Annotated in this window: 37 protein-coding genes and 3 tRNA genes (1 of these 40 running past the window's edge); 20 read left to right on the plus strand and 20 right to left on the minus strand. The window is 70.4% G+C overall.

From position 1 onward, the window contains the following. The 4 genes from gyrB to ACWGKQ_RS17765 all read left to right on the plus strand — a co-directional run. On the plus strand, nucleotides 1–1,195 hold the 3' portion of the coding sequence (gene gyrB, locus ACWGKQ_RS17750) for a DNA topoisomerase (ATP-hydrolyzing) subunit B (protein ID WP_453292839.1). It extends 869 nt beyond the left edge of the window; only the last 1,195 of its 2,064 coding nucleotides appear in the window; its start codon lies beyond the left edge, outside the window; its stop codon occupies nucleotides 1,193–1,195. Nucleotides 1,196–1,237: 42 nt separating this feature from the next. Further along, nucleotides 1,238–3,832, plus strand: a complete 2,595-nt coding sequence (gene gyrA / locus ACWGKQ_RS17755; protein ID WP_453292840.1) for a DNA gyrase subunit A — start codon at nucleotides 1,238–1,240, stop codon at nucleotides 3,830–3,832. Between the two features lie 19 nt (nucleotides 3,833–3,851). After that, a complete protein-coding gene (locus ACWGKQ_RS17760; protein ID WP_453292841.1) occupies nucleotides 3,852–4,646 on the plus strand; it encodes a DUF3566 domain-containing protein in 795 nt (264 codons plus the stop codon). Nucleotides 4,647–4,757: 111 nt separating this feature from the next. Then, nucleotides 4,758–4,831, plus strand: a tRNA-Ile gene (locus tag ACWGKQ_RS17765). Nucleotides 4,832–4,889: 58 nt separating this feature from the next. On the opposite strand, the gene ACWGKQ_RS17770 is transcribed toward ACWGKQ_RS17765, so the two are convergent. The 4 genes from ACWGKQ_RS17770 to ACWGKQ_RS17785 form a co-directional block, all read right to left on the minus strand. Continuing rightward, nucleotides 4,890–5,081, minus strand: a complete 192-nt coding sequence (locus ACWGKQ_RS17770; protein WP_453292842.1) for a hypothetical protein — start codon at nucleotides 5,079–5,081, stop codon at nucleotides 4,890–4,892. A 179-nt stretch (nucleotides 5,082–5,260) separates the two neighbouring features. After that, complete coding sequence (locus tag ACWGKQ_RS17775) at nucleotides 5,261–9,430, minus strand: nSTAND1 domain-containing NTPase (protein ID WP_453292843.1); 4,170 nt, start codon at nucleotides 9,428–9,430, stop codon at nucleotides 5,261–5,263. A gap of 345 nt (nucleotides 9,431–9,775) precedes the next feature. Beyond that, nucleotides 9,776–10,237, minus strand: coding sequence for a hypothetical protein (locus tag ACWGKQ_RS17780; protein WP_453292844.1), 462 nt, complete (start codon nucleotides 10,235–10,237; stop codon nucleotides 9,776–9,778). Nucleotides 10,238–10,377: 140 nt separating this feature from the next. Further along, nucleotides 10,378–10,827 (minus strand): DoxX family protein, encoded by a 450-nt coding sequence (locus tag ACWGKQ_RS17785; protein ID WP_453292845.1) that lies wholly within the window; start codon nucleotides 10,825–10,827, stop codon nucleotides 10,378–10,380. 229 nt (nucleotides 10,828–11,056) lie between these two features. On the opposite strand from ACWGKQ_RS17785, the gene ACWGKQ_RS17790 reads away from it, so the two are divergent. Genes ACWGKQ_RS17790 through ACWGKQ_RS17800 form a run of 3 tightly spaced genes read left to right on the plus strand, consistent with a single transcriptional unit; the run spans nucleotide 11,057 to nucleotide 13,472 of the window. Beyond that, on the plus strand, nucleotides 11,057–12,268 hold the full coding sequence (locus ACWGKQ_RS17790; protein ID WP_453292846.1) for an amidohydrolase family protein: 1,212 nt from the start codon (nucleotides 11,057–11,059) through the stop codon (nucleotides 12,266–12,268). Between the two features lie 49 nt (nucleotides 12,269–12,317). Next, nucleotides 12,318–12,533, plus strand: coding sequence for a ferredoxin (locus ACWGKQ_RS17795; protein WP_453292847.1), 216 nt, complete (start codon nucleotides 12,318–12,320; stop codon nucleotides 12,531–12,533). A 3-nt stretch (nucleotides 12,534–12,536) separates the two neighbouring features. Continuing rightward, nucleotides 12,537–13,472, plus strand: coding sequence for an FkbM family methyltransferase (locus ACWGKQ_RS17800; protein WP_453292848.1), 936 nt, complete (start codon nucleotides 12,537–12,539; stop codon nucleotides 13,470–13,472). An 82-nt stretch (nucleotides 13,473–13,554) separates the two neighbouring features. Here ACWGKQ_RS17800 and ACWGKQ_RS17805 read toward each other — a convergent pair whose 3' ends face one another. From ACWGKQ_RS17805 to ACWGKQ_RS17815, 3 genes are all read right to left on the minus strand, one after another. Continuing rightward, nucleotides 13,555–14,367 (minus strand): glycosyltransferase family 2 protein, encoded by an 813-nt coding sequence (locus ACWGKQ_RS17805; RefSeq protein WP_453292849.1) that lies wholly within the window; start codon nucleotides 14,365–14,367, stop codon nucleotides 13,555–13,557. Further along, nucleotides 14,364–15,152, minus strand: coding sequence for a GntR family transcriptional regulator (locus tag ACWGKQ_RS17810; protein ID WP_453292850.1), 789 nt, complete (start codon nucleotides 15,150–15,152; stop codon nucleotides 14,364–14,366). The genes ACWGKQ_RS17805 and ACWGKQ_RS17810 overlap by 4 nt, the downstream gene beginning before the upstream one ends. Nucleotides 15,153–15,366: 214 nt before the next feature. Continuing rightward, nucleotides 15,367–15,711: a DUF6344 domain-containing protein gene (locus ACWGKQ_RS17815; RefSeq protein WP_453292851.1), complete on the minus strand. Its 345-nt coding sequence runs from the start codon at nucleotides 15,709–15,711 to the stop codon at nucleotides 15,367–15,369. 350 nt (nucleotides 15,712–16,061) lie between these two features. Between ACWGKQ_RS17815 and ACWGKQ_RS17820 the strand changes: the two genes are divergently transcribed. Both ACWGKQ_RS17820 and ACWGKQ_RS17825 read left to right on the plus strand, forming a co-directional pair. Next, the gene (locus ACWGKQ_RS17820; protein ID WP_003999697.1) at nucleotides 16,062–16,190 is read left to right on the plus strand and encodes a DLW-39 family protein; all 129 of its coding nucleotides are present in this window, start codon (nucleotides 16,062–16,064) and stop codon (nucleotides 16,188–16,190) included. A 154-nt stretch (nucleotides 16,191–16,344) separates the two neighbouring features. Continuing rightward, nucleotides 16,345–17,646: a hypothetical protein gene (locus tag ACWGKQ_RS17825; RefSeq protein WP_453292852.1), complete on the plus strand. Its 1,302-nt coding sequence runs from the start codon at nucleotides 16,345–16,347 to the stop codon at nucleotides 17,644–17,646. Here the strand turns inward: ACWGKQ_RS17825 and ACWGKQ_RS17830 are convergent. Together ACWGKQ_RS17830 and ACWGKQ_RS17835 are read right to left on the minus strand one after the other, a co-directional pair. Further along, nucleotides 17,610–19,118: a serine/threonine-protein kinase gene (locus ACWGKQ_RS17830; protein WP_453292853.1), complete on the minus strand. Its 1,509-nt coding sequence runs from the start codon at nucleotides 19,116–19,118 to the stop codon at nucleotides 17,610–17,612. The two genes, ACWGKQ_RS17825 and ACWGKQ_RS17830, sit on opposite strands and share 37 nt — an antisense overlap. Nucleotides 19,119–19,277: 159 nt before the next feature. Further along, nucleotides 19,278–19,826, minus strand: a complete 549-nt coding sequence (locus tag ACWGKQ_RS17835) for a helix-turn-helix domain-containing protein (RefSeq protein ID WP_046727633.1) — start codon at nucleotides 19,824–19,826, stop codon at nucleotides 19,278–19,280. Nucleotides 19,827–20,011: 185 nt separating this feature from the next. On the opposite strand from ACWGKQ_RS17835, the gene ACWGKQ_RS17840 reads away from it, so the two are divergent. Further along, a tRNA-Ala gene (locus tag ACWGKQ_RS17840) sits at nucleotides 20,012–20,084 on the plus strand. A gap of 106 nt (nucleotides 20,085–20,190) precedes the next feature. Here ACWGKQ_RS17840 and ACWGKQ_RS17845 read toward each other — a convergent pair. Next, on the minus strand, nucleotides 20,191–20,892 hold the full coding sequence (locus ACWGKQ_RS17845) for a DUF5324 family protein (RefSeq protein WP_453292854.1): 702 nt from the start codon (nucleotides 20,890–20,892) through the stop codon (nucleotides 20,191–20,193). 291 nt (nucleotides 20,893–21,183) lie between these two features. On the opposite strand from ACWGKQ_RS17845, the gene ACWGKQ_RS17850 reads away from it, so the two are divergent. Both ACWGKQ_RS17850 and ACWGKQ_RS17855 read left to right on the plus strand, forming a co-directional pair. Beyond that, nucleotides 21,184–21,717 (plus strand): peptidylprolyl isomerase, encoded by a 534-nt coding sequence (locus ACWGKQ_RS17850; protein WP_453292855.1) that lies wholly within the window; start codon nucleotides 21,184–21,186, stop codon nucleotides 21,715–21,717. 98 nt (nucleotides 21,718–21,815) lie between these two features. Continuing rightward, nucleotides 21,816–22,715, plus strand: coding sequence for a rhomboid family intramembrane serine protease (locus ACWGKQ_RS17855; protein ID WP_453292856.1), 900 nt, complete (start codon nucleotides 21,816–21,818; stop codon nucleotides 22,713–22,715). A gap of 319 nt (nucleotides 22,716–23,034) precedes the next feature. On the opposite strand, the gene crgA is transcribed toward ACWGKQ_RS17855, so the two are convergent. After that, nucleotides 23,035–23,289 carry a cell division protein CrgA gene (gene crgA, locus ACWGKQ_RS17860; protein WP_089100431.1) on the minus strand — a complete coding sequence of 85 codons (255 nt, stop codon included), beginning with the start codon at nucleotides 23,287–23,289 and terminating at the stop codon, nucleotides 23,035–23,037. Nucleotides 23,290–23,441: 152 nt separating this feature from the next. Here crgA and ACWGKQ_RS17865 point away from each other — a divergent pair, with 152 nt between their 5' ends. Genes ACWGKQ_RS17865 through ACWGKQ_RS17890 form a run of 6 tightly spaced genes read left to right on the plus strand, consistent with a single transcriptional unit; the run spans nucleotide 23,442 to nucleotide 27,599 of the window. Continuing rightward, on the plus strand, nucleotides 23,442–24,230 hold the full coding sequence (locus tag ACWGKQ_RS17865) for a DUF881 domain-containing protein (protein ID WP_453292857.1): 789 nt from the start codon (nucleotides 23,442–23,444) through the stop codon (nucleotides 24,228–24,230). Between the two features lie 27 nt (nucleotides 24,231–24,257). Beyond that, on the plus strand, nucleotides 24,258–24,950 hold the full coding sequence (locus ACWGKQ_RS17870; RefSeq protein ID WP_453292858.1) for a class E sortase: 693 nt from the start codon (nucleotides 24,258–24,260) through the stop codon (nucleotides 24,948–24,950). Between the two features lie 52 nt (nucleotides 24,951–25,002). Further along, complete coding sequence (locus ACWGKQ_RS17875) at nucleotides 25,003–25,164, plus strand: hypothetical protein (protein WP_453292859.1); 162 nt, start codon at nucleotides 25,003–25,005, stop codon at nucleotides 25,162–25,164. Continuing rightward, nucleotides 25,161–25,799 carry an aminodeoxychorismate/anthranilate synthase component II gene (locus ACWGKQ_RS17880; protein WP_094218623.1) on the plus strand — a complete coding sequence of 213 codons (639 nt, stop codon included), beginning with the start codon at nucleotides 25,161–25,163 and terminating at the stop codon, nucleotides 25,797–25,799. Before ACWGKQ_RS17875 ends, ACWGKQ_RS17880 begins: the two co-directional genes overlap by 4 nt. Next, on the plus strand, nucleotides 25,796–26,830 hold the full coding sequence (locus ACWGKQ_RS17885) for a class E sortase (protein WP_453292860.1): 1,035 nt from the start codon (nucleotides 25,796–25,798) through the stop codon (nucleotides 26,828–26,830). Before ACWGKQ_RS17880 ends, ACWGKQ_RS17885 begins: the two co-directional genes overlap by 4 nt. A gap of 19 nt (nucleotides 26,831–26,849) precedes the next feature. Beyond that, the gene (locus tag ACWGKQ_RS17890; protein ID WP_453292861.1) at nucleotides 26,850–27,599 is read left to right on the plus strand and encodes a class E sortase; all 750 of its coding nucleotides are present in this window, start codon (nucleotides 26,850–26,852) and stop codon (nucleotides 27,597–27,599) included. On the opposite strand, the gene ACWGKQ_RS17895 is transcribed toward ACWGKQ_RS17890, so the two are convergent. From ACWGKQ_RS17895 to ACWGKQ_RS17925, 7 genes are all read right to left on the minus strand, one after another. After that, nucleotides 27,481–27,771 carry a hypothetical protein gene (locus tag ACWGKQ_RS17895; protein ID WP_453292862.1) on the minus strand — a complete coding sequence of 97 codons (291 nt, stop codon included), beginning with the start codon at nucleotides 27,769–27,771 and terminating at the stop codon, nucleotides 27,481–27,483. The two genes, ACWGKQ_RS17890 and ACWGKQ_RS17895, sit on opposite strands and share 119 nt — an antisense overlap. Before the next feature lie 298 nt (nucleotides 27,772–28,069). Continuing rightward, entirely contained in the window at nucleotides 28,070–30,052 is a 1,983-nt protein-coding gene (pknB, locus tag ACWGKQ_RS17900; RefSeq protein ID WP_453292863.1) for a Stk1 family PASTA domain-containing Ser/Thr kinase, read from the minus strand. A gap of 171 nt (nucleotides 30,053–30,223) precedes the next feature. Then, nucleotides 30,224–31,708 (minus strand): peptidoglycan D,D-transpeptidase FtsI family protein, encoded by a 1,485-nt coding sequence (locus tag ACWGKQ_RS17905; RefSeq protein WP_453292864.1) that lies wholly within the window; start codon nucleotides 31,706–31,708, stop codon nucleotides 30,224–30,226. Continuing rightward, on the minus strand, nucleotides 31,705–33,144 hold the full coding sequence (locus tag ACWGKQ_RS17910; protein WP_453292865.1) for an FtsW/RodA/SpoVE family cell cycle protein: 1,440 nt from the start codon (nucleotides 33,142–33,144) through the stop codon (nucleotides 31,705–31,707). The genes ACWGKQ_RS17905 and ACWGKQ_RS17910 overlap by 4 nt, the downstream gene beginning before the upstream one ends. Nucleotides 33,145–33,171: 27 nt before the next feature. Then, a complete protein-coding gene (locus tag ACWGKQ_RS17915; protein ID WP_453292872.1) occupies nucleotides 33,172–34,737 on the minus strand; it encodes a Stp1/IreP family PP2C-type Ser/Thr phosphatase in 1,566 nt (521 codons plus the stop codon). 98 nt (nucleotides 34,738–34,835) lie between these two features. Further along, the gene (locus ACWGKQ_RS17920; protein ID WP_365797563.1) at nucleotides 34,836–35,360 is read right to left on the minus strand and encodes an FHA domain-containing protein FhaB/FipA; all 525 of its coding nucleotides are present in this window, start codon (nucleotides 35,358–35,360) and stop codon (nucleotides 34,836–34,838) included. Between the two features lie 10 nt (nucleotides 35,361–35,370). After that, nucleotides 35,371–36,246 (minus strand): FhaA domain-containing protein, encoded by an 876-nt coding sequence (locus ACWGKQ_RS17925; RefSeq protein WP_453292866.1) that lies wholly within the window; start codon nucleotides 36,244–36,246, stop codon nucleotides 35,371–35,373. Nucleotides 36,247–36,655: 409 nt separating this feature from the next. Here ACWGKQ_RS17925 and ACWGKQ_RS17930 point away from each other — a divergent pair. Beyond that, nucleotides 36,656–36,739, plus strand: a tRNA-Leu gene (locus ACWGKQ_RS17930). Nucleotides 36,740–36,857: 118 nt separating this feature from the next. On the opposite strand, the gene ACWGKQ_RS17935 is transcribed toward ACWGKQ_RS17930, so the two are convergent. Both ACWGKQ_RS17935 and ACWGKQ_RS17940 read right to left on the minus strand, forming a co-directional pair. Then, the gene (locus ACWGKQ_RS17935) at nucleotides 36,858–39,323 is read right to left on the minus strand and encodes an ABC transporter permease (RefSeq protein WP_453292867.1); all 2,466 of its coding nucleotides are present in this window, start codon (nucleotides 39,321–39,323) and stop codon (nucleotides 36,858–36,860) included. Beyond that, nucleotides 39,317–40,048: an ABC transporter ATP-binding protein gene (locus ACWGKQ_RS17940; protein ID WP_453292868.1), complete on the minus strand. Its 732-nt coding sequence runs from the start codon at nucleotides 40,046–40,048 to the stop codon at nucleotides 39,317–39,319. Before ACWGKQ_RS17940 ends, ACWGKQ_RS17935 begins: the two co-directional genes overlap by 7 nt. A 213-nt stretch (nucleotides 40,049–40,261) precedes the next feature. Between ACWGKQ_RS17940 and ACWGKQ_RS17945 the strand changes: the two genes are divergently transcribed. Further along, the coding region (locus tag ACWGKQ_RS17945) for a sensor domain-containing protein (protein WP_453292873.1) at nucleotides 40,262–40,682 on the plus strand (421 nt) is incomplete at its 3' end.

A 40,682-nucleotide genomic window follows, 5' to 3' on the forward strand; every position in this document is an offset into this window, starting at 1 on the left:
GGCCGAGGACAAGGACAAGAGCCTGTCCCTCGAGGTCGCCATGCAGTGGAACAGCGGCTACAGCGAGGGTGTGTACTCGTTCGCCAACATCATCCACACGCACGAGGGCGGCACCCACGAGGAGGGCTTCCGTGCGGCGCTGACCTCGCTGATCAACAAGTACGCGCGCGACAAGAAGCTGCTCCGCGAGAAGGACGACAACCTCACCGGTGACGACATCCGCGAGGGTCTGACCGCGATCATCTCGGTCAAGCTGAGCGAGCCGCAGTTCGAGGGCCAGACGAAGACCAAGCTGGGCAACACGGAGGCCAAGACCTTCGTGCAGAAGGCGGTCTACGAGCACCTGAACGACTGGCTGGACCGCAACCCGGTGGAGGCCGCGGACATCATCCGCAAGGGCATCCAGGCGGCCACCGCGCGCGTGGCGGCCCGCAAGGCCCGCGACCTCACCCGCCGCAAGGGCCTCCTGGAGTCGGCGTCCCTGCCGGGCAAGCTCTCCGACTGCCAGTCGAACGACCCCACCAAGTGCGAGATCTTCATCGTCGAGGGAGACTCCGCCGGCGGCTCGGCCAAGTCCGGCCGCAACCCGCAGTACCAGGCGATCCTTCCGATCCGGGGCAAGATCCTCAACGTCGAGAAGGCGCGGATCGACAAGATCCTGCAGAACCAGGAGATCCAGGCGCTGATCTCCGCCTTCGGCACGGGTGTGCACGAGGACTTCGACATCGAGAAGCTCCGCTATCACAAGATCATCCTGATGGCGGACGCCGACGTCGACGGCCAGCACATCTCCACCCTGCTGCTGACCTTCCTGTTCCGCTTCATGCGGCCGCTGGTCGAGGCCGGGCACGTGTACCTCTCCCGCCCGCCGCTCTACAAGATCAAGTGGGGCCGGGACGACACGGAGTACGCGTACTCGGACCGCGAGCGTGACGCGCTCCTGGAGATGGGGCGGCAGCGCGGCAAGCGGGTCCGCGAGGACTCGATCCAGCGCTTCAAGGGTCTCGGTGAGATGAACGCCGAGGAGCTGCGCATCACCACGATGGACCAGGAGCACCGGGTCCTCGGCCAGGTCACCCTGGACGACGCCGCCCAGGCCGACGACCTGTTCTCGGTCCTGATGGGTGAGGACGTCGAGGCCCGCCGCGCGTTCATCCAGCGCAACGCCAAGGACGTCCGCTTCCTCGACATCTGAGTCGGTCTCAGCTGACCGCACCAGGAAGGATCTTGACCAGCCATGACCGACGAGAACACTCCCGTCACCCCTGAAGAGGGCGGCGAGCTCGCGATGCGTGTCGAGCCCGTCGGGCTCGAGACGGAGATGCAGCGCTCGTACCTGGACTACGCGATGTCCGTCATCGTGTCCCGTGCGCTGCCCGACGTCCGCGACGGCCTCAAGCCCGTGCACCGCCGCGTCCTGTACGCGATGTACGACGGCGGCTACCGCCCCGAGCGCGGCTTCTACAAGTGCGCCCGTGTCGTCGGCGACGTCATGGGCAACTACCACCCGCACGGCGACTCCTCCATCTACGACGCCCTGGTGCGCCTCGCCCAGCCGTGGTCGATGCGGATGCCGCTGGTGGACTCCAACGGCAACTTCGGCTCCCCGGGCAACGACCCGGCGGCCGCCATGCGGTACACCGAGTGCAAGCTGGCGCCGCTGTCGATGGAGATGGTCCGTGACATCGACGAGGAGACCGTCGACTTCACGGACAACTACGACGGCCGCTCCCAGGAGCCGACCGTCCTGCCGGCCCGCTTCCCGAACCTGCTGATCAACGGTTCGGCCGGTATCGCGGTCGGCATGGCGACCAACATCCCGCCGCACAACCTGCGCGAGGTCGCGGCCGGTGCCCAGTGGTACCTGGAGAACCCGGACGCCTCGCACGAGGAGCTCCTGGACGCGCTGATCGAGCGCATCAAGGGCCCCGACTTCCCGACCGGCGCCCTCGTCGTCGGCCGCAAGGGCATCGAGGAGGCCTACCGCACGGGCCGCGGCTCCATCACCATGCGCGCGGTCGTCGAGGTCGAGGAGATCCAGAACCGCCAGTGCCTGGTGGTCACGGAGCTGCCGTACCAGACCAACCCCGACAACCTCGCGCAGAAGATCGCCGACCTGGTGAAGGACGGCAAGGTCGGCGGTATCGCCGACGTCCGCGACGAGACCTCCTCGCGCACCGGCCAGCGGCTGGTCATCGTGCTGAAGCGGGACGCGGTCGCCAAGGTCGTCCTCAACAACCTGTACAAGCACACCGACCTGCAGTCCAACTTCGGCGCCAACATGCTGGCGCTGGTCGACGGCGTGCCGCGCACGCTGTCCCTGGACGCGTTCATCCGGCACTGGGTGACGCACCAGATCGAGGTCATCGTCCGGCGGACGAAGTTCCGGCTGCGCAAGGCCGAGGAGCGGGCGCACATCCTGCGCGGCCTGCTGAAGGCGCTGGACGCGATCGACGAGGTCATCGCGCTGATCCGGGCGAGCGACACGGTCGACATCGCGCGTACGGGCCTGATGGACCTCCTGGAGATCGACGAGATCCAGGCCAACGCCATCCTTGAGATGCAGCTGCGGCGACTGGCCGCCCTGGAGCGCCAGAAGATCATCCAGGAGCACGACGAACTCCAGGCGAAGATCACCGAGTACAACGAGATCCTCGCCTCGCCGGTCCGGCAGCGCGGCATCGTCAGCGCCGAGCTGGCCGCGATCGTGGAGAAGTTCGGCGACGACCGCAAGACCATGCTGGTGCCCTACGACGGTGACATGTCCATCGAGGACCTGATCGCCGAGGAGGACATCGTCGTCACGGTCTCGCGCGGCGGCTACGTCAAGCGGACCAAGACCGTCGACTACCGGGCGCAGAAGCGCGGCGGCAAGGGCGTGCGCGGTACGAAGCTGAAGGAAGACGACATCGTCGACCACTTCTTCGTCTCGACCACGCACCACTGGCTGCTGTTCTTCACGAACAAGGGCCGGGTGTACCGGGCGAAGGCGTACGAGCTGCCGGACGCCGGCCGGGACGCGCGCGGTCAGCACGTGGCGAACCTGCTGGCCTTCCAGCCGGACGAGGCGATCGCCGAGATCCTCGCGATCCGGGACTACGACGCGGCGGACTACCTGGTGCTCGCCACCAAGGCCGGTCTGGTCAAGAAGACGCCTCTGAAGGATTACGATTCGCCCCGTTCCGGCGGTGTCATCGCGATCAACCTGCGGGAGCGCGAGGACGGTTCCGATGACGAACTGATCGGTGCCGAGCTGGTTTCGGCGGACGATGATCTGCTTCTGATCAGCAAGAAGGCACAGTCGATCCGGTTCACCGCCTCCGACGACACTCTGCGGCCCATGGGCCGGGCCACCTCCGGTGTCAAGGGCATGAGTTTCCGTGCGGACGATGAACTTCTGTCGATGAATGTTGTTCGACCCGGTACGTTCGTGTTCACTGCCACCGACGGGGGGTACGCGAAGCGGACCCGTGTCGACGAGTACCGCGTCCAGGGCCGCGGCGGCCTCGGCATCAAGGCCGCCAAGATCGTGGAGGACCGCGGTTCGCTGGTCGGCGCGCTGATCGTCGAGGAGAACGACGAGATCCTCGCCATCACCCTGTCCGGCGGTGTGATTCGTACGCGAGTCAGCGGGGTCAGGGAGACGGGCCGTGACACCATGGGCGTCCAACTGATCAACCTGGGCAAGCGCGATGCCGTCGTCGGCATCGCACGTAACGCCGAGGCCGGCAGCGAGGCGGAGGAAGTCGACGGCGAGGATGCCGTGGACGAGACCGCCGAGGGTGTCGCGACCAGCGGCACGGACGAGGGTGAGGCGCCCTCGGCCGAGTAGGCACGAGGAGTGAGTCATCGTGAGCGGAGCCACGGGCGCCGGATCGGCCGGTACCTCGACGGGTACGGATGCGGACGGCGGCGGCCGTGGCTCCGCCGCGTCCGACGGGGGCGGTGCGGCGCCGCAGCAGGCGGACACGCACACGACCCAGCTGAAGGCGATCAAGGCGCCCGTGAAGGCGCCCGCGCCGGACGCACAGGGATCGCAGGGGGGATCTGTGACCGACACCCGAGGACCGGCCGCGCCGGGCGACCGGCCGGCGCCCGCGCAGCCGCCGCAGCAGGGCACTTCCCCGCTGCCCGGGGAACGCCGTGCCGAGCAGGCCGCCGGGCCCTACCACCCGCCGCAGGCCTACCCGGCGCAGCAGGCCGCACAGGCCGCGCAGGGGCCCTCGGGGGCCGTACGGCGGCCGCGTACCGGCGCCGGTACGCGTACCGCCCCGCGCACCCGCAAGGCCCGGCTGCGGGTCGCCAAGGCCGACCCCTGGTCGGTGATGAAGGTCAGCTTCCTGCTCTCCATCGCGCTGGGCATCTGCTCGATCGTGGCGGCGGCGGTGCTGTGGATGGTCCTGGACGCGATGGGGGTGTTCTCGACGGTCGGCGGCACGATCTCGGAGGCGACCGGCTCGAACGAGTCGAACGGCTTCGACCTCCAGTCGTTCCTCTCGCTCCCGCACGTCCTGACGTTCACGGCGATCATCGCGGTCATCGACGTCGTCCTCGCGACGGCGCTGGCGACCCTCGGCGCGTTCATCTACAACCTCTCCGCGGGCTTCGTCGGCGGCATCGAGCTGACCTTGGCCGAGGACGAGTAACCGGAGTTCAAACCTCTCCTGAAGCTCCCCCGACAACCGATTTTGGGACTGCCCCGGTCGTGCGCTAATCTTCAGGAGTCAGCGCGCGGGACACATACCGCAGAGCGCGGCGGGGCTATAGCTCAGTTGGTTAGAGCGCATCCCTGATAAGGATGAGGCCACAGGTTCAAATCCTGTTAGCCCCACATCGTGAAGACCCCCGGTCCGGATGGATCGGGGGTCTTTTGTTGGCGGTCTGTCGTGTCAGTCCTCGTCGTCCGACGAGGAGCCGCGTCGGACGGAGATGATCAGGATCGCGATCAGCGCCAGGATGACCAGGACCGCGATCAGACCCCACAGCCCGGACGACCAATCCGCGCCCGTGTGCCGCTTGAGAGGCGACAGGCCGCCGGGGCCGGTGGCGAGCATCGCACGCGTCGTGTCCCTCGGATTCATGGGGCGAAGCGTAGGGCCCGGCGCCGCATGACAGAACCCGACCGCTGGCGACGGGGGATGCACCAGCGATCGGGCTGTAGTCAGCCTAACAAGGTGGCCTGTGCGGTGGGAGTCAACTTCTCAGCCGTGATGAGCAGTTGTGATCGGGATCACTCAAAGGCGGTCATCGGTGGGGTGGATCAGGTGGCGCAGGGCGGGTCGTAGGCGAGGCGGGGGAGGTACTCGCGCCACTTGGCGGGGGTCAGGACGTGGCGGGTGACCGAGCAGATGCGGGTGACCGCATGGTCGACGTCCAGGCTCCACAGCCGGACGGTGTCGGCGCCGCTGGAGACGCCCAGCATGTTGCTCCGCGGGCTGAAGGAGAGGAAGTTGCCCGTCTTGGCGTTGGGGCTCATGGACTGGCCGATCGGGTGGGCCGAGGACGGGGAGGAGACGTTCCAGAGGCGGACCGTGTTGTCGTTGCCGCCGCTGGCCAACGTCCTGCCGTCGCGGCTGAAGGTCAGGGAGACGACCGCCTCGGTGTGGCCGGTGAGGACCGCGCCCAGCCGGGTCGCGTGCGCGGGGTCGGCGACGTTCCAGAGGCGGACCGTGTCGTCGTCGCTGCCGCTGGCCAGGGTGCGCCCGTCAGGGCTGTAGGCGAGGGTGTTGACGGGGCCCAGGTGGCCCTCGAGGGGGCTGCCCAGGGGCCTGGCGCGGGTCCGGTCGGCGACGTTCCAGAGGCGGACCGTGCCGTCCGCGCTGCCGCTGGCCAGGGTCCTGCCGTCCGGGCTGAAGACGAGCGCGTTGACGTAACCGGTGTGGCCCTTGAGGGTCTCGCCGAGGCGCCTCGGGTGGGCCGGGTCGCTGATGTCCAGGAGCTGGATCGTGCGGTCGTCGTAGTCGGCGGCCACGGTGCGCCCGTCGGGGCTCAGCGCCAGCGCCTCGGCACCCGCGTACCGGGTGTTCAGCCGGACCGGTGCGCCGTACTGGGCGGGGTGCGCGGGGTCGGAGACGTTCCACAGCTGCACCCAGCTGAGGTTGTTCTCGCTGGTCAGGATGGCGAGGGTGCGGCCGTCCCGGGTGAACACCATCGCGCGCAGGTCCCGTGACCCGGTCGTGAACGGCTCGCCGAGCGCCGTGGGCCGGGCCGGATCCGTGATGTTCCACAGCCGCATCCTGCTGTCGCCGCCGCCGGTGGCCAGGACCCGGCCGTCCGGGCTGAACGCCCCCGCCGCGCCGATCATGTCCGAACCCGGGATCGACCACAGCCGCGCCTTGCCGTCCCCGCTGCCGGTGGCGAGGGTGTGCCCGTCAGGGCTCCAGCCGACGGCGTACATCTCGCCGCTGCTGCCCGCGAGGGGCTCGCCCACCTGAGAGGGGAAGGCCGGATTGTCGACGTTCCACAGGCTGGCCGTGGAGTCCGCGCTGCCCGCGGCGAGCATGGAGCCGTCGGGGCTGAAGGCCACCGACCAGACGGGCCCGGTATGCCCGGTGAGCGGCCCGCCGAGGGCCTTGGCGTGCGCCCGGTCCGTGACGTCCCACAGCCGTATGGTGTCGTCCTTGCTGCCGCTGGCGAGGGTGCGGCCGTCCGGGCTGAAGGCCACCGAGTGCACGGTCCCGGTGTGCCCGGTCAGCGGGGCGCCGACGCGTCGGGGGCGCCGGGGGTCGGAGACGTCGTACAGCAGGATCGAGTTGTCGTCGCTGCCGGCCGCGAGGGTACGGCCGTCAGGGCTGAAGGCGATGGAGCGCACGGCCTCGGAGTGGCCGGTGAGGGTGCCCAGCGAAGCCGGATGGCGCGGGTCGTGCACGTCCCACAGGCGGACAGTGTGGTCCTCGTCGGCGGCGGCCAGGGTACGGCCGTCCGGGCTGAAGGCGACGAGGTAGACGGTGCCGTCGTTACCGGCCAGCGGGGAGCCCAGGGAGGTGGGGTGCTTCGGGTCGGAGACGTCCCACAGGCGTACGGTGCCGTCGTCGCCGGCGCTGGCCAGGGTCCTGCCGTCCGGGCTGAAGACCGCGCTGGAGACCCAGCTCGTGTGGCCGAGCAGGGGCTTGCCCAGGGCTTTCGGCCGGGTCGGGTCGCTCACGTCCCACAGCCGGACCGTGCGGTCGTAGGCGGCGGTGGCCAGGACCTTGCCGTCGGGGCTGAAGGTGGTGAGGTAGACGGCGCCGGTGTGGCCGAGCAGCGGTGTGGCCAGCGGGGCGTTGACGATGGAGATCAGGCGGTTGTTGGCGCCTTCGTCGTCCGGGCGCAGGTCGTGGGCCACCAGGTCGAGCTGAGCGGACAGCGACGGGTCCGAGTACTGGAAACGGTCGGCCTCCGCGACCACCTGCTCGAACACCGCGTCGTCCCGCTGCTGCCGGGCGATCACGGCGGACCCGGCGGCCAGCACCGCGAGCACGACCAGCGCCGACACGGCGGCCCGGCTGATCCACACCGTGCGCCGGCGCAGCCGCACCGAGGCCGCCAGGAACTCCACCGCGCTGCGGGTCAGGAGGGTGTCACCGGCCGACTTCGCCCAGGTGTGGGCCTGTTCGAGCCGTGATCCCCGGTAGAGCAGGGCGGAGTCGTGACTCGACCCGTCCCAGGCCCGGCCGTCCTCCTCCAAGCGCTGGCGCAGCAGATTGCCGTGGCGGTCCTCGTCGAGCCACTCCCGCAGCCGGGGCCAGGCATGCAGCAGTGCCTCGTGGGTGATCTCCACGGTGTCGGCGTCGAGGGTCACCAGGCGGGCCCGGACCAGGGCCTCGAGTGACTCCTCCGTCTTGATCGGGTCGGTGGACTCCGCGGCCAGCTGGCGCCGGGTGCCACGTCTGCGGGTCGCCTGGGTGTCCTCGCCGAGCCGTACCAGGCGGAGCAGGAGCAGCCGGGCGGCGGTCCGGGCGGCCGGGTCCAGGCTGGACCAGGCGCGCTCGGCGGTTGCGGCGACGGCGCCCTGGATGCCGCCGGCGGCCCGGTACCCGGCCAGCGTCAGCCGGCCCGCCTTGCGGCGCTGCCAGGTGGCGAGCAGGGCGTGGGAGAGAAGGGGGAGGACACCGGCGTCATGGGCGCCCCGAGGGCCGTCCGCGCTCACCTCCCGGACGATCAGCTCGGCGAGGCCGGGCTCCAGCTCCAGGCCCACCGCCTTCGCCGGGGCGGTCACGGCCTCGCGCAGTTCGGGGGTGGTCAGCGGGCCGAGCACCATGTGCCGGTGCTGGAGCGCGTCGGCCAGCTCGGGGTAGCCGAGGCACTGCTCGTAGAAGTCGGCACGGATGCCGAGGACCACCAGGGCGGGGGCCGGTTCGCCGGGGGCGGCGGGGGTGCTGGCCGTGTGCAGGAGCTGGACGAAGGTGCGCCGGTCCGCCTCGTCGCCGCAGATGGTGAAGGTCTCCTCGAACTGGTCGACGATCACGACGGGGCGGCGGGTCGGACCGAGGTCCGGGCACTGCCATGTTTCACGTGAAACATCGACAGTGGGTGCGATGTCGGGCGATGCGTTGTCGGGCGACGCGGCGTCGGTCGGTGCGGTATGGGTCGGTACGGCGGCGGTGGCGGTCGGTACGGGGGCGGTCGATCCGGCCGGGCTCGGCACAGGCTCGGTTTCGCGTCGGGCCCACGTCCTGACCGCTTTCCGTACGGCGTCCGGATCGTCCGGGCCCGCCAGTCCGGCCAGTTCGGGTATGCGGCGGGTCAGCTCCTTCACGGGGTCGGCACCCGGGAGGAGTTGAAGGATGTGGCGCGGGCGGTCCTCGTCGTCGGTCAGGGCGCCGTTCTGCAACGCGGTGACCAGGCCGGCGTTCAGCAGCGAGGACTTCCCCGCACCCGAGGCGCCGACCAGCATCACCAGACCGCCGCCCGCCTCCGCGGAACGGAGCTGGTCGACCAGCGCGTCGGTGCTGCGTTCCCGGCCGAAGAACCAGCGGGCGTCGACCCGGCGGTAGGAGGCCAGACCCCGGTACGGGCAGACGCTGTCGACCGGCGGCGGCTGTTCCGTCTCCTCGGAAGCCTCCGGTGCGGGCAGTTCGCCGACCGGGTCGGCCACCGCGCGCTCCCAGAGCTTCTGCCAGTGGGTCATGTCGTAGAGCCCGCTGGACACCGGCACCGGCTGGGCGCGGCGCGCCTGCGGGATCAGGACCTGGAGGACGGCGGAGAGGGCGATGAACTGGGCGGGCACGTTCTTCGCCCGCCGCCAGTCGCTGATGCGCTGCGCGGAGACCCGTACGGGCCGGCCCCGCTCGTCGACGCGATGCAGTCGGTCGACCGCATCGGCGACCCGTTTGAGCGGAGGATTACCGGCCTCCCTGTACAGCAACGCGAGGCGCTCCGCGAAGGCTGTGCGTGCCCCTGCATCGGGACCCAAGGCTCTCCACCCCTTACTTCCCCCGCTGCTGGACATCCGGACCGGAAAACTCACTTTATACGGCTGACCTGCGGCGAAGCCCCTGACCGGACGCCCTGGCCTCCTCAGACGGGCTCCTCGACTGGCAGGATTTCACCGCAGCAACGCGGTGATCGGGTGTCGCCCCGACCGGCCGACCAGCTCAGCATTCGCAGAGACAGCTCACGGCACCGCATGTTCTCGGTCACCTTCGACCGGCGGCCCTCCGCCGGTGTGGCTGCACAGGACGAGCTGCTTCCGCGCACTGAGCGGGCCTCCGGTCCCGGTGCTCGGTCCGATGCCACCCGCGCCGTTCGGCACCGGTCCCCACGTGGGGAGGGACCGGAGCCGAACGGCACGGGTTCACATCCAGCCCGCGCTGCGTGCCGCCGCGACCGCGCGTTCCTCCGTGTCGTCGGCCTTCGCGTTCAGAGCCGTGTCCTGTCCCGCCGCCGTGCCGCCGGCCGCCGTCGCGGCCGCCTGGGATGCGGTGAGGGCGGCGCGCAGGGCGGTCGCCGTCTCGGCGCGGTCGTCCAGGGAGCCGGCCACCTGCGCGGCCAGCGCCGCGGTGGCGGCGGCGTTGCGGGCGCAGCGGGCGTCCGCCGCCGGGTCGGGTGCGGTGTCCGCCAGGACGGTGAGCGACTGGGCCGACAGCCGGAGCGCGTTCGCGGCCCGGCCGACCGGACTCGTCGGGACGGTCTGTGCCGAGTCGGGGGCGATTCCCGCGTGGCGGCAGGCGGCCAGGGCGCGCTCGTAGGCGCTGTGGGCGCGGGCCGAGTGCAGCTTTCTCAGGGTGTCCGCCGATGGGGAAGGGCCGGTCGTCATCTGTGCCTCCTCGCCGGGAGTGGCGTGCTGGGGCAGTGGGTCGCTGCGGGTCCGTGGGGGCTGGTCGCGCCCGCGCGGCGGTAGCCGCATATCAGATACAGCCCCGCGCCCCTTCGGAGCGCTCCTGAGGGGCGTCGCGGCTAGCCGAACAGTCCCAGTGCCGAGTCCACCGACCAGCTCTGCCAGCTGATCGCGAACAGGCCGGCCACGGAGATCAGGGCCATCATCAGGTTCTGCCCCTGTTCCGCCCAGTCGTGGATCATGAGGACCAGGTAGATCAGGTTGAGCAGGAACCCGGCCACCAGCGCGATCGGCGTGAGGAAGCCGGAGACCAGGCCGAGGCCCAGGGCGAGCTCCGCGTACGCCACGACGTAGGCCATCAGCCGGGGGCGGGGAGCGACGACGGTGTCGAAGCCCCGCCGGACCACCGGCCAGCGGTGCTTCTCCGCGACGCCGGCCGCCCACCGGATGCCCCCGCCGCCGAACCACTGCTTCTTGTCCTTGTGCCGCCAGCTCTCCAGCCACCACAGGCCGAGCCCGATGCGGAGCACCGCGAACCATTCGGCACCGCTCAGCAAGGCTGATCGCATCCCGCACCCTCCCCGGATCGGATCCCCGCGCATACCTGATGGACCGTCAGTTCAGCGGAAGGCGGCGTGGGTCGCAAGTGGGAGGGCGGGGCGAACTCCGGGAGGCCGGCGCCGCACGGGATGTGGCGGCCCTTGCTGGTGCAGGCTCCTGGGCCTAGCCTGAATGCCGACGGCTTATCTGATGGACCGTCAGATAAATTCGGAACTCCGCAGGCAGCAGGGGGTAGGCATGGCAGAGCACGCGACCGGCACCCAGGATCTGCCCAGGGTGATCAGTGTGGACGACCACGTGATCGAGCCCGCCCACCTCTTCGAGCGGTGGCTGCCGGGCAAGTACCGCGACAAGGGACCCAAGCCCTTCACCGCCGGCATCGGTGAACTCGCCTACGTCGGCGGCAAGTACCGCTTCACCACCGACCCCGAGGGCCAGACCACCGACTGGTGGGAGTACGAGGGCCTGCTCTTCCCGTACAAGCGCATCATCGCCGCCGTCGGCTTCTCCCGGGACGAGATGACGCTCGACGGCATCACCCGGGAGCAGATGCGACGCGGCTGCTGGGACCCCAAGGCCCGCCTGGAGGACATGGACATGAACCATGTCGAGGCCTCCCTCTGCTTCCCCACCTTCCCCCGTTTCTGCGGGCAGACCTTCGCCGAGGCCGACGACAAGGAGGTCGCGCTGGCCTGCGTCCGCGCCTACAACGACTGGATGGTCGAGGAGTGGTGCGGGGACAGCGGCGGCCGGCTGATCCCGCTGTGCCTGATCCCGCTGTGGGACATCGACCTGGCCGTCGCCGAGATCCGGCGCAACGCCGCGCGGGGCGTCCGGGCGGTCACCTTCAGCGAGATCCCCACCTACCTGGGCCTGCCGTCCATCCACTCCGGCTACTGGGACCCGTTCTTCGCGGCCTGCGAGGAGACCGGGACCGTCGTCAACATGCACATCGGGTCGAGTTCCCAGATGCCGGCCGCCTCACCGGACGCCCCGCCCGCCGTCCAGGCCTCGCTCAGCTTCAACAACGCCATGGCCTCGATGATGGACTTCCTCTTCTCCGGGGTCCTGGTGAAGTTCCCCCGGCTGAAACTCGCGTACAGCGAGGGCCAGATGGGCTGGATCCCGTACGCCCTGGAGCGCGCCGACGACGTCTGGGAGGAGCACCGCGCCTGGGGCGGGGTGAAGGACCTGATCCCCGAGCCGCCCTCGACGTACTACTACCGGCAGATCTTCTGCTGCTTCTTCCGCGACCGGCACGGCATCGAGGCGATCGAGACGATCGGCGTGGACAACGCGACGTTCGAGACGGACTACCCGCACGTCGACTCGACCTGGCCGGAGACCAAGCGGGTGGCCCAGGAGCACGTGGGCGGCCTGGCCCCGGAGATCGCCTACAAGCTGCTGCGCGGCAACGCCATCCGGATGCTGGAGCTGCCGTTCACATAGCCGGTGCGACGCCGGTTCAGCGGGTCCCCTGCTGGGCAGGGGACCTTCCATGAAGGTCTCCGTCGACGCCGATGTCTGTTATGGGTCGGGTGAATGTGCCTTCCGGGCCCCCGCTGTGTTCGGCTTCGAGGACGGGTACGGTTTCGTCCTGCCCGGACGCGAGGAGTCCGGGGAGCCCGGTGACGACGACGAACTGATCCGGGACATCGCCGAACGCTGCCCGTCGCAGGCGATCCGGATCAACGGCCGAAGGGTCACCGACTAGCGGATGAGCACCAGCCGTACCAGCCTGACCAGCCCCACCGAACTCCTGGCCACCCTCGGCCGCCGCTACGTCCGCGACTTCCCGCGCCCCTGGGGCAAGACCCTCGCGGCCCGCGCGCTCAACCCCTACCTGCGCGACCACCCCCGGCGGCGCGTCGTCGAGACGCTCTCCGGCGCCCGGTTCGCGGTCGACACCCAGGACCTCATCCAGCGCTACCTCTACCTCTTCGGGGTGTGGGAGCCGCACATGACCCGCTGGCTGCGCGGCCGGCTGGCGCCGGGGGACTGCTTCGTCGACGTCGGTGCCAACATCGGCGTCTTCAGCGTCCTCGCCTCCCGGCTGGTCGGGGAACGGGGCCGGGTCGTGGCCGTCGAGGCCTCCCCCGCCTTCCACCGCCGCCTCGAACAGCAGAGCGCGCTCAACGGCTGCCGGAACATCCGCGCGGTCAACGCCGCCGTCTCCGACACCCACCGCACCCTGACCTTCGTGCTCGCCAGCTCCCGCAACATGGGCGCCAACAGCATCGTTCCCTGGGACGGCCCCGCCGAGTCCAGCTTCGACATCGAGGCCGTGCCGCTGCCCGAACTGCTCCGCCCGGAGGAGATCGAGACCGCGCGCGTCATCAAGATCGACGTGGAGGGCGCCGAGGGCGCGGTGGTGCGCGGGCTCGCGCCCCTGCTGGAGAAGCTGCGCCCGGACGCCGAGATCACCGTCGAGGTCACCCCCGACCGGATGGCCCAGCTGGGCGACTCGGCGGACGACCTGCTGCGTACCATGACCGACGCCGGCTACCACGTCTACCGGCTCGCCAACAGCTACGCGGCCGACAGCTACCCCCGCGCCCTGCACGGCGAACCGGTGGTCCCGGTCCGCTGGGACCGCCCGGTGACCGAGGAGAGCGACCTGGTGTTCTCGCGCGTGGACGCGGCGACCCTGTAAGCGACCCGGCGACCCGGCGACCCGGCGACCCGGCGACCCGGCAGGACGGCAACCCGGCAGGACGGACGGTCGTACGGGTACGTCAGCCATACCGCCAGCCGAGCTCGGCCAGGGCCCGGGCCCGTGCCGCCACGACCGCCATGCGGGCCTCCCGTTCCACCGGGTCGGTGTGTGCGGGGCGGCCGGTGACCTGGCCCTCCCACTTGCGGTAGAGCAGCCCGGCCTCCGCCGAGAACCAGCCCCGGCTCACCGCGTCGAGGGCGAGCAGCAGCCCGGTGTCCTCGGAGGCGGGCAGCGCCATCCAGCCGCCGAGGGCCAGCAGCAGCTCGCGGCGGACGAAGAGGGTGGCCGGGTGGACCTGGGCGCGGAAGTCGTTCGCCGTCCAGTGGCCGAGCACCGTACCGCGCTCGACCGGGCCCTCCTCCGGGTCGCCGGGGAAACCGGCCGTGGAACCGTCCGGCAGCAGGTCCAGGGCCCGCGAGGTGGCCCAGCCGAGGTCCGGGCGGCCCTCCAGCGCGGCCAGGTCACGGCCCAGCGCACCCGGCGTGAGCTGGTCGTCGGCGTCGAGGACCTTGACGTACGGGCCCTCCGCCCGGGCCAGCGCGATGGTGCGCGCGACCCCGGGCCCCCCGGCGCGGCCCCGCCGGAACGACACCCGAGCGTCGTCGGGGACGTAGGCACGGACCTCGCCGCCGTCTGCGCCCACTGCGCCCACTGCGCCTGCGCCGGTCCCGCCGCCTCCGCCGTCTCCGTCCTCCTGGATCAGCCACTGCCACTCCCACCCGTCCGGCAGCCGCTGCTCGCACAGTGACTTGTATGCCTCGGGGAGGAAACGGGCCGACGGTGCGTGGACCGCGGTGACGACGGTGATGCGCCGGGTCACGGCAGCGCTCACCACCTTTCCAGGCGTGTGGTGAAGAGCAGTTCGGTGCGGTCGCCGGGGAGCGTGACGGTGGTGATGTCCACGATGCGGTCGTGGATGTCGTACGACGTCTTGCGCAGCAGGATCACCGAGGTGCCGGCCGGCAGGTCCAGCTCCCGGGCCTCCTCGGGCGTCGGCGGGCGGGCGGTGAAGCGTTCCTCGACGCGGTCGACCTCGATGCCGACGGTGTGCAGCTGGTTCTGGGTGCCGCCCGGCCAGGGTTCGTTCGTCTCGTCCAGGAGATCCGGGTTGGCCGCGATCAGGTCGCGGACCAGGTAGGAGGTCACCAGGTTGAAGGGGGCGGTCTCGGCCGCGTGCCGGGTCCGGTAGGTGCGCTCCAGGAGCACGCTGCCTTCCGGCACCCCGAAGGCGTCGGCGAGGTCGCTGGGCGCGGTCAGTTCGCGGTAACGGGCGAAGAAGACCAGGTCGTCGATGACCAGGCCGGTCTCCCGCTCGGTCGCGCCGGTCTCGGCCCGGGTGGCCTCCGGCATCCGGGCGCGGTCCTTCTCCCACTGGTGCCGTCCGTTGTCGCGGATCGCGCGGGTGCGCGGGCGGCGCACGAAGGTGCCGCTGCCGTGCCGCCTGTCGATCAGTCCCTCCGCGCTGAGCAGGCGCAACGCGTTCTGGATCGTGGGCACGCTACGGCCGTGCTGCCGGGCCAGCTCCGCCTCGGAGGGCAGCCGGGCGCCGGGCTTGAGCTCGCCGTTCCGGATGGCACGGCGGAGGTCGTCGGCGATCTCCTCGTAGGCCTTGGGCACATGATCAGCCTACGACTCCTTAAGAGGAGTTGTGGAGTCGAACGATTCCGTCCGTGAATGTATTGATACATGCGTGTATGGATGCATGCGTGTACGGATGTGCGGAGGCCCGCGACCGGATAGGTCCCGGTCGCGGGTCTGTGTCGCAGTAGGCGCTGGTACGTACGCAAGTCGCCCTTGCGCCGTTGCGTCCGAGCCGTCTGTACCGGCGGGGTCAGCAGTCGAGCGGTGCCGCGGGTGGTTCGGCCGAAGTCTCCGACTCGGTGGTGTCCAGGGGGTGCTGTCGGCAGCCGGGGGTCTTGCCGTGGGCCTCGGCCCGGATCCGCTGCTTCATCGTGGGGGGCAGGGACCTGGCGTGGGACCAGAGCCAGTGGCTTTGGGCCGGGATGGTCACCCGGTCTCCCGTGGGGTGGTCTTCGCCGGTGCTGTTGCGCGGGGTCTCGGTCTGCGGTACCGCGGCGGCGGTGGCGGTGGAGACGAATCCGAGCGCCGTGCACAGCGCGAGGAAGGCGGTGACGAAGGCGGTCCACAGCTTCATGACCTTGGAGTTCCGGGCCATGGCCCCTCACTTTCGGGTTGGGCGATTTGCGTACTTTCCTCATGATGTGTATGGGGCTCGCGAAGTGGGGGACGCCGGACTGTGGCGCGTCGATGTTCTGATGAACACCACTCGGACGGGTGCATGGCGTGGGAAAAATCCCAAGAAAGGTCCATGAAGGGAGTCGAGAGGGAGCAAAGTAACCGTCCGTGGGGGTGTGATCACCCTCAGATCAGAGCGGTCCGACCTCGCGCAACGCCTTGTGGCGGACCGGAGTTGGGCTCGGATGCCAGGTCACCGATCGATATCGGTCGGTGTGTATAGTCGGGCGCCAGAGGTCCCCTACGTCAAGGAAGAGACGAGGTCGCGCGGTGAAGAAGCTTCTCCTGGTCGCACTGGCCGCCATCGGCGGGCTCCTCGTGTACCGCCAGATCCAGGCGGATCGCGCCGAGCAGGATCTGTGGACGGAGGCGACTGACTCCGTGCCCACGGGTTCGTGAGTACCGACAACAGACGACACTGAGACCCCGGCCGCCCGAGCGGTCGGGGTTTTGCGTTGTACGGATCGCCGGGTGGCGCGGGCGCGCGCGAGGCAGTATGGGGCCCGCCGGTCCGGGACTTCCGCGGCCGGCGGACGACGGCTGGGGGGCGCGCGTGATACGGCGGTGGCGTACGGCGGCACGGCGGGGCATCGGAGTGACGGCCGCCCTCGCACTCACGGCACTGCTGCCGGCCTCCGCGGCCTCCGCGGCCGGCGACAGCGGATACGCCTTCGCCCCCGGCGCCCGCACGGTCAGCGGAGCGTCAGGCACCACGGACGCCGTACCGCTGGAGCCCGGCACCACCTACCGCAGCACCCTCCCGGACAAGGGCCGGCGGTACTTCCGCCTCGAACTCGCCGCCGACACCACTGCCTACGTCCCGGTCACCGCCGTCCCGCCCGCCGACGCCACCGTCTCCGCCAGCGACGGCATCGAGGTCTCGGTCGAGGACGCCAACGGCGCCCCCTGCGACTACAACAGCGCCAGCTTCGGCGCCGGGCTCAGCCCCCGGCCGGTCACGGCGGTGGGACGCCGGGACGCGGGCAAGGCGCTGTGCAAGGACGCCGGCACCTACTACGTGGTCGTCGAGCGGCTCACGTCCGGCTCGCGGACCACCTCCCCGGGCAGCTGGGACCTGGAGATCGCCCCCGTCACCGAACCGGCCCTGGCCAGGGCCGGCGCCACCACCGCCCCCGGGACCTGGAACTCCGCGTCACCCGAGCCGCTCTCCGGAACCCCCCATCACCGCGCCGCGGGCGCCGGCTTCAGCACGGCCCGCGCCCTGGACCAGGGCGTCTGGCAGACCGACATCACACCCGGCCAGACCCTCTACTACGCCGTCCCGGTCGACTGGGGCCAGCAGCTCCACGCCACCGTCGACCTCGGCAGCGCCGGCGGCGACAACCACGGCTATGTCAGTGCCGCGCTCAACCTCTCCCTCTACAACCCGGTCCGCGGCTACGTCGACGACGTCTCCCTCGGCTACGACGGCACCCAGAAGTCGTCCTCCCTCACCCCCCTGCCACCCGTGGCCTACGCCAACCGGTACGCCGTGCCCCGCGCCGAGAACTCCGTCCGCTTCGCCGGCGCCTACTACCTCGTCGTCCACCTCACCGGGCAGACCGCGGACACCTTCGGGCCGGGGCCGTACGGCGTCACGCTCCGGGTCCGTGTCGACGGCACCCCGAACTCCGGTCCCGCGTACGCCGGTTCGCCGGTCCCGAAGGGCGTCTTCGACGTGTCCGCGGCCCGGGGGAGCCTCGGGACCGCGGCCGGCGACGACGACACGGCGATGCGGGCGCTCGCGGCCGGCGGCATCGGTACGGGCACCGCCCTGCTGCTCGCCCTGGGCGTGTGGACCCTGACCGCCCGGCGCGCTCAGACCCGGGCCAACGCCCAGAAACCGACGGCGTAACAGGCCAGCGCCAGGAGCAGGATGGGCACGGCCGCCCTGGCGGGAGGACCGGGCCGACGCGCCCGCCGCCGACGCCGGCCGTGGGTGCGGACCGACGGCGGCGGGGCCTGCGGATCACGCGCGGTGTAGGTGGCGGTGTCGGTGTCCGGCCCGGCCGGGGGGAGTGGCTGCGCGGGCGGCCACGGGGTGTGGGGCTGCGCGACCGGGGCGGCCTGCTGCGGCACCTGCTGTGGCAACGGCTGCTGGGCGTACGGCGGGTACGGCGGTGCCTGCCCGGGCCGCTCCGCGGCGGCGGAAGCCGGAGTGACCGGAGCCGAGGCCGGGGGCGGGGGTGGGGGCAGCCGGAAACTGCCGGTGTCGGACAGGGAGACGGGGGCCGCCGGGGTTCCGGTGCTGCCGGTGTCGCCAGTCCTGCCGGTGCTGGTCACCAGGGACCCGCCAGCATTCCCCGCCCCGGCCCCGGGCGCCGCCGTACCCGCACCGGTAGCCGTCCCTGCGGCCGCCTCCGAGCCCGTACCGGTCCCTGTCCCGGCCGCCTCCGAGCTGCTCGTACCGGTCCCCGTCCCCGCCGTACCGCCCCCCGAGGCCACCCGCACCGGACCCCCGGGCCCGAACCCCGTGGGCAATGGGCCCAGTTGGTCGAAGATCTCGATCGTCTCGTCGGCGGCGTCCGTCTCCGGGAGGAGTTCTCTGGCCTCGGCGAGGGCTCTGCGGGCTCCGGTGGCCGTGCGGAAGCGCGCACGGGGGTCCGGCTGGAGAAGGCTCGCGACGACCTGCCAGAGCGGGTCCGGGATGCCCTTGGGCGCCCCCGGGGTGCCGTGTTCGGCGAAGTGCTGGACAAGCGCCTTGGCGTCGGGCTTGGCGCCTTCCAGGAGATACAGCGCGACCAGGCCGACGGCGAACAGGTCGGCCGTGAAGTCGGGCTCGGCGCCCAGAAGTTGCTCGGGGGCGATGTAACCCGGCGTGCCCACCACGAGGTTGGTCTCGGTCAGCCGGGCCTCACCGAGCCGCATGGCGATACCGAAGTCGGACAGGCGCAGCCGGGGACGGCCGGTGCCGGTCGCTTCGAGCAGGATGTTCGCGGGCTTGACGTCGCGGTGGACCACGTCCTCGGCATGCACCGCGGCGAGCCCGGACAGGAGCTGGTCGAGGAGGGTGCAGACGAACGCGGGGGGCAGCGGGCCGTAGTCCCCGACCAGGTGGACCAGCGAGCCGCCGGCGACCAGGTCCATCGTGAACAGGACCTTGTCGTCGTCGGCGGCCCAGCTGGCCGGAGCCAGGACATGGGGGTGGTCGATGCGCAGCGCCTGCTCCCGCACGAAGCGCAGGAGCGCGTGGGCGTCGCTCTGCTGGAGCACCTTGGCCGCCACATAGCGCTTGCGCCGGTGGTCCCAGGCGCGCCAGACAGCGCCCACTCCGCCATGACCGATCGGGTCGGCCAGTTCGTACCGGCCCGCGAAGACCTCACCCATGACTGCCCGCAGCCCTCCCCCTCTGGTCCCCCTGCCCCCCGCCTGTTACCCCCCTTGCTTCCCCCGGATGAGCGATACGACCCCTCTCGCGTGACCCCCTCTGCCAGGGCCTGGCCCCGCCCGGTTCACCGGACCCCCTCCGGTGCGCCGGGCCGTGGCTCAGCTCTGGTGCGACTGGTAGTGCGTGACCGCGTCCGAGGTACGGCCGGCACCGTAGACCCGGAGGAACTCCGCCAGCTCCGGGTGGGTCGGAGCGAGCGTGTCCGCCGCGTCGATGATGTCACCGGCGGCGGCCACCGAGCGCAGCAGCGACTGGATCTCCCGCACCACCCGCTTCACCGTCGGCGCCCCCGAACCGCTTGTCGTCTGCGTGGTGTTGCTGAGCACCGAGCCCCCCTGGGACTTCTTGATCTCGTCCATGCGCTCGGTCGCCTCGGCCGCGCTCACGCTGCCGTCCGCCACCTGTGCCGCCAGATCCTGGAGCAACTGCACCCGCTGGACCACGGCCGGGTTTCCGATCTTCGCCCGCTGGCCGCTCATCAGCTGCGACAACATGGGCGCGGACAGTCCGAGGACCGCCGCGAGACGTGCCTGGTTGAGCCCCAGGTCGTCGATGAGCTTACGGAAGAGCGCCCCCAACGGCTCTCCGTACCAGTTCCGCTGCAGCTCCCGCGCTCTGGCGGTGGCTTCCTGCTGTGCGGCGTCCATTGCGTCTCCCCATCGCTTCCCCAAAAAAACCACGGTTCGCTACAGCGAACCCCGTCGAGCATCTTACGGAGAGTGGTCATCTGCGGGGACCCCCAATCTTTTTGCGAGGTACGGGGGGTGACCCGGTACTCTGGTCTGCGGCACCGACCCTGCGGATCTCTCGCTTGGCCGGTCGCTTCCCGTACGGGGCCTTAGCTCAGTTGGTAGAGCGCCGTCTTTGCATGGCGGATGTCAGGGGTTCGACTCCCCTAGGCTCCACAACAAACCCCTCTGACCTGCGTAAACGCGGTCAGAGGGGTTCTTTGTTCGCTCTTGCGGTCAGCCGTCCTCCGGTTTCACGTGAAACGGCACGGGTCCGCCGGGCTCAGCGGTTCTTGTCGTCCCGGGAACGGGATCCCTGCTCCTCCGCCTCCTTGGCCTGCACCTCGGGATCGAGGGGCGAGCTGCCGTCCACCGAGTTGAGACGCCCCGGATCAGGGACCTCGGTGGCGGCCGGCGGCTCGACCAGCCAGTCCGGGTTGGCCTGCTTGTCCCACCACTTCCAGGCGGCGAAAGCCGCCCCGGCCAGGACACCGAACGCGGCGAACGCCTTGAACGCACGGCCGCACGCCGAGCGCCGCTGGTTCCGGCGCGCCAGCTTCTCGATGTCCTCGGCCGAGACATTGCCGCGCAACGCCGCCAGCGCGGCGGCACCCCGCGCGGTGGCCTCCTCACGGACCGGACCGGCCGCTGCCACCGCCTGCTCGATCCTCGGACGCGAGTAGTCGGCGGCCTGCCGGGCCGCCCTGCGCGTCAGGTCGGCGGCGTCGTGCGCGGCCTGGTCCACCTTCGGCGGTACATGGGTGCGGGCCTGCTCCAGGCGCGGCACGAGACGGGCGTCGTACTGGACGCGGGCCTGCTCGGCGGCCTGCGACACCACGGGCGCGAGCCGTACGCGTGCCTCCTGCGCGTAGTACGCGGCACGCTCCTTGGCCGTGTCGGCATAGGGCGCCACCGCATCCGCGGCGTGCCGCACGCTGTCCTTCGCCGAACTGGTCGCGGCGCGCACGCTTTCTTTGCGGGTCACGGGTTTCCTCCTCCTCGGTGGCGTACGGTATTTCGACTTTCCACCCTTTTACGGATCATGCCTGCCCCCGGGCCGAGCGGCGCGCGAGGACGGGCATACGGGTGCAACCAGAGCTAAGAGGGGCTTGTCGACGACAATGCCACGGATCGGTGCCGCGCGCCCCCGCATGACAGAAGGGGTTCCGCAAGTGATTCGTGAGGATCCGGGTCCGGAAACTCCGGACGGGCGTCGGACCTGCCGTACCGTGCGAGGATCGGGGCACTGAATCCGAGCTACAACGGAAGGCGGACCGTGGCCGAGCAGCTCTACGCCACCCTGAAGACCAGCCTCGGCGACATCGAGGTCCGGCTCTTCCCGAACCACGCGCCCAAGACGGTCCGGAACTTCGTCGAACTGGCGCAGGGTGAGCGTGAGTGGACCCACCCGGACACCGGCACGGTCTCCACCGACCCGCTCTACGACGGCACGGTCTTCCATCGGGTGATCAGCGGCTTCATGATCCAGGGCGGCGACCCGGTCGGCACCGGCATCGGCGGCCCCGGCTACAAGTTCGAGGACGAGTTCCACCCCGACCTGCGCTTCGACCGCCCCTACCTGCTCGCCATGGCCAACGCCGGCCCCCGCACCAACGGCTCCCAGTTCTTCATCACGGTCAACCCCGCTCCCCACCTCAACCGCAAGCACACCATCTTCGGCGAGGTCGTCGACCCGGCCGGCCAGAAGGTCGTGGACAGCATCGCCGCCGTCCCCGTCAGCGGACCCAACAAGCGGCCGGTGAACGCCGTCGTCGTCGAGACCGTCGTCGTCGAGAAGCGCGGCGGCTGACGGGTCCGAAAGGGAAGCACCCGAAGGGAACCAAACGCCCCGCTCGTCCGTAAGGATGGGCGGGGCGGAACAATGCCCACGACGAGCGAGGGGACCTCATGGAGGACCAGGCGACAGGCAGCGCGCGAGACGCCCACAGCCTGCCCAAGTGCTACCGGCACCCGGACCGGGAGACCGGCGTACGCTGCACCCGCTGCGAGCGCCCCATCTGCCCCGAGTGCATGGTCAGCGCCTCCGTGGGCTTCCAGTGCCCCGAATGCGTCCGTGGCACGGCCACCGGCCAGAGCGGCCCGCCCCTGGCCGCCTCCCGGCCCCGCACCCTCGCCGGCGGCACGGTCACCGCCGACCCACGGCTGCTCACCAAGATCCTGATCGGCGTCAACATCGCGGTCTTCCTGGTGCAGCTGTCCGTCGGGAACAGTTTCACCAACCACTTCGAGATGATCGGCCAGGCCCAGTACTCCCAGTTCAGCCCGCTCGAGGGAGTGGCGCAGGGACAGTACTACCGCATGCTGACCGCGATGTTCCTGCATGATCCGACGAACCCCATGCACATCGTGTTCAACATGCTCAGCCTGTGGTGGATCGGCGGCCCCCTGGAAGCCGCCCTCGGCCGGGCCCGCTACCTCACGCTCTACTTCGTCTCCGGCCTGGCCGGCAGCGCCCTCACCTACCTGCTCGCCGCCCAGAACCAGCCCTCGCTCGGTGCCTCCGGCGCGATCTTCGGCCTCTTCGGCGCGACCGCGGTGCTCATCCGCCGGCTCAACTACGACATGCGGCCGATCATCGCCCTGCTGGTGATCAACCTCATCTTCACCTTCAGCGGCGGCATCGCCTGGCAGGCCCACATCGGCGGCCTGGTCGCCGGTGTCGTCACCGGTTACGCGATGGTGCACGCCCCGCGCGAGCGGCGGAACCTGATCCAGTACGGCACCTGTGCGCTGGTGCTGGTCCTGGCCGTGGTGCTCACGGTCGTCCGGACCGCCCAGCTCACCTGAGGCCGGGGCCAAGGCCGAGAGCCGAGCCCGAAGCACTGATCACGGCGGCGCACCGCACCGATACCGAACCGTTGTCCACAGTCGGTGGCCGATCTTGTGCACAACGTGCCCGCACAACTGTGCCCCCTCCCACTCACCTGCGTTTCCGCAGGTCAGGGAGGGGGCAAGTGGTTTGGTGTCGGGTGTTGTGGTAGTCGTACCGGCGTCAACACTCAACGGGTTATCCACAGATCGTCGTCTTTTCCCCAGGAGGGTGTGGACAGCAGGTCAGGCCTGTGGATAACTCAGCGAACAGCCCTGGGCAGAGCTGTCGGCCGGGCTACTTCCACTGTGTGGAGACGCCGAAGCCGGCCGCGATGAAGCCGAAGCCCACGACGATGTTCCAGTTGTCGAGGCTGTCGATCGGCAGCGAACCGTCGGTCACATAGAAGACGACGATCCAGGCCAGCCCGATGAGGAACATGGCCAGCATCACCGGAGCGACCCAGCCGCGGCTGTTGAGCTTGATGGCGGTCGCCTGCTTCGCCGGGGGCGGCGTGTAGTCGGCCTTCTTGCGGATACGTGACTTCGGCACGAGGGTCTCTCCTGTCGATGCGCTGCGTGGCCGCGCAGGTAACTGGGTCGGGCTCGGGGCAGCGTACAAGGGGACAGTAAGGGCACACTGAGCGCTCCCCCGGGCGTCCGTTAGCGTAGTGCTTCCGCGGCGCCGAAGGAGATAAGGGTACGTTGAGCAATTCTGCCGACTCCCAGGGGACCGGATCAACGGGTGACGGCCCAACCCGCAAGAACGGGTTCCGTCCGGTGCGGATTCTCACCGTGGGCGTCTTCGCCCTCGCCGGTCTGCTCTTCTTCACCAGCTTCAACACGGCCAAGGGCACCGACATCCGCTCGGACGACAATCTGCTGAAGCTCTCCGACCTGATCCAGGCGCACAGCCGCAAGAACAAGGAGCTGGACGAGTCCAACGCGAGCACGCGCGACGAGAACGAGAAGCTCGCCAAGCGCGACGACGGCTCCACCAAGGCCCAGGACGACAAGCTGACCGGCCTGGAGAAGGACGCGGGCAGCCAGAAGCTCACCGGCAAGGCGATCACCGTCACGCTCAACGACGCCCCGCCGAACGCCACCGCCAAGCTTCCCGGCTACCCCGAGCCGCAGCCCGACTACCTGGTCATCCACCAGCAGGACCTGCAGGCCGTGGTGAACGCCCTCTGGCAGGGCGGCGCCACCGGCATCAAGGTCATGGACCAGCGGCTGATCTCCACCAGCGCCGTGCGCTGCGTCGGCAACACCCTGATCCTCCAGGGCCGGGTCTACTCACCGCCGTACAAGATCCAGGCGATCGGTGACCCGGCGAAGATGCAGAAGTCGCTCGCGGATTCCGAGGCCATCCAGAACTACATGGTGTACGTCAACGTGTACGGCCTCGGCTGGAAAGTCACCGAGGACGGCACGGTGACTCTTCCGGGCTACTCGGGCACAGTGGATCTGCACTACGCGAAACCCGTGGGGTAAGCAGCTCGTCACTTTCTGGAGCCGCCGGTGCGCGTGATCGTCAGGACCGTCAGCGAGCTCTGCATCACCGTCGGCACGCTCATCGTGCTCTTCGTCGTGTACGTGCTGTTCTGGACCGGCGTGAAGGCCGACGGCGTGATGCACGACCAGATCGACCAGTTACAGCGGCAGTGGTCGGCCAGTGCCTCGGTGCATCCGACGCCCAAGGCGTCCGCGACCTCCGCCGCACCCGCGAAGCCCGCCGCGTACCACTACGGCAAGCCCTTCGCGATCATGTACATCCCCCGGCTCGGTTTCACGTGGAACAAGCCGGTCCTGGAGGGCACCGGCACCGATGTGCTGAAGAAGGGCCTGGCCCACTACGCCCGGACCGCGCAGCTGGGCCAGGTGGGCAACTTCGCGGTCGCCGGCCACCGGCGCACGTACGGCGACCCGTTCCTCGACTTCCCGAAGCTGCGCAAGGGCGACGCGATCGTCCTGACGGACGGCGCCACCTGGTTCACGTATCGGATCGACAAAGGGCCCTACAAAACAGTTCCGACGGACGTTGAAGTGATCGACCCTGTGCCACGTAAGTCGGGGTATACGCGTCCGGGCCGCTATCTCACGCTGACCACGTGCGATCCGGAATGGGGGCACAGCCATCGGCTGATCGTCTGGGCGCACTTGGACTCCACACAGCCTGTGGAGTCAGGCAGACCCAAGGCGCTGCGCCGTTAGTCTGGTGCAGTACGGCGGGACTCTGGTGCCGTGGCGGAACGGAAGGGACGGCATGTACGGCTGGATCTGGCGGCATCTGCCGGGGAACGTATGGGTGAAGGCGCTGATCTCATTCCTGCTCGTCCTGGCCGTGGTCTACGTCCTCTTCCAGTACGTCTTCCCCTGGGCCGAACCGCTGCTGCCCTTCAACGATGTGACGGTGGACAACCAGTGAGCGCGCGGATTCTCGTCGTCGACAACTACGACAGCTTCGTCTTCAACCTGGTCCAGTACCTGTACCAGCTGGGTGCCGAGTGCGAGGTGCTGCGCAACGACGAGGTGTCGACGGCGCACGCCCAGGACGGCTTCGACGGCGTCCTGCTCTCACCAGGACCCGGCACGCCGGAGGAGGCGGGGGTCTGCGTGGACATGGTCCGGCACTGCGCCGCGACCGGTGTCCCGGTCTTCGGGGTCTGCCTCGGCATGCAGTCGATGCAGGTGGCGTACGGCGGTGTGGTGGACCGGGCGCCGGAGCTGCTGCACGGCAAGACCTCGCTGGTCGAGCACGAGGGCAGGGGAGTCTTCGCCGGGCTGCCGACGCCCTTCACCGCGACCCGCTACCACTCCCTCGCCGCCGAGCCGGCGACGGTCCCGGCCGAGCTGGAGGTGACCGCCCGTACCCACGACGGGATCATCATGGGGCTCAGGCACCGTGAACTCCCGGTCGAGGGCGTGCAGTTCCACCCCGAGTCGGTGCTGACCGAGCACGGGCACCGGATGCTGGCCAACTGGCTGGTGGAGTGCGGTGACCAGGGGGCCGTGGCGAGGTCGGCGGGGCTCGCCCCGGTGGTGGGCAGGGCCACGGCGTGACCGCGCTGCGCCCCGAGCGCGAGACCGGTGCCTCGTACGGGGATCAGCCGTACGGGGGCTCAGGCGCGCTCGGGGAGACGGCGTATCTCCCGCCGCTTCCGCCGATCGACGAGGAGACCGTCGCGCTGCGGATCCCCGAGCCGCCGCCTGTACGGGCCTCTGCGGGCACAACAGCCCCTTCCGGCACGGGAACCTCAGGAGGCGGCCGAGCGGCCCGCAGAAAGGCCGCCAAGCGGCGCGGCGGGCGGCACGGCGGCGCGCCGGAGACGGCACCGCAGGAGACTGCGTCGCGGGAGAGCGGCGCGCCGGGCCGGCGGCTCTCCCGGGTCGAGGCCCGGCGGCAGGAGCGGTTGCGCAAGCCCAGCCCGGCCGTCATGGCGAGCCGGGCCATCGGTGAGGTGTTCATCACCACCGGTGTGCTGATGCTGCTGTTCGTCACCTACCAGCTGTGGTGGACGAACGTCCGCGCCCACGCGCAGGCCGGCAAGGAGGCCAGCAGCCTCCAGCAGGACTGGGCGAGCGGCAAGCGTGCGCCCGGTGTCTTCGAGCCCGGCCAGGGCTTCGCCATCCTGCACATCCCCAAGCTGGACGTGGTGGCGCCGATCGCCGAGGGCGTCAGCAACGCGAAGGTCCTCGACAAGGGCATGGTCGGGCACTACGGCGAGGGTGCGCTGAAGACCGCGATGCCGCAGGACAAGACCGGCAACTTCGGTCTGGCCGCGCACCGCAACACGCACGGCGAGCCGTTCCGGTACATCAACAAGCTGGTGGCCGGCGACTCGGTGGTGGTCGAGACGCAGGACGAGTACTACGTGTACAAGGTGACGTCGATGCTGCCGGTGACGGCGCCGAGCAACGTGAGTGTGCTGGATCCGGTCCCGAAGGGGTCGGGCTTCACCAAACCGGGCCGCTACATCACTCTCACCACCTGCACACCGGAGTTCACCAGCAAGTACCGGTTGATCGTGTGGGGCAAGATGGTCGAGGAACGCCCGCGCAGCAAGGGCAAGCCAGACGCGCTCGTCGAGTAAGGGCAGAGGCAGAGGAACAGTGGCAGCGACCGCCGACGACACCGAAGAGCAGACCGACGCGCCGGACGCGGCGCCCGTGCCGGGGCGGCGGCCGATGGGCCGGATCGCGACCGCGGTCAGCGTCTTCGGTGAACTCCTCATCACGGCGGGCCTGGTGCTCGGCCTGTTCGTCGTCTACTCCCTGTGGTGGACGAACGTCGTCGCGGACCGCAAGGCGGACCGGGAGGGCGACAAGGTCAGGGACACCTGGGCGCAGCCGGACACCGGTCCGGGCGCGCTGGACACGAAGAACGGCATCGGCTTCCTGCACGTGCCGTCGATGAAGAACGGCGAGGTCCTGGTCGAGAAGGGCACGTCGACCCAGGTCCTGAACAACGGCGTGGCCGGCTACTACACGGACCCGGTCAAGGCCACGCTCCCCACCACCGGCAAGGTCGGCAACTTCGCCGTCGCCGCCCACCGCGACGGCCACGGCGCGAAGTTCCACAACATCGACAAGGTGAAGGTCGGCGATCCGGTCGTCTTCGAGACCCGCGACGACTGGTACGTCTACAAGGTCTACGACATCCTCCCGGAGACCTCGAAGTACAACGTCAAGGTCCTCTCCCAGGTCCCCAAGGAGTCCGGCAAGACCAAGCCGGGCCACTACATCACCCTGACGACGTGCACGCCGGTGTACACGAGCCGCTACCGGTACGTGGTGTGGGGCGAGCTGGTACGGGTGCAGAAGGTCGACAGCAAGCGCACGCCGCCGAAGGAACTGCGCTGACTGAGGCCCTGGCCGGGCCTCGCAGCGGTGGCGCGTTGTCGCCGAACTGAACGGTGATGACCCCGCTCAGTTCGGCGATCGCCTGAGCCTCGCTGCTGAAGGTGCACGTGGCGACGGAAAGGGCGATGTCCGCTGGGGCGACGGCCCGTGCGGCGCCGGCGAACCTCTGCACGGCGGAGCTGCTGACGTAGCGGTGGCCGGTGTGGTTCTTGCACTGGAAGGCGGCGGAGGAGATCGGCGAGGTGACGTTCGAGCGCCTGCCAGGTCAGGGCCACGCTGCTGCGTAGGCTCTTCGGTTCCGGCAGCGCAGATTCGTTGCCCACGCTCTGCCCTTTCACTCGTGGTGTGGCCGTACGGCCAGGGCAGAGCTGCATGCGTGAGCGGTGTCGCGTGCGTATCAGTCAGTTCGCAGCACTCGGCCCCACCGAGCCGAAGCTCGGTGGGGCCGAGGGGAGGCTGCCTGCGGAAGGTCAGCCGAAGGTACCGCCGAAGAAGTTGGTACCGCCGTTGTTCCCGCCGTTGTTGCCGTTGCCGGTGCTCACCGTGGTCAGGGTGATCTGCGTGCTGCCGGGATCGTTGACGCCGGTGTTGGCCTGCGGGTCCTGGTTGGTGACGAGGGCGTTGTCGCTGGAGTCGCCGTTGAACTGGATGTTGGTGAAGCCCTCCGCCTGCAGGGTCTGCTTGGCCTGCTTCACGGTCTGGCCCAGGACGCTCGGCACGGCCGTCTGCTGCTGGGCCTTGCCGATCTGGATGTTCACCGTGGAGTTCTTGTCGACCTGCTCGCCCTTCTGCGGATCGGTGGAGATGACCTTGCCGACCAGGCTGGGGTCGCTGGTGTCCACCTCGGTGCAGGTGCCGACAAGGTTGTTCTGCGTCATCTGGGCCTTGGCCGCGTCACAGGTCTGGCCCGTGACGTCCGGGACCGTGGACTTCTCCTGGGCCTTGGCGACCGTGAGAGTGATCGTGGAGCCCTTCTGGAGCTCCGTGTCGCCCGAGGGGTCCTGGCCGATGACGACGCCCGCGGTCTGCTCGGACACCTTGGTCTTCTTCTCGACGTGGAAGCCCTTGGCCGTGAGCTGTTCCTCGGCCTTGTCGAAGGTCAGGCCCTGGACGTCCGGCACGGCGACCTTCGGGGCGCCCGTCGAGACCACCAGGTTGACCGTGTCGCCCTTGCTGACGTCCGTGCCCTCTTTCGGGTCCTGGGAGCAGACACTGCCCTTCGGCGCGTTGTCGCAGGCCTTCCGCGTAGGCGTCCCCAGTTTCAGGCCCGAGTTCACGGCCATCTTCTGTGCGTCCGCGTAGGTCTGGCCGACGAAGTTCGGCGCCTTGAAGGACTCGTTCCCGCCGCTCCCGCTGACCACCCATTTCCCGATCAGGACCGAGCCCACCAGCACCAGGACACCCGCGACCACGAGCAGGATCGTGGAGGTGTTGCTCTTCTTCTGCTGGCGGCGGCGGTCCGGGCGTTCGTCGTAGCCGTAGCCGCCGTCGTCCGGGTTCATCGGGGGGAGCATGGTGGTGGCGCCGGCGTCGGAGCGCAGGGCCGTGGTCGGCATGTCGTTCGGGTAGCCGCCGTAGCCGACGGAGCCCATCGCCGCGGTGGCCGCGACCGGCTGGCCGTCCAGGCACGCCTCGATGTCGGCGCGCATCTCGTCGGCCGACTGGTAGCGGTAGTTCGGGTCCTTGACCAGGGCCTTGAGGACGATGGCGTCCATCTCGGGCGTGATCTCGGGGTCGAAGACCGACGGGGGCTGCGGTTCCTCGCGGACGTGCTGGTAGGCGACCGCGACCGGGCTGTCGCCCACGAACGGCGGCCGTACCGTCAGCAGCTCGTAGAGGAGGCAGCCCGTCGAATACAGGTCCGAGCGGGCGTCGACCTGCTCGCCCTTCGCCTGCTCCGGGGAGAGGTACTGGGCGGTGCCGATGACGGCCGCGGTCTGGGTCATGGTCATGCCGGAGTCGCCCATGGCGCGGGCGATGCCGAAGTCCATGACCTTGACCTGGCCGTTGCGCGTCAGCATGACGTTGGCCGGCTTGATGTCACGGTGGACGATGCCGCTGCGGTGCGCGTACTCGAGGCCCTGGAGGATGCCGATGGTCATCTCCATGGCGCGCTCGGGCAGCAGCTTGCGGCCGGAGTGCAGCAGCTCGCGCAGTGTCGAGCCGTCCACGTACTCCATGACGATGTACGGGATCGAGACCCCGTCGATGTAGTCCTCGCCCGTGTCGTAGACCGCGACGATCGCGGGATGGTTGAGCGAGGCGGCCGACTGGGCCTCCCGGCGGAACCGGGCCTGGAAAGACGGGTCGCGTGCGAGGTCCGCACGCAGCGTCTTCACCGCCACCGTGCGGCCGAGCCGGGTGTCATGCGCGAGGTATACCTCCGCCATGCCACCACGGCCGAGCACGTGGCCCAGCTCGTACCGGCCGCCGAGGCGACGCGGCTCTTCCATAGCTACCTACCAGCCCTCTCCGTGGGTCCCGGCCGTCACGGGTGTGTGCGGTCGGAGGCTGCCGTCCGGGCCTACCGTACCCGGCTGTGTTTGTGTGACCTGGCCAAGCCCGTAACCCGATACAGGACCGGTATGTCAACGTGCACCGATGTGAAGGGGACGTGAGCGGGGTCACTTCTTGGAGTTGATGACCGCCTCCATCACGCTCTTCGCGATCGGGGCCGCGAGGCCGCCGCCGGAGATGTCGTCACGGTTGGCCTGGTCGTCCTCGATCACCACGGCGACGGCGACCGGCTTGCTGCCGTCGGGGAGCTTGGCGTACGAGATGAACCAGGCGTACGGGTTCTCGCTGTTCTCCACGCCGTGCTGGGCGGTACCGGTCTTGCCGCCCACGGTGACGCCGTTGATCTGCGCGTTGGTTCCCGTGCCCTGCTTGACGACCGTCTCCATCATCGACTGGAGGATCTGGGCGTTCGAGGCGGACAGCGGCTGGCTCATCTTCTCGGGCTCGGTCTGGGAGATCGTGTCGAGGCCCGGAGACTGGAGCTTGTCGATCATGTACGGCTTCATCAGCGTGCCGTCGTTGGCGACCGCGGAGGCGACCATGGCCATCTGCAGCGGGGTCGCGGCGGTGTTGTACTGGCCGATCGAGGACAGCGCGGTCTGCGACTGGTTCATGCCGTCGGAGAAGACCGAGGCGCTGGAGCGGACCGGGGTGAACTGCTCGGAGTCGAAGCCGAACTTCTTCGCCTCGGCGAGCATCTTGTCGTTGCCGAGGTCGGCGCCGATCTTGCCGAAGACGGTGTTGCAGGACACCCGCAGGGCGACGCGCATGGTCGCGTTCTTGCAGGGGATGTTGCCCTCGTTCTTCAGCTCGGTCGTGGTACCCGGCATGACGTACGGGAGCGGCGAGTTCGTGGCCTCGTCGGCCGACTTGTACAGCCCGTTCTCCAGCGCGGCCGAGGCGGTGACGACCTTGAAGGTGGAGCCCGGCGGGTAGGTCTCGCGCAGCGCCCGGTTCAGCATCGGGTCGTTCGGGTTGTATTTCTTCTGGAGCTTCTTCCAGGCCGCGGCGTCGGTGTCCGAGGTGCCGGCGAAGGCCGAGGGGTCGTACGACGGGTAGGAGGCGAGGGCCAGGATCTTGCCCGTGGAGGGGTCCAGGGCGACGACCGCGCCCTTGCCGCCCTGCTTCTTCAGCCCGTTGTAGGCGGCGCTCTGGGCGGCCGCGTTGAGGGTGGTGACGACGTTGCCGCCCGACTTCTGCTTGCCCGTGATCATGTCGAGGGTGTTGCGGAAGAAGAGCCGGTCGTCGTTGCCGGTGAGGATGCCGTCCTCAAGGCTCTCCAGCTGGTTGGCGCCGAAGGCCTGGGAGGCGTAGCCGGTGACCGGGGCCCACATGGGGCCGTTCTTGTAGGTGCGCTTGTACTTCAGGTCGTTGAGACCTGCGGAGCCGGACGCCGTGGAGCCGGTGATCGGGTTGCCGTCGACGATTATGTCGCCGCGCGGGGTGGAGTAGCGGGCGATCGTGACGCGGCGGTTGGCGGGGTCCTCGCGCAGGGTGTCGGCCTTGACGTACTGGAGCCAGTTGTCGCGCAGCAGCAGCGTGAGGACGAGGAGGCCGCAGAAGATCGCGATCCGGCGCAGGGGCTTGTTCATGAGGGGCGGACCACCTGGGTCATCTCGGCGTCGGGGTTGGCGGCGGGGGCCGGGGCCGGGCGGCGGGCGGTGTCGCTGATGCGGATCAGGATGCCGATGAGCGCCCAGTTGGCGATGACAGAGGAACCGCCGTACGCGAGGAACGGCATCGTCATACCGGTGAGCGGGATGAGGCCCATCACACCGCCGGCGACGACGAACACCTGGAGCGCGAAGGCGCCGGAGAGGCCGACGGCGAGCAGCTTGCCGAACGGGTCGCGGGCGGCGAGCGAGGTGCGCACGCCGCGCTCCACGATCAGACCGTAGATGAGCAGGATCGCCATGATGCCGGCCAGGCCGAGCTCCTCGCCGAAGGTGGCGAGGATGAAGTCGGAGTTGGCGGCGAAGCGGATCAGGTCGGAGTGGCCCTGGCCGAGGCCGGTGCCGAGGGTGCCGCCGGAGCCGAACGCCCACAGGGCCTGCATCGCCTGCTCGGAGTGGCCGGCGACGCCCTGCCGGGAGAGCGTGTACTCCTTCATCGGGTCGAGCCAGGCCTGGACACGCTGCTGGACGTGCGGTTCGAAGCTGGCCACGCCGACCGCGCCGGCCGCCGACATCAGCAGACCGAAGAAGATCCAGCTGGTCCGCTCGGTGGCGACGTACAGCATGATGATGAACATTCCGAAGAACAGCAGCGAGGTACCGAGGTCGGTCTCGAACACCAGGATGAGGATCGAGATGAACCAGACGACCAGGATCGGGCCGAGGTCGCGGCCGCGGGGGAGGTACAGCCCCATGAAGCGGCGGCTGGCGAGGGCGAGCGCGTCCCGCTTGACCATCAGGTAGCCGGCGAAGAACACCGCGAGGACGATCTTCGCGAACTCACCGGGCTGGATGGTGAAGCCGCCGACGGAGATCCAGATCTTGGCGCCGTAGACGTTCAGGCCGAGGCCCGGGACCAGCGGGAGCAGCAGCAGGAAGAGCGCGGCCACCATGGAGATGTAGGTGTAGCGCTGGAGTGATCTGTGGTCCTTGAGGAAGATCAGGACGACGATGAACAGCGCGATGCCCATCGCGGTGTACAGCAGCTGGTTGGTGGCCTTGCCGCCGGACACGTTGATCGACTGGAGCAGCTTGGACTGGTCGAGTCTCCAGATGACGACCAGGCCGAGGCCGTTGAGCAGGGTGGCCAGCGGCAGCAGCAGCGGGTCCGCGTAGGGGGCGAACTTGCGGACGACGAGGTGGGCGACGGCGGCCAGCAGGCCGAGGCCCAGGCCGTAGCTCAGCAGTCCGGCGGGGACCTTGTCGTTGATGGCCAGGCCCACGTTGGCGTAGGCGAACACCGGGATGGCGACGGCGAACACCAGGAGCGCGAGCTCGGTGTTGCGCCGGCTCGGTGTTCCGATGGAGCCGATCGTGGACGTGTGGTTCGTCGACGTGTTGGTAGTACTGCTCATCGTGTGACGGGGCCTCTCACGGCTTGCCTATTGCTTACCGCACAGCGAGACGACCTTCTGCTCATCCTCCGAGAGGGTGGGGCCGGGGCTGGGGGTCGCTGAGGGGGACGGGGACGGTGACGCCGTGGAGGACGCCGAGTTCGAGGGGCTTGGCGAGGCCTTGGACGTGAGAGAGGTCTTGGTGGTTCCCGTGGTGCCTCCGGCCTCGCCCTGGCCGGTCTTGGAGTTGGTCTTGGACTCGGCGGCGGTGCGCTCCGACTCCTTCTTGCAGGCGGAGGCCTGCACGGCCAGCTCCTGGACCTTGGACCGGGCGTCGGGGAGACCGCCCTCGGCGATGGTGGCCTTGACCTGCTTCTGCTGGTAGGGCGGCAGGTACTTGAGTTCGATCTCGGGGTGGTCCTGCTCCACCTTCGACAGCGACACCCAGGCCAGGTCCTGGCTGATGCCCTGGTAGAGCGCGACGTGCTCGCCGTTGGCGCCGACGTAGTACTGGGTCTGCGTCCAGCGGTAGCCGCCGTACAGGCCCCCGCCGATGACGGCGAGGGCGAGGATGCTGAAGAAGGATCTCTTCAGCCACTTCCGGCCCCTGCGGGGCTTGACGAAGTCGTCGTCGGTGTAGTCGCCGAAGCTGCCGTCCGGGACGTAGCCGGTGGTGTCGCCGGAGCCGGGCGGGCCGAACTCGCCGCCGCCACCGTGCCGGGGGCCCTGGCGGCCGAGGCTGGCGGCGCGGCCCGCCGGGGTCTGCATGAAGCCGTTGTCGTGCAGGTGCTGCTGGTTCTCGGCGACCGCGCCGACCACGACCGGGGTGTCGGAGAGCTGGCCCGCGAGGGTGTCGCCGGTGTCCAGGTCGAGGACGTCCGCGATGATGACCGTGATGTTGTCGGGGCCGCCGCCGCGCAGCGCGAGCTGGATCAGCTCCTGCACGGTCTCCTGCGGCCCCTGGTAGCTGGCGAGGGTCTCCTCCAGGGTCTGGTGGGAGACGACCCCGGAGAGCCCGTCGGAGCAGATGAGGTAGCGGTCGCCGGCGCGGACCTCGCGGATCGACAGGTCGGGCTCGACGTGGTCGCCGCTGCCGAGCGCGCGCATCAGCAGCGAGCGCTGCGGGTGGGTGGTGGCCTCTTCCTCGGTGATCCGGCCCTCGTCGACGAGCCGCTGCACCCAGGTGTGGTCCTGGGTGATCTGCGTGAGCACGCCGTCACGGAGGAGGTAAGCGCGGGAGTCGCCGACGTGCACGAGGCCGAGCCGCTGCCCGGTCCACAGCAGGGCGGTGAGGGTGGTCCCCATGCCCTCCAGCTGCGGGTCCTCCTCCACCATGGCGCGCAGCTGGTCGTTGGCGCGCTGCACGGCGAGGCCGAGGGAGGTGAGGATGTCGGAGCCGGGCACGTCGTCGTCGAGCGTGACCAGGGTGGAGATCACCTCGGAGGAGGCGACCTCGCCCGCGGCCTGGCCGCCCATGCCGTCGGCGATGGCGAGCAGGCGGGGACCGGCGTAACCGGAGTCCTCGTTGCCCTCCCGGATCATGCCTTTGTGCGATCCGGCGGCGAAGCGCAGTGACAGACTCATGCGCACCTCGCCCGTCGGCTCCGGGTACATCCGCACGGTGCCCACCCTCCGGTCGGGAGCGCGCGAAGGACCGGCGTCCGGTCCGCCGCCGCGTGCTCGCTCCGCTCGCGCCTACTCATGATGTAGCACTACTTCCGCAGCTCGATGACGGTTTTGCCGATGCGGATCGGCGCGCCCAGCGGGATCGGCGTGGGGGTCGTCAGCCGGGACCGGTCCAGGTAGGTGCCGTTGGTCGAGCCGAGGTCCTCGACGATCCACTGGCCGTCGCGGTCCGGGTAGATCCTGGCATGGCGGCTGGAGGCGTAGTCGTCGTCCAGCACGATCGTGGAGTCGTGGGCGCGTCCCAGGGTGATGGTCTGGCCCTGGAGCGCGACCGTCGTACCGGTGAGGGTGCCCTCGGAGACGACCAGCTTGCTGGGGGCGTTGCGCCGGCGGCCGCCGGACGCGGCCGGCTGCTGGCCGCGCTGCTGCGGTGGCGCGGCCTGCTGCCGGGCGGCGGGCTGCTGCCGGCGCCCTTCTTCCCTACGCGATCCGCGCTGGGTGACGCGCGTCCCGAACAGGTCGCTGCGGATGACCTGCACGGCCACGATCACGAACAGCCACAGTACGGCCAGGAAACCCAGCCGCATGACCGTGAGGGTCAGCTCTGACATTGCCCCCGCTTCACCCTTCGGCTTGCCGGTAAATGATGGTGCTGCTGCCCACGACGATCCGCGAGCCGTCGCGGAGCGTAGCGCGGGTGGTGTGCTGCCCGTCCACCACGATGCCGTTGGTGGATCCGAGATCCTGGATCGTCGAGGGCGTTCCGGTCCGGATCTCGCAGTGCCGGCGGGAGACGCCGGGGTCGTCGATCCGCACGTCGGCCTCGGTGCTGCGGCCCAGCACCAGCGTCGCGCGGGAGATCTGGTGGCGGGTGCCGTTGATCTCGATCCAGTAGCGGGTACGGGAGCCGGGCGACGGGGCGCCGACGGGACCCGAGGGCGGCCGCTGGGCGGCCGGCTGGGTCGGCTGCGGGTAGCCGTAGCCGCCGGGGCGGGCGCCGGGCGGCGGGGCGCTCGGCATCGGCGGGGCGGCGGCGCCCTGCTGCGGGTAGCCGTAGCCGCCCGGACGCTGTGGGGTGCCGGCGCCGCTCGCGGGGGCGCGCTCGGGGGCCTGCTGGTTGCTGGACGAGGCGAGGGTGCGGCTGCGCACCCGGTACAGGCCGGTGTCGAGGTCCTCGGCCTTCTCCAGGTTGACCTTGATCGGCCCCATGAAGGTGTAGCGCTGCTGCTTGGCGTAGTCGCGGACCATCCCGGCGAGCTCGTCGCCGAGCTGCCCGGAGTAGGGGCTGAGCCGCTCGAAGTCGGGCGCGCTCAGCTCCACGATGAAGTCATTGGGTACGACGGTCCGGTCCCGGTTCCAGATGGTCGCGTTGTTGTCGCACTCGCGCTGGAGCGCGCCGGCGATCTCCACGGGCTGGACCTCGGACTTGAACACCTTGGCGAAGGTGCCGTTGACCAGACCTTCGAGACGCTGCTCGAACTTCTTCAGGACTCCCACAGGGCACCTCCTCTGTTGCCTTGCCCGTACTGCCTGCCGTTGCCGTTACCGCTCGCTGATCGTATCTACGCGCCCGGCAATCAGCCGGTTCCCCCAGCGACCCCTCTTCGAACTCCTCGGCGTGCTTCTCCTGCCCAGGATCGGCGCTTCTTCTGCCATGGATCGTAGAGGTGGCCCACGACCAGTGTCCCGCACCCGACTGTGGACCCGATCCGTCTCCTGGACAGATGGCCTCGACCGGTACGAGGTTGATACGTGATGGCCGACTGCTCGGTACGCGCCCGTCAGGTGAGCGCTGCCCCCGGACAAGGGATGTGAACCCACCCTGCCCCACGTGCTAGTGTTCTCGATGTCGGAAGGGGCCGGACCGAAGGAAACAACGGGTCCGAAGCCGGAAGACACACCCAATGCGCGGGTGGCGGAATAGGCAGACGCGCTGGATTCAGGTTCCAGTGCCCGCAAGGGCGTGGGGGTTCAACTCCCCCCTCGCGCACAGAGATCGATGAGACGGGTCTCCACCGGTGACGGAAGTCACGGTGGGGGCCCGTTTCTCGTTGGCGGTCCTGTTGGTGTGCCGTTGGCGGGGTCGCCGAGGGGTCCCGGCTCGTGAGCTATCTCACGGGTGTGGCCGCGGGCCGGCGCAGGGCCACGGCGGCCGGGACGACCGAGGCCAGGACGGTGAGGATCGCGCAGCCGGCGACGGACAGGGCCAGGGCGGTCCACGGCAGGGTGACGGCGGCCGGGGCCGACAGGGCGTGCAGGGCCGCGGCGATTCCCGTCAGGTCGAGGGCGGTCACCAGCAGTCCCAGCACGGCCCCGACCGCGACCACGGTGAGCGCCTCGGCCCCGGCCAGCCGCAGCACCTGCCGGCGGGTGGCTCCGGCCAGCCGGAGCGCGGCGAACTCGCGCATCCGGTCGGAGGTGGCCATCACCATGGTGTTGACCAGGGAGATCCCGGTGTAGACGAGTGCGATGCCGAGGACGAGGAGAAGGCCGAGACGGGTGTTCCGGTCGGTCTTCGGGTAGGTCACCGCGATCCACCGGTCCCTGGTCAGGACGTGCGCACCGGACGCCCGGGCCGCCGCGCGCAGCCCGGCGGCCACCGTGGCCGCGTCCGCGCCGGGCCGCAGGGCCACGTCGACGCGGTCGACGGCCGCCCCGGGCGCGTTGGCCCAGGTCACGTAGGCGCCGTTGTCCCCGGTGCCGGTCCGCATCACGGCGGCGATGCGCAGGGTCCGCCGGGTGCCGTCGCCGAGCCACACCCGGACCCGGTCGCCGACGGTGTGCTGCTCCCACTCCTCGTTGACGATGATCGAGCCGTCGTCGAGGCCGGTGGTCCGGCCGGCGGCGAGCGGGAGGCGGGTGGTGGCGGCCAGCGCGGCGGGATCGGCGGCCCGGGCCCCGGATCTGATCAGGGCGTTCCCGTCTTCGAGGGTGTACACCGCGCTCGCCGAGGTGGCGGAGACCTCGGCGCCGGGTACGGCGCGCAGCGCCCTGAGCGTCGGTTCCTCGAACCCGCCGTCTCCCGCGGGCGTGACGACGAAGGCCGCGGTGGTCCGCTCGCCGGTCTCCGCGGCCCGGGCCGCGTTCAGGGTCGTGGTGACGCCGAGCAGCGAGCCGGTGAGGGCGACGGTGACCAGCACGGGCGCGGCGACGGCGGCGGTACGGCGGACTGCGGCGGCCGCGTTCTCGCGTACCAGCATGCCGCCGGCGCCGGGGAGCCGGGCCGGGGCCCAGGTGAGCAGCCGGGTCAGCGGGCGGACCAGGACGGGCGCGAGCAGCGCGGCCGCCGTGATCAGCAGCATGGGGCGGCTCACGTAGGTCTTGCGGTGCAGCAGGTCGCCGGGGTCGTCGAGGAGTGCCAGGAGCAGGAGGACGGCCGCGGTCAGCAGCAGGCCGACGCCGGACAGCAGGCGGCCCCGGGTCATCGGCCGGTCGTCGACGGCCGCCTCGCGCAGCGCCTCCGCCGGCCCGGTCCGGCCCGCCCGCCAGGACGCGGCGACCGCCCCGCACAGGGCGACCAGCAGTCCCGTCGAGAAGGCCACGGCGTAGGGCCACGTGTGGTCGCCGATCCGGAACCAGCCCGGGGCGAGTCCGCCGTGGACGGTCCAGCGGGCGAGACGGGGCGCGCCGTACCGGCCGAGCACGCAGCCCGCCGCCGAGGCGAACGCCCCGACCAGCAGGGCCTCGGCGGCCACCGTCCGGCGCAGCTGCCCGGGGGTCGCCCCGGCGGTGCGCAGCAGGCCGAACTCGCGGCGGCGCTGGGCGACCGCGAAGGCGAACGTCGATGCCACCACGAACACCGACACGAAGGCGGTGACCCCGCCGGCCGTGCCGAACAGGGCGTTCAGCGCGGTCAGTGCCTCCCGGTCGCGGTCCGGGTCCGGGTCGGCGAAGCGCCGGTCGTCCCCGGTGAGGACCTGTACGCCGGGGCTGCCCTGGACCGCGTTCCGTACCGCCGCCGGGTCCGCGGCCACGACCGACTGGATGCTGTGCGGCGCCAGTTGTGCCGCCCGCGCGTCGGTGTAGAAGACGGCGTGCTCGAAGCCGCGGTCGGCGACCGTGCCGACGACGGTGACGGCGCCGTGATCCGTGCGGAGGGTGCGGCCGGGCTCCGCCCAGGTCCCGGTGACGACGACCTCGCGGGCGGTGCGCGGCGGGTGGCCAGAGGTGATCGCGTACGACGCGAACGCGGCGACCGACCAGGGGTGACCGACGAGATCGGCGGGCCCGTCCTTTGCAGGTGTGGTCCGGACGGCGAAGGTGCGGTCGGGGGTGACCTTGCCGAGCTTCCTCAACTCGGTGACGGTCGCGGCGGGTACGGCACGCGGCCGGGCGAGCCTCTGGGTGCGGATGCCGGTCGGGGTGGCGACGCGCAGGGTGTCGGCGCCCCTGACGACGACCGGGGCCGCGGCGAACCGTTCCGGGGCGCGCTGCGGGGCGTTCAGGGAGGAGGCGAGCGCCAGGCCCGTCACGGTGAGCAGGCCGACGCCGAGGCAGAGGGCGACGAAACTGCCGGCGAAGGTGACCCAGCGGGTGCGCAGGGTGTGCAGTGTGTACAGGGCGACGCTCAGCACGGCAGGGCCTCCAGCCCGGTCATGCGCGTGGCGATGCGGTCGGCACTCGCGCCCGTCAGTTCGCCGCCCACCCTGCCGTCGACGAGGAAGACGACACGGTCGGCGCAGGAGGCGGCGACCGGGTCGTGGGTGACCATGACGGTGGTACGGCCCTCGCCGTCGACCATGCCGCGCAGCAGTGCCAGCACCTCGTGGCCGGTCCGGGAGTCCAGGGCGCCGGTCGGCTCGTCGGCGAACAGCACCTCGGGGCGGGTGACCAGGGCGCGGGCCAGCGCGACCCGCTGCTGCTGGCCGCCGGACAGCTCGCTCGGCCGGTGCCGGGCCCGGTCGGCGAGCCCGACCCGGTCGAGCACCTCGCGCACCAGGGCCCTCGGGGGACGGCGGCCCGCCAGCCGGAGCGGCAGCGCCACGTTCTGCTCGGCGGTGAGGGAGGGCAGGAGGTTGAACGCCTGGAAGACGAAGCCGATGCGCTGCCGGCGCAGCAGGGTCAGCTCGGTCTCGGTCAGCCCGGTCAGCTCGGTCGCGCCCAGCAGGACGGACCCGGAATCCGGCCGGTCGAGGCCCGCCGCGCACTGCAGCAGGGTCGACTTGCCGGAGCCGGACGGCCCCATGACGGCGGTGAACGTCCCCGTCGGGAAGTCCAGGGAGACCTCGTCGAGCGCGGTGACGGCGTTGTCGCCTGAGCCGTGACGTCTGCTGACGGAACGCAAGGTGATGGCGGTCATGAAGCCTCGGTCTCGTTGTCGGTTCTGCTGCCGGTTCGCTGTCGGTGGTTCCACGAAACCGTTCGGGGGCGGGGCGGCGCAGTGCGGCAGGACGGAGACCGGGGGTAGGGCCAGGCATACCCCGGTCAGGGCGGCTGGACGGATGGCCGGGGCCTGGGGCCGCCGCCTACGGTGACCGGCATGCAGCCCCCTCCGCGCAGCGTCTGGCAGGCCATGGCCGCGCCCCGCTACCTGCTCTCCGCCTGGCCCTGGCGTGCCGGCGGCTACCTGGTGACCGGCGCGGTGACAGGGGCCGTACTCCTGGTGGGGCTGGTCGTCGCGGTGGTGGCCGGCGGTGTGCTCGCCGTCGTACTCGTCGGGCTGCCGCTGCTGCTCCTCACCGCGCTCGCGGGTCTTCCGGTGGCCCGGCTCGAACGGCACCGGCTGCGTCTGGTCGACGGGGACCGGGTGTACGACCCCCATGTGCGGCCGTCCGCCGCGGGGCTGCGGGCGTGGCTCGCGACCCGGCTGCGGGAGCGGGCGACCTGGCGCGAGCTCGGTCACATGCTGCTGTTCGCGGGCCTGTTGTGGCCGGTGGACGCGTTCGCCGTGACACTCGCCCTGCTCTGCCCGCTGTCGGTGGTCGCCGCCCCGG

It is taken from the genome of Streptomyces sp. NPDC054770, from assembly GCF_053611985.1.

Excerpts from the sequence above, each read along its gene's own strand:
- gyrA (WP_453292840.1), top strand. The coding sequence starts at position 1,238 with ATGACCGACGAGAACACTCCCGTCACCCCTGAAGAGGGCGGCGAGCTC.
- ACWGKQ_RS17770 (WP_453292842.1), bottom strand. The coding sequence starts at position 5,081 with ATGAATCCGAGGGACACGACGCGTGCGATGCTCGCCACCGGCCCCGGC.
- ACWGKQ_RS17775 (WP_453292843.1), bottom strand. The coding sequence starts at position 9,430 with ATGTCCAGCAGCGGGGGAAGTAAGGGGTGGAGAGCCTTGGGTCCCGAT.
- ACWGKQ_RS17780 (WP_453292844.1), bottom strand. The coding sequence starts at position 10,237 with ATGACGACCGGCCCTTCCCCATCGGCGGACACCCTGAGAAAGCTGCAC.
- ACWGKQ_RS17785 (WP_453292845.1), bottom strand. The coding sequence starts at position 10,827 with ATGCGATCAGCCTTGCTGAGCGGTGCCGAATGGTTCGCGGTGCTCCGC.
- ACWGKQ_RS17790 (WP_453292846.1), top strand. The coding sequence starts at position 11,057 with ATGGCAGAGCACGCGACCGGCACCCAGGATCTGCCCAGGGTGATCAGT.
- ACWGKQ_RS17795 (WP_453292847.1), top strand. The coding sequence starts at position 12,318 with ATGAAGGTCTCCGTCGACGCCGATGTCTGTTATGGGTCGGGTGAATGT.
- ACWGKQ_RS17800 (WP_453292848.1), top strand. The coding sequence starts at position 12,537 with ATGAGCACCAGCCGTACCAGCCTGACCAGCCCCACCGAACTCCTGGCC.
- ACWGKQ_RS17815 (WP_453292851.1), bottom strand. The coding sequence starts at position 15,711 with ATGGCCCGGAACTCCAAGGTCATGAAGCTGTGGACCGCCTTCGTCACC.
- ACWGKQ_RS17830 (WP_453292853.1), bottom strand. The coding sequence starts at position 19,118 with ATGGGTGAGGTCTTCGCGGGCCGGTACGAACTGGCCGACCCGATCGGT.
- ACWGKQ_RS17835 (WP_046727633.1), bottom strand. The coding sequence starts at position 19,826 with ATGGACGCCGCACAGCAGGAAGCCACCGCCAGAGCGCGGGAGCTGCAG.
- ACWGKQ_RS17855 (WP_453292856.1), top strand. The coding sequence starts at position 21,816 with ATGGAGGACCAGGCGACAGGCAGCGCGCGAGACGCCCACAGCCTGCCC.
- ACWGKQ_RS17875 (WP_453292859.1), top strand. The coding sequence starts at position 25,003 with ATGTACGGCTGGATCTGGCGGCATCTGCCGGGGAACGTATGGGTGAAG.
- pknB (WP_453292863.1), bottom strand. The coding sequence starts at position 30,052 with ATGGAAGAGCCGCGTCGCCTCGGCGGCCGGTACGAGCTGGGCCACGTG.
- ACWGKQ_RS17905 (WP_453292864.1), bottom strand. The coding sequence starts at position 31,708 with ATGAACAAGCCCCTGCGCCGGATCGCGATCTTCTGCGGCCTCCTCGTC.
- ACWGKQ_RS17910 (WP_453292865.1), bottom strand. The coding sequence starts at position 33,144 with ATGAGCAGTACTACCAACACGTCGACGAACCACACGTCCACGATCGGC.
- ACWGKQ_RS17915 (WP_453292872.1), bottom strand. The coding sequence starts at position 34,737 with ATGTACCCGGAGCCGACGGGCGAGGTGCGCATGAGTCTGTCACTGCGC.
- ACWGKQ_RS17920 (WP_365797563.1), bottom strand. The coding sequence starts at position 35,360 with ATGTCAGAGCTGACCCTCACGGTCATGCGGCTGGGTTTCCTGGCCGTA.
- ACWGKQ_RS17940 (WP_453292868.1), bottom strand. The coding sequence starts at position 40,048 with ATGACCGCCATCACCTTGCGTTCCGTCAGCAGACGTCACGGCTCAGGC.